Annotated in this window: 46 protein-coding genes and 2 tRNA genes (2 of these 48 running past the window's edge); 15 read left to right on the top strand and 33 right to left on the bottom strand. The window is 66.0% G+C overall.

What is annotated here, in order from left to right; genetic code table 11:
- Both ACIQC0_RS14975 and glf read right to left on the bottom strand, forming a co-directional pair.
- Positions 1–722, bottom strand: the beginning of a protein-coding gene (locus ACIQC0_RS14975; RefSeq protein WP_377214869.1) for a glycosyltransferase. Its footprint begins 1,318 nt before the window's first position; only the first 722 of its 2,040 coding nucleotides appear in the window; it begins with the start codon at positions 720–722; the stop codon falls past the left edge of the window.
- Complete coding sequence (gene glf, locus ACIQC0_RS14970) at positions 719–1,906, bottom strand: UDP-galactopyranose mutase (RefSeq protein WP_377214868.1); 1,188 nt, start codon at positions 1,904–1,906, stop codon at positions 719–721. Before glf ends, ACIQC0_RS14975 begins: the two co-directional genes overlap by 4 nt.
- Before the next feature lie 229 nt (positions 1,907–2,135).
- On the opposite strand from glf, the gene ACIQC0_RS14965 reads away from it, so the two are divergent.
- The gene (locus ACIQC0_RS14965) at positions 2,136–6,200 is read left to right on the top strand and encodes an FtsK/SpoIIIE domain-containing protein (protein ID WP_400536110.1); all 4,065 of its coding nucleotides are present in this window, start codon (positions 2,136–2,138) and stop codon (positions 6,198–6,200) included.
- Here ACIQC0_RS14965 and ACIQC0_RS14960 read toward each other — a convergent pair.
- Positions 6,161–6,691 carry a hypothetical protein gene (locus ACIQC0_RS14960; protein WP_377214866.1) on the bottom strand — a complete coding sequence of 177 codons (531 nt, stop codon included), beginning with the start codon at positions 6,689–6,691 and terminating at the stop codon, positions 6,161–6,163. The genes ACIQC0_RS14965 and ACIQC0_RS14960 overlap by 40 nt on opposite strands.
- A gap of 231 nt (positions 6,692–6,922) precedes the next feature.
- Between ACIQC0_RS14960 and ACIQC0_RS14955 the strand changes: the two genes are divergently transcribed.
- Entirely contained in the window at positions 6,923–7,171 is a 249-nt protein-coding gene (locus ACIQC0_RS14955) for a WhiB family transcriptional regulator (RefSeq protein WP_003804966.1), read from the top strand.
- 130 nt (positions 7,172–7,301) lie between these two features.
- Here ACIQC0_RS14955 and ACIQC0_RS14950 read toward each other — a convergent pair whose 3' ends face one another.
- From ACIQC0_RS14950 to ACIQC0_RS14935, 4 genes are read right to left on the bottom strand one after another with little or no spacing between them, the layout of a single operon-like run.
- The gene (locus ACIQC0_RS14950; RefSeq protein WP_377214865.1) at positions 7,302–8,768 is read right to left on the bottom strand and encodes a sensor histidine kinase; all 1,467 of its coding nucleotides are present in this window, start codon (positions 8,766–8,768) and stop codon (positions 7,302–7,304) included.
- A 27-nt stretch (positions 8,769–8,795) separates the two neighbouring features.
- Positions 8,796–13,649 carry an NAD-glutamate dehydrogenase gene (locus ACIQC0_RS14945; protein ID WP_377214864.1) on the bottom strand — a complete coding sequence of 1,618 codons (4,854 nt, stop codon included), beginning with the start codon at positions 13,647–13,649 and terminating at the stop codon, positions 8,796–8,798.
- 56 nt (positions 13,650–13,705) lie between these two features.
- Positions 13,706–15,004 (bottom strand): CpaE family protein, encoded by a 1,299-nt coding sequence (locus ACIQC0_RS14940; RefSeq protein WP_400536103.1) that lies wholly within the window; start codon positions 15,002–15,004, stop codon positions 13,706–13,708.
- Positions 15,001–15,645: a hypothetical protein gene (locus tag ACIQC0_RS14935; protein WP_400536101.1), complete on the bottom strand. Its 645-nt coding sequence runs from the start codon at positions 15,643–15,645 to the stop codon at positions 15,001–15,003. The genes ACIQC0_RS14940 and ACIQC0_RS14935 overlap by 4 nt, the downstream gene beginning before the upstream one ends.
- 154 nt (positions 15,646–15,799) lie before the next feature.
- Here ACIQC0_RS14935 and ACIQC0_RS14930 point away from each other — a divergent pair, with 154 nt between their 5' ends.
- Positions 15,800–16,015, top strand: a complete 216-nt coding sequence (locus ACIQC0_RS14930) for a helix-turn-helix domain-containing protein (RefSeq protein WP_377214862.1) — start codon at positions 15,800–15,802, stop codon at positions 16,013–16,015.
- Between the two features lie 41 nt (positions 16,016–16,056).
- On the opposite strand, the gene ACIQC0_RS14925 is transcribed toward ACIQC0_RS14930, so the two are convergent.
- Positions 16,057–16,587 carry a hypothetical protein gene (locus ACIQC0_RS14925; protein ID WP_377214861.1) on the bottom strand — a complete coding sequence of 177 codons (531 nt, stop codon included), beginning with the start codon at positions 16,585–16,587 and terminating at the stop codon, positions 16,057–16,059.
- Positions 16,588–16,766: 179 nt separating this feature from the next.
- On the opposite strand from ACIQC0_RS14925, the gene ACIQC0_RS14920 reads away from it, so the two are divergent.
- Both ACIQC0_RS14920 and ACIQC0_RS14915 read left to right on the top strand, forming a co-directional pair.
- Entirely contained in the window at positions 16,767–17,552 is a 786-nt protein-coding gene (locus ACIQC0_RS14920; RefSeq protein ID WP_400536097.1) for a LysM peptidoglycan-binding domain-containing protein, read from the top strand.
- A 66-nt stretch (positions 17,553–17,618) separates the two neighbouring features.
- Complete coding sequence (locus ACIQC0_RS14915) at positions 17,619–18,071, top strand: Rv3235 family protein (protein ID WP_400536094.1); 453 nt, start codon at positions 17,619–17,621, stop codon at positions 18,069–18,071.
- Between the two features lie 5 nt (positions 18,072–18,076).
- Here ACIQC0_RS14915 and secA read toward each other — a convergent pair whose 3' ends face one another.
- The 7 genes from secA to mtrA form a co-directional block, all read right to left on the bottom strand.
- Positions 18,077–20,818: a preprotein translocase subunit SecA gene (gene secA, locus ACIQC0_RS14910; protein WP_400536091.1), complete on the bottom strand. Its 2,742-nt coding sequence runs from the start codon at positions 20,816–20,818 to the stop codon at positions 18,077–18,079.
- 113 nt (positions 20,819–20,931) lie between these two features.
- Positions 20,932–22,140, bottom strand: coding sequence for a winged helix-turn-helix domain-containing protein (locus ACIQC0_RS14905; RefSeq protein WP_400536088.1), 1,209 nt, complete (start codon positions 22,138–22,140; stop codon positions 20,932–20,934).
- Positions 22,141–22,171: 31 nt separating this feature from the next.
- Positions 22,172–22,897, bottom strand: a complete 726-nt coding sequence (gene hpf, locus ACIQC0_RS14900; protein ID WP_377214856.1) for a ribosome hibernation-promoting factor, HPF/YfiA family — start codon at positions 22,895–22,897, stop codon at positions 22,172–22,174.
- Positions 22,898–23,028: 131 nt separating this feature from the next.
- Positions 23,029–23,991: a ComF family protein gene (locus ACIQC0_RS14895; RefSeq protein ID WP_377214855.1), complete on the bottom strand. Its 963-nt coding sequence runs from the start codon at positions 23,989–23,991 to the stop codon at positions 23,029–23,031.
- Positions 23,992–24,086: 95 nt separating this feature from the next.
- Positions 24,087–25,805 carry an LpqB family beta-propeller domain-containing protein gene (locus ACIQC0_RS14890; RefSeq protein ID WP_400536085.1) on the bottom strand — a complete coding sequence of 573 codons (1,719 nt, stop codon included), beginning with the start codon at positions 25,803–25,805 and terminating at the stop codon, positions 24,087–24,089.
- Positions 25,802–27,565 (bottom strand): MtrAB system histidine kinase MtrB, encoded by a 1,764-nt coding sequence (gene mtrB, locus ACIQC0_RS14885; protein WP_377214933.1) that lies wholly within the window; start codon positions 27,563–27,565, stop codon positions 25,802–25,804. Before mtrB ends, ACIQC0_RS14890 begins: the two co-directional genes overlap by 4 nt.
- Positions 27,566–27,599: 34 nt before the next feature.
- Positions 27,600–28,274 carry an MtrAB system response regulator MtrA gene (mtrA, locus tag ACIQC0_RS14880; protein ID WP_377214853.1) on the bottom strand — a complete coding sequence of 225 codons (675 nt, stop codon included), beginning with the start codon at positions 28,272–28,274 and terminating at the stop codon, positions 27,600–27,602.
- A 189-nt stretch (positions 28,275–28,463) separates the two neighbouring features.
- On the opposite strand from mtrA, the gene ACIQC0_RS14875 reads away from it, so the two are divergent.
- Positions 28,464–29,186 (top strand): DUF4166 domain-containing protein, encoded by a 723-nt coding sequence (locus ACIQC0_RS14875; protein WP_400536081.1) that lies wholly within the window; start codon positions 28,464–28,466, stop codon positions 29,184–29,186.
- A gap of 76 nt (positions 29,187–29,262) precedes the next feature.
- Here ACIQC0_RS14875 and ACIQC0_RS14870 read toward each other — a convergent pair whose 3' ends face one another.
- The 6 genes from ACIQC0_RS14870 to ACIQC0_RS14845 form a co-directional block, all read right to left on the bottom strand.
- Positions 29,263–30,285, bottom strand: coding sequence for a hypothetical protein (locus ACIQC0_RS14870; RefSeq protein WP_400536150.1), 1,023 nt, complete (start codon positions 30,283–30,285; stop codon positions 29,263–29,265).
- A 35-nt stretch (positions 30,286–30,320) separates the two neighbouring features.
- Positions 30,321–30,728 (bottom strand): chorismate mutase, encoded by a 408-nt coding sequence (locus ACIQC0_RS14865; protein ID WP_377214851.1) that lies wholly within the window; start codon positions 30,726–30,728, stop codon positions 30,321–30,323.
- A 91-nt stretch (positions 30,729–30,819) separates the two neighbouring features.
- The gene (locus ACIQC0_RS14860; RefSeq protein ID WP_400536147.1) at positions 30,820–31,275 is read right to left on the bottom strand and encodes an ATP-binding cassette domain-containing protein; all 456 of its coding nucleotides are present in this window, start codon (positions 31,273–31,275) and stop codon (positions 30,820–30,822) included.
- A gap of 152 nt (positions 31,276–31,427) precedes the next feature.
- Entirely contained in the window at positions 31,428–31,628 is a 201-nt protein-coding gene (locus ACIQC0_RS14855) for a hypothetical protein (protein ID WP_400536078.1), read from the bottom strand.
- Positions 31,629–31,656: 28 nt separating this feature from the next.
- Entirely contained in the window at positions 31,657–32,784 is a 1,128-nt protein-coding gene (gene mnmA, locus ACIQC0_RS14850; protein ID WP_400536075.1) for a tRNA 2-thiouridine(34) synthase MnmA, read from the bottom strand.
- 165 nt (positions 32,785–32,949) lie between these two features.
- Complete coding sequence (locus tag ACIQC0_RS14845) at positions 32,950–34,179, bottom strand: cysteine desulfurase family protein (RefSeq protein WP_400536073.1); 1,230 nt, start codon at positions 34,177–34,179, stop codon at positions 32,950–32,952.
- A gap of 136 nt (positions 34,180–34,315) precedes the next feature.
- Between ACIQC0_RS14845 and ACIQC0_RS14840 the strand changes: the two genes are divergently transcribed.
- The 4 genes from ACIQC0_RS14840 to ACIQC0_RS14825 all read left to right on the top strand — a co-directional run bounded on the left by ACIQC0_RS14840 (position 34,316) and on the right by ACIQC0_RS14825 (position 37,425).
- Positions 34,316–35,257 carry a J domain-containing protein gene (locus ACIQC0_RS14840; protein ID WP_400536070.1) on the top strand — a complete coding sequence of 314 codons (942 nt, stop codon included), beginning with the start codon at positions 34,316–34,318 and terminating at the stop codon, positions 35,255–35,257.
- A 57-nt stretch (positions 35,258–35,314) separates the two neighbouring features.
- The gene (locus tag ACIQC0_RS14835) at positions 35,315–35,782 is read left to right on the top strand and encodes a tRNA (cytidine(34)-2'-O)-methyltransferase (protein ID WP_377214847.1); all 468 of its coding nucleotides are present in this window, start codon (positions 35,315–35,317) and stop codon (positions 35,780–35,782) included.
- A 220-nt stretch (positions 35,783–36,002) separates the two neighbouring features.
- Positions 36,003–36,611, top strand: a complete 609-nt coding sequence (gene sigK / locus ACIQC0_RS14830) for an ECF RNA polymerase sigma factor SigK (protein WP_377214846.1) — start codon at positions 36,003–36,005, stop codon at positions 36,609–36,611.
- A 1-nt stretch (position 36,612) separates the two neighbouring features.
- Positions 36,613–37,425, top strand: a complete 813-nt coding sequence (locus ACIQC0_RS14825; RefSeq protein WP_400536066.1) for an anti-sigma factor domain-containing protein — start codon at positions 36,613–36,615, stop codon at positions 37,423–37,425.
- On the opposite strand, the gene ACIQC0_RS14820 is transcribed toward ACIQC0_RS14825, so the two are convergent.
- The 4 genes from ACIQC0_RS14820 to ACIQC0_RS14805 form a co-directional block, all read right to left on the bottom strand.
- Entirely contained in the window at positions 37,422–38,201 is a 780-nt protein-coding gene (locus tag ACIQC0_RS14820; RefSeq protein ID WP_400536063.1) for a PIG-L deacetylase family protein, read from the bottom strand. The two genes, ACIQC0_RS14825 and ACIQC0_RS14820, sit on opposite strands and share 4 nt — an antisense overlap.
- Positions 38,202–38,204: 3 nt before the next feature.
- Positions 38,205–39,155 carry an electron transfer flavoprotein subunit alpha/FixB family protein gene (locus ACIQC0_RS14815; protein WP_400536060.1) on the bottom strand — a complete coding sequence of 317 codons (951 nt, stop codon included), beginning with the start codon at positions 39,153–39,155 and terminating at the stop codon, positions 38,205–38,207.
- Positions 39,156–39,169: 14 nt separating this feature from the next.
- Entirely contained in the window at positions 39,170–39,961 is a 792-nt protein-coding gene (locus ACIQC0_RS14810) for an electron transfer flavoprotein subunit beta/FixA family protein (protein WP_400536057.1), read from the bottom strand.
- A 260-nt stretch (positions 39,962–40,221) separates the two neighbouring features.
- The gene (locus ACIQC0_RS14805) at positions 40,222–41,691 is read right to left on the bottom strand and encodes a S1C family serine protease (RefSeq protein WP_400536054.1); all 1,470 of its coding nucleotides are present in this window, start codon (positions 41,689–41,691) and stop codon (positions 40,222–40,224) included.
- Positions 41,692–41,979: 288 nt separating this feature from the next.
- On the opposite strand from ACIQC0_RS14805, the gene ACIQC0_RS14800 reads away from it, so the two are divergent.
- From ACIQC0_RS14800 to ACIQC0_RS14790, 3 genes are all read left to right on the top strand, one after another.
- Positions 41,980–44,013: a TPM domain-containing protein gene (locus ACIQC0_RS14800; protein ID WP_377214840.1), complete on the top strand. Its 2,034-nt coding sequence runs from the start codon at positions 41,980–41,982 to the stop codon at positions 44,011–44,013.
- A gap of 76 nt (positions 44,014–44,089) precedes the next feature.
- Entirely contained in the window at positions 44,090–44,878 is a 789-nt protein-coding gene (locus ACIQC0_RS14795; RefSeq protein WP_377214839.1) for a PspA/IM30 family protein, read from the top strand.
- Positions 44,879–44,991: 113 nt separating this feature from the next.
- The gene (locus ACIQC0_RS14790; RefSeq protein WP_400536050.1) at positions 44,992–46,404 is read left to right on the top strand and encodes a cryptochrome/photolyase family protein; all 1,413 of its coding nucleotides are present in this window, start codon (positions 44,992–44,994) and stop codon (positions 46,402–46,404) included.
- A 48-nt stretch (positions 46,405–46,452) separates the two neighbouring features.
- Here the strand turns inward: ACIQC0_RS14790 and ACIQC0_RS14785 are convergent, their stop codons facing one another.
- The 5 genes from ACIQC0_RS14785 to ACIQC0_RS14765 all read right to left on the bottom strand — a co-directional run bounded on the left by ACIQC0_RS14785 (position 46,453) and on the right by ACIQC0_RS14765 (position 52,025).
- On the bottom strand, positions 46,453–47,385 hold the full coding sequence (locus tag ACIQC0_RS14785) for a cytochrome b/b6 domain-containing protein (protein WP_400536047.1): 933 nt from the start codon (positions 47,383–47,385) through the stop codon (positions 46,453–46,455).
- Positions 47,386–47,525: 140 nt separating this feature from the next.
- Positions 47,526–47,599 (bottom strand) — tRNA-Met (locus ACIQC0_RS14780).
- A 147-nt stretch (positions 47,600–47,746) separates the two neighbouring features.
- A tRNA-Met gene (locus tag ACIQC0_RS14775) sits at positions 47,747–47,820 on the bottom strand.
- Positions 47,821–47,945: 125 nt separating this feature from the next.
- Positions 47,946–50,894 (bottom strand): UPF0182 family protein, encoded by a 2,949-nt coding sequence (locus tag ACIQC0_RS14770; protein WP_400536044.1) that lies wholly within the window; start codon positions 50,892–50,894, stop codon positions 47,946–47,948.
- Positions 50,895–50,963: 69 nt separating this feature from the next.
- On the bottom strand, positions 50,964–52,025 hold the full coding sequence (locus ACIQC0_RS14765) for a PDZ domain-containing protein (RefSeq protein WP_400536144.1): 1,062 nt from the start codon (positions 52,023–52,025) through the stop codon (positions 50,964–50,966).
- Positions 52,026–52,195: 170 nt separating this feature from the next.
- Between ACIQC0_RS14765 and ACIQC0_RS14760 the strand changes: the two genes are divergently transcribed.
- Positions 52,196–53,584 carry a zinc-dependent metalloprotease gene (locus ACIQC0_RS14760; RefSeq protein ID WP_377214835.1) on the top strand — a complete coding sequence of 463 codons (1,389 nt, stop codon included), beginning with the start codon at positions 52,196–52,198 and terminating at the stop codon, positions 53,582–53,584.
- A 36-nt stretch (positions 53,585–53,620) separates the two neighbouring features.
- On the opposite strand, the gene ACIQC0_RS14755 is transcribed toward ACIQC0_RS14760, so the two are convergent.
- Genes ACIQC0_RS14755 through nudC form a run of 3 tightly spaced genes read right to left on the bottom strand, consistent with a single transcriptional unit; the run spans position 53,621 to position 57,432 of the window.
- A complete protein-coding gene (locus tag ACIQC0_RS14755) occupies positions 53,621–54,232 on the bottom strand; it encodes a YgjP-like metallopeptidase domain-containing protein (RefSeq protein WP_400536040.1) in 612 nt (203 codons plus the stop codon).
- Positions 54,229–56,361, bottom strand: coding sequence for a UvrD-helicase domain-containing protein (locus tag ACIQC0_RS14750; RefSeq protein WP_400536037.1), 2,133 nt, complete (start codon positions 56,359–56,361; stop codon positions 54,229–54,231). The genes ACIQC0_RS14755 and ACIQC0_RS14750 overlap by 4 nt, the downstream gene beginning before the upstream one ends.
- 48 nt (positions 56,362–56,409) lie before the next feature.
- Positions 56,410–57,432 carry an NAD(+) diphosphatase gene (gene nudC / locus ACIQC0_RS14745; protein ID WP_400536034.1) on the bottom strand — a complete coding sequence of 341 codons (1,023 nt, stop codon included), beginning with the start codon at positions 57,430–57,432 and terminating at the stop codon, positions 56,410–56,412.
- A 135-nt stretch (positions 57,433–57,567) separates the two neighbouring features.
- Here nudC and ACIQC0_RS14740 point away from each other — a divergent pair, with 135 nt between their 5' ends.
- On the top strand, positions 57,568–57,671 hold the 5' portion of the coding sequence (locus ACIQC0_RS14740) for a macrolide 2'-phosphotransferase (RefSeq protein ID WP_377214831.1). Its footprint extends 1,048 nt past the window's final position; the window shows 104 of its 1,152 coding nt (coding positions 1–104); the start codon lies at positions 57,568–57,570; its stop codon lies off the right edge, out of view.

The following is a 57,671-nucleotide window of genomic DNA, read 5'->3' as shown; positions in this document are numbered from 1 at the left end:
GCGGCCGATACCTTGTCGGTACCTTGGTCCACGATGATGATCTCGTCAACCTGGTCCAGGCACCCGGGGTTTGTGGCCAGCAGCCGAAGGTTGTTGAGGCAGAAAGAGGTCTTGTTGAGGGTAGTGATCTCCAACGTGACTGACGCAGGGGCAGGAGCCGGGCCGGGCGCCTGCCACTCGGCCTTGTCCATGACGAGTTCGCCGCGTCCGGCCACGAGGTCAAACCAGTACCAGCCACCGTCGCCGAACGGCAGCAGGTCCAAATCCACGACCGACGTCTGTTCTCCCGCCACGGGAATGCTCTTTTGCTGCAGGAGTGCGCCCTTGGCGTTGGATCGGAAGACGATTATGGTGCCCTCCCCCCGTGTGCTGACACTCAGACGCAGGTTGCTGAGCTTGGTCCACTTCCGCCAGTACCCCGCGGCGAAGGCGTTGAAATAGCTCCCGAAGGAAATACGTTCACCCGGCCGGACGCGGGTGGAGCAGCGCCCGATGAAGTCTTCCGCGTGGGCTTCCCGGGTGTTGGAGCTTAGACGAACCGGCCGCCTGCCCTGTTTCCGCGCTTCCCGCTCTGTGGGTGCGGGCATGCCTGCCGCAGTTCCCATATCGACGTATAGCGGAGCAGTATCCAGCTCTGAATGCTCCGGAAAGACAACCCTTTGCAACGTAACCCATCCAGATCCGTCATTCGGATGGTGCCGGGGACTGGACCCTTGACTCATGCGTCTACCCCGCCGCTTTCAAGCGTTGCACCGCTTTCGAAATGCGGCTTGATCTTGTTGTCGAACATGCTCAGGGCAGATCCAATAGCCATGTGCATGTCGAGGTACTTGTATGTTCCCAGCCGCCCGCCAAACAGCACGTCCTTTTCACCCGCGGCAAGGTCGCGGTACTTCAGCAGGCGCTCCCTGTCGGCGGAGGTGTTGACCGGGTAGTACGGCTCATCGCCCTTCTCTGCAAACCTGGAGAATTCACGCATGATGACCGTTTTTTCGGTCTGGTAGTCGCGCTCCGGGTGGAAGTGACGTGGCTCAATGACACGGGTGTAGGGGACGTCAGCATCGTTATAGTTCACTACGGAGGTGCCTTGGAAGTCCTCCATGTCGAGTACTTCCTCCTCAAAGTCGATCGTGCGCCAGGAGAGATCCCCTTCGGCGTAATCGAAATAGCGGTCCACCGGACCGGTGTATATAACGGGGATTTTCCCGACAACTTTGTTCTTGCTGTACTCGTGGGAGTCGTCGAAGAAGTCGGTATTTAAGCGCACCTCAATGTTGGGGTGGTCCGCCATCTTTTCGATCCAGGCAGTGTATCCGTCGGTGGGCAGGCCCTCGTACTTGTCGTTGAAGTACCGGTTGTCGTAGTTATAACGGACCGGAAGCCTCGAGATAATACCGGCTGGCAGATCCTTGGGGTCCGTCTGCCACTGCTTACCGGTGTAGTGCTTAATGAAGGCTTCGTACAACGGGCGCCCAATCAGCTGGATCCCCTTGTCGTTGAGGTTCTGCGGGTCCGTGCCTGCTAGTTCCCCAGCCTGTTCCTGGATGAGTTCGCGAGCCTGGCCGGGCGTGAGATTTGCCCGGAAGAACTGGTTGATCGTGGCCAGGTTGATCGGCAAGGAATACACCTCACCTTTGTGCACACCATAAACCTTGTGGACGTAATTGGTGAAGGTCGTGAACCTGTTGACGTACTCCCACACGCGCTCGTTGGAGGTATGGAACAGGTGTGCCCCGTAACGGTGCACCTCAATACCGGTCTGCTCTTCCTTTTCGCTGTAGGCATTACCGCCGATGTGGTGACGGCGGTCAATGACAACCACCTTCAGGCCCAGCTCAGAGGCGGCCTGTTCTGCGATTGTCAGGCCAAAAAAGCCAGACCCTACGATGACGAGGTCAGCGGTCACAAAATCTCCTGGTTTGAATGCGGGCAGCGCAATGTTGCGCGTTGTCTGCTGCTCTAGCCTACCCGAGGGACAGCAGAGGGCGTCCAATCCGGAAGCCTCGCACCACGGACGCGCAGCTCCCTCTAGAGCAGCGAGCATCCGGCAGCTTTTCCACATAGCCCCGCCTCGTTGTGGCCCGCGCCTGACGGCCGTAGATAGCGTGGGCCCACAACTAAAAGGAGGCCTGTCCGTGACGTTGCACTGCACCCTGGCAGGCGGACCGTCGTCCAGCTTCGCCGGGCCGCCTGTTGAGATCGTGCTGGAAGCACCGGACGGCACCCCGGGCCGGGCGCTTCAGGCAGAATTGGCAGCCAGCTTCGGAACCGGTGCCGTCACGGTGGAAGGCCGTGAGCTGGACGGCCTCATTCTCGGGGAACCTCCCCTGGTAAACGGCGCAGTAATGGTCGACGGCGGCGAGCGCCCCGGGAAGCAGACCCCGCCCCGCACCGCCGTGCGGAACATCCCTGCCGGGCTGTCGCTGGCGGTGCACAGCGGCCCCGGAGCCGGCACCATCGTGCCTTTGGAGCGCGGCATCTACACGCTCGGACGAAGCGGAGCGCGAATCCTCATCCAGGATCCGGAGCTCTCCAGGCTCCACGCCCGACTGGAGGTCACCGATTCGCACATATCCATCACAGACCTGGACAGCGCCAACGGCACATATGTCGACGGGCAAAGAGTACGAAGCGCGGTCGTCTCCACGGCTTCGACCATCCGATGCGGCAACACCCGTCTCGCTCTGGCCTTTGACGACGTCCCCTGGAGTGCGCTGGAGCTGGCGGGTTCATCCGTGCGGCAGCCCATCATCGTTCGAGGCCAGCCGGAACCCGCCAACCGTCTGCTCCTCCTCCTCACGGCTACGCTCCCGTTGGTCCTTGGCGTCGCCCTCGCGCTGGCCACGGGCATGTGGTTGTTCCTTGCCTTCGCCGCGGCCTCCGCCGGGTCACTTCTTGTCCCCCTGCTCACCGGCCGGAAGCAGCGCCGCAGGGCGGACGGCGCAATCAGGTCCGCGGCAGCGCAGGACCGCGAACGCAGGAACAAAGCGGGGCCCTCCCTCGCCGTCCTGATGCTCTCGGCGGAGCACGTCCTATCGACTACCGACACTCCGGAAACATCCGAAGCACCGAAAGTACCGGAGCCGCAGGGCGGCGAAGGCCTGTGGTTTCGGCTTGGAGAGGCGGTCCAGTCCGCCAACGTGCAACTGGATCCCCCGGGCGCGGCCCTGCCGCCCGCCGGGACAGTTCCCGTCCTCCTGGATCCCGGCTGGCGGCACACGGTGTTCCACGGAACGCGTGCAGTCTCTGCCGGAATGATCCGGGCGCTGCTCATGCAGGTTGCCGGTTACCCGCTGGGCCGCGGAACGCCTGTCGTCATCCATGGTGCAGCAGCCCGGCTTCCGCTACCCGCCAGATACCTGCCCCAGACCATCCTCACCGCCACGGCATCGGCCTGCAGGACGGCACTGGCAGCGGCATCAGGGTATGCACCAAAGATTCCCGGGATTCTGGTCCTGACGGGCACTTCGCCGGATCCGGACATCGAGCACGTGCTCGCCGAAGTGGCCTTGGACCGCGGCTGGCGGGTGCTGCAATTCGCGCCAGCCGGCGTGTCTGCGGCCACCGAAAGCAATGTGGAGCTGGCCGAGCGGGAATCGGTGCTGCGGGGGCCGCACGGCACCGTGCTCTTCGTCCCGGACCTCGCACCTGAGGCAGTCTTCGACACGTTCTGCCGCCGCCTCGCAGCCCGCGGGACGGCGCCCGCCGGCAGCGCTCCGGGCATCCCCGCCTCCTGCCTGCTCGACGAAATCCTTCCGTCGGACCCGGCCCGGACGGCCGCCCGCTGGAAGGCTGCCGCCAGAGCAACCGGGCTTCCGGTTCCAGTGGGTATGGGAACATCAGGGCCTCTGATCCTGGACCTCCAATCCGACGGCCCCCACCTCCTCGTAGCCGGCACCACCGGCTCCGGCAAGTCCGAGCTCCTCCGCAGCTTCGTCGCCTCCCTTGCCCTCAGCTATCCGCCGGACCGGGTCAATTTCCTCTTCATTGACTTCAAAGGCGGATCGGGACTTGGCCCGTTGGCCGGGCTGGTCCACTGCACCGGACTGCTGACAGATCTGTCCGGCAACGGCTTCGAACGGGCTCTCGTTTCGCTCCGCGCCGAAGTCCGGTTCCGCGAACAGACGCTGTCCGCAGCGGGGGTCCCGGATCTGGCGGCACTCAGGGCGGCACCGCCGCCGAGCGTTGCCCCGCTCCCCCACCTGGTTATAGTCATCGACGAATTCCGCATGCTGGTTGACGATCATCCCGAAGCGTTGCGCGAGCTGATGCGGATTGCCTCGATCGGCCGGTCACTGGGGATCCACCTGGTAATGGCCACGCAGCGGCCCCAAGGCGCGCTGACCGCCGATATCCGCGCCAATGTCACCTCCAGCATCGCCTTGCGCGTCCAGTCTGAGATGGAGTCGGTGGACGTCATCAACCACCGCGCAGCGGCGGCCATTAGCATTGAGCGGCCCGGCCGCGCCTTCCTGGTACGTGGCACCGAGCCGCCACGCGAATTTCAGGCAGCGTCGGTTCAATCCGGGCGTACGACGGCGGGGCGGGCCGTCCGCGCCCATCTCGTCGCGGAATATCTCTCGGGCCAGCCCGTCGACACAGAAGCCTCCGGCTCCCCCGCACAAACCCGCGCCCAGGCTGCCGAACCGCTGCTCGCCACGGTCCGCGACCTGTGGACCGCAGCGGGCGGCCCGGCCCCCAGGCAGCCGGTGGCCGCTCCCCTGCCGCACCACCTGCCTGGATTCGGGACAGACGCTAAATCCGAAGCTTCCGGATGGGGCGTTGCACTGGGACTGATCGATCTTCCCGAACTGCAATGCGTTAAGCTCCTCCGGTGGGATCCAGGGCGGGACGGACATCTGGCCCTGATCGGTACCCCGTCGTCGGGGACAGTCGAGGTGGCGGAGTCTATCTCGCGGAGGCTCCTGTGCCACCCGGCCGAATCGCACGCCTACGTCCTGGATGCCGGTTCGGGCTTGCAACCTCTCGCCGGGTGCCCGAGGACCGGCGCCTATGTGGGGCTGCATGAGCTGAGGCGGGCGGTCCGTGTCCTTGAACGGCTGGCCGAGGAACTCACGCTGAGGCTCAGCAGGAGGGACACAGTCCGTCCGCCAGTCCTCGTAGTAATTGCAGGGTGGGGGTCGTGGGTCTCCGCTTTCCGCGCCGGACCGTATTCCTGGGCTGAGGAGCTGGTACACGACCTGATCCGGGACGGGCACGCCGCCGGAATCAGCCTCCTCCTCTCGGGCGACCGTGAACTGGTGGCAGCCCGGTTCACGGCCGCTATACCGAACAGGCTGTATTTCCCTGCCGATTCAACAGAGGAGAGCCGGCTCGCCTGGCCACGATTGCCTGCCGTTGACGTGATTAAGGGACGTGCCGTGGCGGTGGGGCCGGTGGCCGGGCCGGTTCCATCGGCATGCCAACTCTACGCTGGAGACCCCGCTGGGTCCCCTACCGGGGGGAGTAAGCCTCAGTTAGCGGAGCTGGCCGGCGTGCCCGCACCGGCCTCTGCCCCCTTCAGGGTGGAGCCACTGCCTGACGTGGTTCCGGCGGAGCGCCTCAGGACCAGCGAAACCACCAGGAGTGGCACCCCGGTCGGAGGGCCGGTGATACTTCTCGGGGTCACCGGAGACGAGGTGTCCCCGGCATCGATCCGGCTGACAGCGGGCGGAGTGTTCGCCATCCTCGGCGGGCCGGCAACCGGAAAGACTAATGTGCTCCGCGTCATCGAGGAACTCAACCCTGGCCAAGGAAGGTGGCTGCGCCCGGGCACGGAGCCGGGCGCGGTAGATGACTCCACCGGATACTGGAAGCAGTGCCTCGAATCAGCCCGGGCCGGAGCGCTGGACAGGCATTCGATTCTCCTGATAGACGACGCCGATCGGTTGGCCCCCTCAACGATGCGGGACGTCGCAGACCTTCATGGGCTGGGCCATGGGGTTGTCTTTACTGCCGCGCCGGGCCCGCTGCTCGGCCAGCGGGTGGCATGGGCCATGGAGGCGCGGTCCTCAGGTGCGGGACTTCTGTTATGCCCGCGGTCAACGTCCGACGGTGAAATTTACGGCGTTCGCTTCGACGTCGAGCCCCATCCACCCCCGGGGCGGGCCGTCCTTATCGAATCCGGCGGCAGCCGCGCCCTGCAGGTGGCACTGGCGTCCTACAGCGCCGGAGTCCCGCCTCCGGTCCTGGACGCATAGCTGATCACCCGGGAGTGGAACAGGAGCACCAAGGCCAGGACTGCAGGGACCACCATAGCCGCGCCGGCCGCGATAAGTCCGCCGCTGAGGGTAGGAAAGCCTATGGTCAGCACAAACAACTGCGCTACGAGGGCTGCGGCGCGGGTCCATCGGTAGCCCCGAAAATGGAAGGTGGCTACCGCAAACAGCCAGGCAGAAAATGCCAGGAGGAGTGCCAGCGTGAACACCGCACCCCAGAAGGACAACGCCGGGCTACCGGTAAGCAGGTTGTATCCATACCAGACAGCCACGCCAAGGAGTGCGGTGGCTTCGGCTGCCACTATGGCGGCGATGGTGGTGACGGCCCCGGGTCGGTCACGCGCCGCCGCCGGGCCGTCGTTGTCCGGACGGCCCTGACCCGGAAGCCCGGCATTCGAACGCCCGGCATTCGGACGGCGGCCGGGGTCTTGGTTAGGGGACGAATCAGCAGGGTCTGCAGGGGGTCTTGACACACTGGCACCCTACCGGACATAGTCGGGTACTGGTGAGGGCCGGCGTCGGCGGTGTGATGTATCGCTCAGAATTACGGGGATTTCGAGGGTTATTACCCCTTGTTTACACAGCGTTAACATGACAGGCTTGATTCAGATGACCAAGGGGGCCCCGCAGGGCCCTTTTCCTTTGTAGCCACTAGTGAATAATTTCACAAAGAGCACTTCCCAGAAATGGAGCAACTGATCAGCATGGATTGGCGTAACCGCGCAGCGTGCCTCGATAAGGACCCGGAACTGTTTTTCCCTGTGGGAAATACGGGGCCAGCACTCCTGCAAATCGAAGAGGCCAAGAGCGTATGCCGGCGCTGCCCCGTGGTGGACACCTGCCTCCAGTGGGCCCTTGAGTCCGGCCAGGATGCCGGTGTCTGGGGCGGGATGAGCGAAGACGAGCGCCGCGCCCTAAAGCGCCGCGCAGCCCGCGCCCGCCGCGCCTCCTAAACCCTAAAGTCCCGGCAGCGCTTGAGGCGCCACTACCCGGGCCAACACGATCCATATAACGAAGCCCCGCACTCCCCCAAAGGGAATGCGGGGCTTTCCCGTATCCGTGCGTCGCGTGGAGTCCGCAGCGTTACTTGCCCGCCAGGCTCAGCCTGATCTGCACCGCAGTGCCGCCACCCTCGCGTGGCTGCCACTGGATGGTACCGCCCAATTCGCTGGTCACCAGGGTGCGCACAATCTGCAGCCCCAGCCCCTCAACGTGGGGGGTGTCCGGGAGTCCCACGCCGTCGTCGGCAATGGTCACGGTCAGTTCTTCGCCGTCTTCGCCGTCCGACCGGTCCGCAAGCAGCCATACGGTTCCGGCCCGGCCCTCGAGGCCATGCTCCACAGCGTTAGTAACCAATTCGTTAATGACCAGCGCCAGCGGGGTGGCGAAGTCGCTGGGGAGCTCGCCGAACTTGCCGGACCTCTCAGTCCGTACCTGCTGGGACGGTGACGCCACCTCGGCCGAAAGCCTGAACTGCCGCCCGATCAGCTCGTCGAAGTCAACGCTTTGGGCCAGGCCCTGCGACAGGGTCTCGTGGACGAGTGCGATGGTGGCCACTCGCCGCATGGCCTGCTCAAGGCCCTGTTTGGCTTCTTCGCTCACCATGCGCCGCGACTGCATGCGCAGCAGCGCGGCCACCGTCTGCAGGTTGTTCTTAACCCTGTGGTGGATCTCCCGGATCGTGGCATCCTTGGTAACCAGCTCCATCTCGCGGCGCCGCAGCTCGGACACATCGCGGCACAGGACCAAAGCACCGAAGCGCTGTTGCTCATCCCGCAGGGGAATGGCGCGGAGGGACAGGCTGACTCCGCGCGACTCTATCTCGCTGCGCCACGGCATCCGGCCCGTCACCACCAGGGGAAGTGTCTCATCGACCATGCGGCGGTCCTTCAACAGACCAGCCGTGACCTCTGCGAGTGAGCGGCCTTCCAACGATTCGCCGTCACCCAGCCGGCGGAACGCCGAAACGCCATTGGGGCTGGCGTACTGGACGATACCCTCGGCATCCAGCCGGATCAGCCCATCCCCCACACGGGGAGCACCGCGGCGTGAACCGGTGGGAGAGGCGAAGTCGGGCCAGAGGCCCAGCGTGCCCATGCGAAGCAGATCGTAGGCGCACTGGCGGTAGGTGAGCTCGAGCCTCGAGGGCATTCGCGAACTGGACAGGTCCATGTGCGTGGTGACCACCGCGAGGGTCCGCCCGTTCCGGACCATCGGCACGGCTTCCACGCGCAGCGCCATGTCGCTGCTCCAGTTCGTTTCACTGGAACGCTCGATAACCTTGCTCTCCCACGCCTTGTCCACCAGGGGCTTCAGGTCCGAACGGATCCCTTCACCAACGAAGTCCCCGTGGAACACTGTGTGCGTGGTGGAGGGACGGACGTGCGCCAGGGCAACGTAGCCCAGGTCCGGATGCGGAAACCACAATGCAAGGTCGGCGAACGCCAGGTCCGCAACCATCTGCCAGTCCCCCACCAGGAGGTGCAGCCACTCAGCATCGCCGGGCCCGAAATCAGCGTGTTCCCTGATGGGGTCCGTAAAGATTGCCACTGCACCTCCAGTTGCGACGCCGGCTGGCTAGCGTCGGACGATTGACCTCAAGAGCCTCAATGCTACCGACAGTGACGCCATATCGTCCGCTTCGAGTGAGTTGACCTCGTCAAACATCGTCTTGGCACGGCCCAGCTGTTCAGCGTTCTGGGCCTCCCAGTCCTGGAGCCGCGCCTCCGGCGAGTCAGCCGGCTCGGTGGCGTCCAGCACCGCCGTCGTCATGTCCGAAATGGTGGAGTACAGGTCATCCCGCAATGCGGCCCGGGCCAGCGCCTGCCAGCGGTCCTGCCGCGGCAGGCTGCTGATCCGTTCGAGCAGCGAGTCGACATGGAACCGGTTGAAGACGGTGTAGTAGACGGCAGCGATCTCCTCAACGGGCTCCTGGCGGGCGCGCGCGATCTTGGCGATGTCAAGGAGCACATAGCTTTCGAAGAGCTCCGCCCAGCGGAAGGCAAGGTCCTCCGGAAGTTCCCACTCGCGCGCCTTGTCCAGCCATCCGGCCACACGTTCGTGGTCGTCCCCCTTGAGGTAGTCCAAGAGCTTTGCCCGCATCGGATCCATGAGCGGCTTGAACTCATCCACCACCTCGGCGATGGGGCGTGACGCGCCCCCTTGGCCAAGGAGCCAACGGACTGCACGGTCGAGGAGCCGCCGGATATCGAGGTGGACCGCGCTCCAGTGCTCAGTGGGGAACGACGCCGGAAGGCTGTTGAGCTCCGCCACCATAATGTCCAGCTCGTACACCTCGCGGAGCGCCACGAACGCCTTGGCCACCGCCACCTCACTGGCCGACGTTTCCTCCATGACGCGGAAGGCAAAGGTGATGCCACCAAGGTTAATCATGTCGTTGGCCACGACGGTGGCGATGATCTCGCGGCGCAGCGGGTGCGTATCCAGCTCGGCATCAAAACGTTCGCGCAGCTGCGCCGGGAAGTAGCTGCGCAGGGTCTGCCGGAACCAGGGATCATCCGCGAGGTCGCTGTTCCGCAGCGCGGTGGCGAGCTCGATCTTCGCATAGGCAGCCAGCACGGAGAGCTCGGGTGAGGTCAGTCCCTGCCCCTGGTGCAGCCTCTCCCTCAACTCTTCGGTGCTCGGCAGCGCTTCCAGGTCACGCTTCAGCCCGGCTGTCTTGTCCAGCCAGTCCATCAGCCGCTCGTAGCTGGGGCTCCACTCGGCAACGCGCGTCCGGTCGTTGAGCAGCAGGATGTTCTGGTCGATGTTGTCCTCAAGCACCAAGCGCGCCACTTCATCGGTCATGGACGCGAGGAACCCGGGACGCTCCTCGGCGGACAGTTTCCCGGCCGCGACCATCCGGTCCACGAAGATCTTGATGTTGACCTCGTGGTCGGAACAGTCCACGCCGGCCGAGTTGTCGATGGCGTCCGTGTTGAGGATGACTCCCTGGAGGGCAGCTTCGATACGGCCGCGCTGGGTGAGGCCCAGGTTTCCGCCTTCGCCCACCACCTTGACCCGCAGGTCTTTGCCGTCAACGCGGATGGCATCGTTGGCCTTGTCCCCCACTGAGGCGTGGCTTTCCGTACTTGCTTTGACGTAGGTCCCGATGCCGCCGTTGTAGAGCAGGTCCGCGGGTGCCAGCAGGATGGCCCGGAGCAGTTCCGGCGGGCTCATTTCCTTCGTCCCGGCGGGCAGTCCCAGTGCCGTGCAGACCTGCGGAGACAACGGAATGGATTTGGACTGACGGGAGAAAACTCCGCCGCCCTCGCTGATCAGCGCCTTGTTGTAGTCGTCCCAGGAGGAACGGGGCAGCTCGAAGAGACGCTGCCGCTCGGCGAAGGAAGCTTCCTCGTCCGGCGACGGGTCCAGGAAGATATGGCGGTGGTCGAACGCAGCGAGGAGGCGGATGTGGCGGGAGAGCAGCATGCCGTTGCCAAAGACGTCACCGGACATATCACCAACGCCCACCACGGTGAACGGCTGGGTCTGCGTGTCCAGGTCCAGTTCGCTGAAGTGCCGCTTGACCGATTCCCAGGCGCCGCGCGCGGTAATGCCCATCGCCTTATGGTCGTAGCCCACAGATCCGCCAGATGCAAAAGCGTCGCCGAGCCAGAACCCATACTCGGCTGCGAGCCCGTTGGCGATGTCGGAGAACGTTGCCGTCCCCTTGTCTGCAGCCACCACCAGATAGGAATCGTCTCCGTCATGGCGCACAACGTTCGACGGCGGCACGAGCCTTTCGCTCCCGCCTTCCGTAAGCAGGTTGTCGGTGATGTCCAGCAGCCCGCGAATGAAGGTCTTGTAGCTTTCCACGCCCTCCGCCATCCAGGCGGCCCGGTCAACGGTGGGATCCGGCAGGCGCTTGGCGAAGAACCCGCCCTTGGCACCGGTGGGAACGATCACGGCGTTCTTCACGGTCTGTGCCTTGACCAGGCCCAGGACTTCAGTGCGGAAATCCTCGCGCCGGTCGGACCAGCGCAGGCCGCCGCGGGCCACCTTGCCGAAGCGGAGGTGAGCGCCTTCCACGCGCGGGGAGTACACCCAGATCTCGAACATCGGCCGGGGGAACGGGAGTCCCTCGATCTTGGCGGGATCCAGCTTGAAGCTCAGGTGCGGCCTGTCCTGATAGAAATTCGTCCGCAGGGTGGATTCGATGAGGTTGACGAAGGTGCGGAGGACGCGGTCGGCGTCGAGCGTGGGAACTTTCTCGATGGCGGCGGTGAGCCCGGCGCGCACTTCACCCTGTGCGTGTGCCCGTTCCTCGGCATCGAGAGCCGGGTCGAACCGGGCGGCGAAGAGCGCCGTCAGCCCCTTGGTCACTTCGGGGTTGGCCAGCAGCGTATCCGCCATGAACCCGAACGAATTGGTGTTTCCCATCTGCCGCATGTACCGGGCGTAGGCGCGCAACATGGCGATCTGCCGCCAGTGCAGCCCTTCCCGCAGTGCCAGCCTGTCGAAGCTGTCCGATTCGGCGGCACCGGTGACCGCGGCACCGAACGAGTCCGAAAGGAGCGGCCCGGTGGTCACCGGGTCCACCTTGACGGGATACTTCAGGCCGAGGTCGTAAAGGAAAAAGTCCCGGCCGTCAGACGTCTCGATTTCGAACGGGCGTTCGTCCAGCACCTCGAGGCCAAGGTTATGGAAGAAAGGAAGGATCTGGCTCAGGCTTTTGGGTTCGAGCATGTAGAGCTTGACGCGTGCGTCCTCTTCCAGCGTGGCACCGGCACCTTCGGGCAGGTAGACATGCAGTCCTGGCCGGTCCTGCGGAGTCCCCTCCACCCGCTCGGCCGCCGCGCCGTGTTCTTCAAATCGAGCGATATCCTCCAGTGCGTCTTCCACCTCGTAGTCCACCCGGTAACTGGCCGGGAACGCTTCGGACCAGATCGCGGCGAGCTCCTTGGCATTGGGAATGTCCGCGCGCTGACGCAGGACTTCTGCGATGCCCTCGCTCCATGACCGGGCCGCCCTGACCAGCCGCGCTTCAAGGTCATCCGTATTTACATGGCTGATATCTGCGTTCTTAGGCAGGCGGATGCGGAAAAACAGACGGGCCAGCGCGGACTCTGTCATGCGCGCTTCGTAATCGATGGATACCGCCTGGAATGTTTCGCGCAGTTCCTGCTCGATCCGGAGCCGGACGTTGGTGGTGTACCGGTCGCGCGGCAGATAGACGAGCGCGGACATGAAGCGTCCGTAGATGTCCGGCCGGAGGAACAGCCGGGTGCGGCGGCGTTCCTGGAGCTTCTGGATGCCCAGGGCCGTGGCGGCCAGATCGGGAATCTCAATCTGGAACAGCTCGTCGCGGGGGTACGTCTCCAGGATCCCCAGGAGGTCCTTTCCGGAATGCGAGTCCGGCGGGAAGCCCGCGCTGCGAAGGACGGCGTCAACCTTGTCCCGGACGATGGGAACATCCCGGACGGACCCCGTGTAGGCGCTGGTGGCGAAGAGGCCGATGAACCGGCGCTCGCCGTTGACGTTCCCGGCCTGGTCGAAGCTTTTCACTCCGATGTAGTCGAGGTAGGCGGAGCGGTGCACCGTGGAGCGAGAGTTCGCCTTCGTGATGACCAGCGCCCGTTTTTCGCGCGCCTTCTTCCGGCCTGTGTCCGTCAGGTGCTGGATGTGGGGCGACTCCGTGGAGGGCCGCAACAGCCCGAGGCCGCTTTCCTCCCGCAACTCCAGAACGTCTTCGCCGTCCACGTTGACCAGGTCGTATTCGCGGTAGCCGAGGAACGTGAAGTTTCCGTCGTCCAGCCAACGAAGCAGATCCTGGGCCTGCCGCAGTTCCGCAATCTGCCCAGGATGGGCCACCTGGTCAAGGCTTTCGGCGATCGCGAGCGCCTTATGGCGCATCTTGGGCCAGTCCTCCACGGCGGCCCGGACATCCTCCAGCACGCTCTTTAAGCCCTCAAGGAGGGATTCCTTGGCTTCGTTGGACACGCGGTTGATTTCGACGGCGATCCACGACTCCATGTGCGACGCGTCCTCGCCCTGCGCGATAAGGTGCGAAATATTCGGCATGGCTGCAGTGTCTCCGCTGGAGATGCCGAGGTGGGCCGGGACCCGGCTGACCTTGACCAGCTCACCCGTGGACCGGTTGCGCCGGGCAACAATGAGCGGGTGGACCACCAGGCGGATCGCTGCATGCTGGCGGACAAGTTCGGCGTTGACGGAGTCAACCAGGAACGGCATGTCATCTGTCACGACGTAGACGACGCTGCTGTCTTCCTCGTCCACAATGGCAAGCTTTTCCTGGCCGGGCAGGCGCTCCGCGGCGACCGCCTGGTGGTTCTTGGCCCGGTTGACCAGCACTTCCCTCGGGTAGCTGCGCGCGTCTTCTTCGGCAAGATGCTGATAATAGTCCCCCATGAACCCTTCCAGGTCTGCCGGGGACAAGGGCTGATCCTCCACGCTGGATCCAGACGACATCGACACACGCCTCCATATGAGAAATCCGCTGCACCGTCGCAGCTCATAGGTCGAGCCTAGTCCTTCGCCCTCCGGCCTGCGGTGGAAGAAAATACAGAGGATTTGCGATTTTGCTGGGCAGGTGCACAAACGAGATTCCTAATGGCGTGCCGCAGCCCGGAGTCAGGCGCGCATTCCAGCAGGAGTGAACCTCCGAGCAGGGCGGCGTCGGCCGCCGGGCCGTCGAAGGGCAGGAAGGCATGGATGGCGGCCTCCGGTCCATAGCGGTGCCAGGCGTCCTGCAGCTGTCTTTCCGGCCCACGGCCGACTGACGAGGCCCGGACCTTGTTCATGACCACTACCGGCGAGGCCTGCGGGACGGCTGCTTCCAGCTCGGCCAGTGCGCGGACCAGCCGCGGAACCCCCACCGGATCGGCTGCTCCTATGGCGAACAACGTGTCCGCAAGCTCGAGCGAGCGGAGCGTCGCCGCGTTCCTGCGCGGCGCCATGGTGTCGAAACTAAGTTCCTCGTCGGCCTCAAGGCAAAACCCTGTGTCAACCACCACGACGTCGGCCACCTGGCGGGCGCGCTCGAGGACCACGGCCAGCGCAGGCGCCCGGAGTTCTGTCCACCGGTCCGCCCTGGTAATACCCGTAAGGACCCGAAACCTGCCCAGCGCTGTGGCCACCGGAGCTGCTATCCCCGCAAGGGCTGCCGCATCAAGGACTCCCTGGTCTGCCAGCCGGCAGGCCTGGGCCAGCCCCGCGGACTCGTCCAGCAGCCCAAGCACCGCAGCAACGCTGGCACCGTAACTGTCGGCATCCACCAGAATGACGTCTTTTCCTTCAGCGGCAAGCTCGCCCGCGACATTAACGGCAAGAGTAGTGCGGCCTGGGCTTCCGGCGGGTCCCCACAGGGCAATAATCCGCCCCGGGCCCGGACCGTCCGGCTCCTCGCGCGGGTCCGCAGGTACCGTCGTCAAGGACGCTGCGGTATCCGCCATCGAGCTGGCCGAATCATGCCGCTGCCCGGTCAGGTATTCCACGGCCTCCGCGATGCGCTCCGACAATTCCGCCGATCCAACGCCGGTCAGGGCAGAGGCGACGCCAATTCCGCGGAGCCTGGCAGCTTCTTCAGGACTGTCGGTGAGGGCAATAATCGCTACGCCAACGGCGCCGAGCCTGTCGACCAGCGACGCTGTGAGCCCTTCCGTCCCCCCGGCCACCACGGCTGCCCGGGCAAGGCCGCTCTGGCATGCAGCCAGGAGCTCCGGAAGTTCCGCACAGCGCCGAACCACCGTTACCGGGCCGTGGAGGCGTTCCAGCCCGCCCACCAGGTCCCGGTCCTCGCCCACGGTGACGACCGGGATGCTCATTCGCTTCCACCGCCCGGGTTCCAGACCACGGAAATCCTGGCGTCGTTGGCCTGCGCGCCGAGAAGCGCGGGCATGCTGCTGTCATCGACGAGGACCATCAGCACGGTGGTCTTTGCTGAACCCAGCGCGGTTGCACCCTCAGTCACCTCCGCGATTTCAGCGCCCGGGAGCAGAAGTCTCGGTTCGTTGAAACCATTGCGGGCATCGGGCTGGGCCACCCAGACATCGACACGGGCCCCAGCCACGGCCTGGGCCGGCAGGGCTTCCGAAACGGTCAGCGCCACCGGCTTGCGGTCGAGGGCGTCAACGACGCCCAGGCTCGTTCGCGGCACCAACTGGTCCTTGCCAATCCGCTGGATGGCCACGGCATTTTCCGGCAAGCCTGAGGCTGCCGTAATGTAGTGCTGTTCGGTTTCACCCAGGCGCACTTTGGTTCGGATCAGGTTCTCTGCGGTGATCCGTTCGCCCACCCCGATGCTGTTTCTGGCGGCGAAAACCTCGGTAGTACGGTCCGCTCCGGAGAGAAGGCTGATGACGCCCGCCACGCTGGCCAGGACCAGCAAGATGCCGACAACGAGGCGCGGATCCTTCCATGACGGCCGCTTCAACCGGGCCGCAGCGACAGACGATTCAGGACCCATGACGTTTCTTCCCCCTCCACTACGCCGGCGTGCCCTCGTGGGCCGGCACCCTCATTGTTGCGGCAAGGGCTCGGGAACAAAAGTCACGAGGGAAAATATTGCCAATCTGTGGATAACGCCCGCATTTGGGGTCTATCGATGGCAAAATGGGTTTATGCCCAGGTTCCTAACACTCGCGGATGTAGCCGAGCAGCTTCAGATCAATGCGCCGGCGGCGTACGCGCTGGTCCGCAGCGGCGAGCTGAAGGCCATCCAGGTGGGCGGGAGGGGCCAGTGGCGGGTCGAGGAAAAAATGCTTGAACAGTACATCGAAGAGCGCTACGCCGAAGCCAGCCGCATTATCCAGGCGTCAAAGGCCAAGTCGGTCTGACGTAGGCGTCCGCACTGCCGGTTCCCGGAACACCCAAACTTCTAGAGCGCCCCGCCCACCCTCGACCTGACCAGCGAGACGGCCGTAAACGGGACCGTGGAGACCTGCTGTACGTGTGCCTTCCGTCGCACCTCGCCGGGCGCCACGAGCGCAAGATCGAAATAGTCCGCACCTACCCTGTCGATGACCCCGTCAAGGCGGATGGACGGCGCGCCGGCGCCAACGGTCACTGAAAGCCCGGCACGGTCCCGGGCCAGGCCCCTTAGCGCGTGGGCGAGACCCAGCCGCCTTTTCACTCCGGACCTCTCCCCCGGCGCCAGCCGGCCAAGCCCGGAGTAGTGCGCCACCGACATGTACGGCACGAGAACCTGGTGCTTTCCCTCGTCTAGGACCATGGCGTCCGCACCCGCATGCCGCAGAACTCCATGGACCGCTTCCCCGCACAGCAGGTACACCGTGAGCCGGCAGTTCACGGACCCGCGCAGACGGTCCACGATACCGATTCCCACCAGCTCCGCACGTACGCGGTCACTGACTTCCGCATCCAGGACCAGGTGGTCCTGTTCCGTCATCTGGCTTTCCAAGTCAGCAAAAAGGGCATCCCAGCGCATTCGCACAGCGTAGGTCCCGGCGGTCTCCGGGGTCAACGCGGCAAAGTATTTGCCTCCAGCGTATGGACAAAACTTACGGAAACAGTTCACACTTGGTCCAAGTTCATCAAACAGCATCAAACTGCATCAAAGGGGTTGAAATGACTGAGTCCGACTCAAAGGTTTCCCTGGCTTCTGACGTGGCAATGTCTGCCGCCATCCTGCTCCTTGGGGCTGTCCTTGTGTTCTCCGGCAAGGCCACCGTGGACAGGTGGAAGCTCGGTGCCGGTCCAGGACGTTCCGCGGTGACGCTGGATACCCTGCAGTGGCCCGGCGAAGCAGATGCCCTCGGTGCCCTGGCCTCGGCAGCAGGCGCCGCCGTGATGTCTTGGTGGGTGCTGTCGATGGCATGGTCCGCAGCCGCCATCATCCTGGAGCGTTGCGGTAAGGGCCGCGCCGCCGCGGCCGCCCGGCGGTTCTCGCCGGCCTTCATGCGACGGCTCATCCTCGCTGTGCTCTCGCTCCAGCTTCTTTCCGGCCCGGCGGTTCACGCCGCCATGGCGCCGGGGCCGGAGTGGATGCCAACCCGGACGGAAGTCTCGGCACCGGCCGGTACTGCGATGTCCCGCCCGGAGGGAGATCCTTCACGCCTCGATCCACAGTGGCGGCCATCGGCGCCTGTGACGGGCCCTGGCCTGCTGGCGCCGCCGGGTATCCGCGCCGGACTTCAGGCGGACACCGCTCCGCATGGGCGAAGTGAAGAAGTGACTGTGCTGGCCGGGGACACCCTGTGGGACATCGCGAAAAGGGACCTTGGACCGGGAGCTTCCGATGTGGACGTGGCACTTCACTGGCCGCGCTGGTATCAGGCAAATCGAAGCCTTATCGGGCTGAACCCCGATGTGCTCATGCCCGGGCAGGTCCTCCAGGCCCCATCGAGCCGTTGACCCCAGCGGCACCGCACCAACCACACAAAGGCAGTCATCAACCACGTCACCGACAAGGGGAACCCCATGACCGCAGTAACACCGATCCAGAATGCACAGGGGCTGGGGAAGAAGGCCGGACAGCAGGCAAGACCCCGGCCGCAGAGTCAAACAGCAACTCCCAGCGACGATTCTTCCGAGATCCGTGCCATCACGCGGGGTACGGTCCAAGCGGCAATGGAGGTGCTGGCCGGTATCCGGCCCGTCCACCAACTGGCACGGCGGCTTGATCCGCGGTGTCTGGCCACCCTGCAGCACAGGGCGGCCCTGATCCGCCGCGAGGCAACACGCACGGCCAACCCGGTCCTTGCACGGCTGCACCGTAACTCCAGTGTCGGGTCGGTCCGGGTCTGTGAAGTGTCGGAGGGAGTCTACGAAGCCAGCGCCGTAGTCGTGGACGAGGTCCGCGCCCGCGCAGTCGCTGTCCGCCTGGAACGGAACAGGCAGGTCTGGCGGGTCACCGAACTCGTCGTTGGCTAGTCAGGTCAGTTCCGCTTTTTTCTGGCCCGCTTGGCGGCGTCCTGTGCGGCAGCTTTCGCTGGATTGCCGGACCGGCCGGACCCCGACGAACGGGTCTCCACGCGGGTCTGGGCTCCGCCGCTCTCGCTGGGAGCCGTGTACTGCAGCTGTGCAGGCTTCTCAGGAGCCTCCAGCCCGGCTGCCCGGACCTGCGGTTCAACATGCTCGGTGTGCGCGCCCGCGGCGTCCTGCACCACGACATCGCGGGCCGGGGTCACTTCGACTTCGAGGTTGAACAGGAATCCGACGCTCTCTTCGCGGATGGCCTCCATCATGCTCTGGAACATCACGAACCCTTCGCGCTGGTACTCCACCAGCGGGTCGCGCTGGGCCATGGCACGAAGCCCGATTCCTTCCTTCAGGTAGTCCATCTCGTAGAGGTGTTCCTGCCACTTGCGGCCGATGACGGACAGCACAACCCGGCGTTCCAGTTCACGCATGCTTTCCGAACCGAGGGCCTCTTCGCGGGCCTGGTAGACCAAGCGTGCGTCGGAGAGGATTTCCTCCTTGAGGAACTCCGCCGTAAGCCTCGACTTGCCTCCAGCTTCTTCAATGAGCTCCTCCGGCGTGATGCTGACCGGGTACAGCGTCTTGAGGTTGGTCCACAGCTGCTGGAAGTCCCAGTCATCTCCGTTGCCCTCCACCGTGGCGGCGTCGATGAGTGCGGAGATGGTGTCCTCCACGAAGAACTGCACCTTCTCATGCAGGTCATCGCCTTCCAGGATCCTCCGGCGGTCGCTGTAGATAGCTTCGCGCTGGCGGTTCAGGACGTCGTCGTACTTCAGCACGTTCTTGCGCTGCTCGGCGTTGCGTCCCTCCACCTGGCCCTGCGCGGAAGCGATGGCCCGGGACACCAGCTTGGATTCCAGTGCCACGTCGTCGGGGACGGAACTGTTCATCAGGCGCTCGGCGGCGCCTGAGTTGAAGAGCCGCATCAGGTCATCGGTCAGCGACAGGTAGAACCGGGACTCACCGGGGTCGCCCTGGCGGCCCGACCGGCCCCGAAGCTGATTGTCGATGCGGCGGGACTCGTGCCGCTCTGTACCCAGGACGTAGAGCCCACCCAGGTTCAGGACTTCCTCGTGTTCGTCCTTGACCGACTGCTTGGCGGCTTCCAGGGCTGCCGGCCACGCGGCCTCGTACTCTTCCGAGTTCTCTTCCGGATCAAGCCCCCGCTTGGCGAGTTCAGCGACCGCGGTAAATTCCGCATTGCCTCCCAGCATGATGTCCGTACCGCGGCCGGCCATGTTGGTCGCCACGGTCACCGCACCCTTACGCCCGGCCTGGGCCACGATGGCCGCTTCCCGGGCGTGGTTCTTTGCGTTCAGGACCTCGTGGCGGACGCCTTCCTTGGCAAGCAGCCCTGAAAGGTATTCGCTTTTCTCGACGCTGGTGGTACCCACCAGGACCGGCTGGCCTTTGGCGTGCCGTTCGGCGATGTCGCGCACCACGGCGTCGAACTTCACGGTTTCGTTCTTGAACACCAGGTCCGGTTGGTCGATCCGCTGCATGTCGCGGTTGGTGGGGATGGCCACCACGCCCAGCTTGTAGGTGCTCATGAACTCCGCGGCCTCGGTCTCGGCCGTACCGGTCATTCCTGAAAGCTTGTTGTACATACGGAAGTAGTTCTGCAGAGTGACGGTTGCCAGCGTCTGGTTCTCCGCCTTGATCTCCACGCCTTCCTTGGCCTCGATGGCTTGGTGCATGCCCTCGTTGTAGCGGCGGCCGGCCAGGATGCGGCCAGTGTGCTCGTCAACGATGAGGACTTCGCCGTCCAGGATGACGTAGTCCTTATCCCGCTTGAAGAGCTCCTTGGCCTTGATGGCGTTGTTGAGGAAGCCGATCAGCGGAGTGTTGGCGGACTCGTAGAGGTTGTGGATGCCCAGGTAGTCCTCGACCTTTTCGATTCCGCTTTCAAGGACACCGACAGTACGCTTCTTCTCGTCCACCTCGTAGTCGGCTCCGGGCTGGAGGCGCAGCACCACCTTGGCAAATTCGCTGTACCAGCGGTTGGTGTCACCCTGCGCGGGGCCGGAGATAATCAGCGGCGTCCGGGCCTCGTCGATCAGGATCGAGTCCACTTCATCGACGATCGCGAAGTTGTGGCCGCGCTGCACCAACTCGTTCTTGTCCCACGCCATGTTGTCGCGCAGGTAATCGAAGCCGAACTCGTTGTTGGTGCCATACGTAATGTCCGCGGCGTACTGCTGGCGGCGGACGGACGGGTCCTGGTTGGACAGGATGCAGCCGCTGGTGAGGCCCAGGAAACGGTAGACACGGCCCATAAGATCCGACTGGTATTCGGCAAGGTAGTCGTTCACCGTGACCACGTGAACACCCTTGCCCGAAAGCGCGTTCAGGTAGGCCGGAGCGGTGGCCACCAGGGTCTTGCCTTCACCGGTCTTCATTTCCGCGATGTTGCCAAGGTGGAGGGCGGCGCCACCCATCAGCTGGACATCGAAGTGCCGCATTCCCAAGGTCCTGGATGACGCTTCCCGGACGGCAGCAAACGCCTCCGGGAGCAGGTCCTCCAGCTTCTCGCCGTCCTGGTGCCGCTCACGCAACCGGCCAGTCTCGGCGCGGAGCTCGGCATCCGTGAATGTCTTAAAGGAATCCTCAAGGGCATTGATGGAGTCGGCATAATTCCTCAGCTGCCGGAGTGTTTTCTTGTCACCCGTGCGGAGAAGTTTTTCGATAAGTGATGCCACGTGAAGATGCTCCCAGTCTGATGCCGCCGAATTCTGGCGTTTTTAGTCTACGGGAGAGACCCGCCGCACATGCCACCGTTCAGGGGCAGGTTTCCCTCAGAGCGAAGAACCGGTCAGGAGCCCGCCACAACCCTGGCCAAGGCACCGGAAAGGTCCCCCTTCGGATGGACCTCCACCGCGTCGAGTCCCAGCCAGCCTGCCATCAACACCAGTTCAGCAGCGAGTTCGACGGCGGTGTCCGCCGGTGCGTGCGGCTCGGCAAACGCCGACCTCACCAGCAGGCGACCTCCCTGCCGGTCCGCCTTCAGGTCAACGCGGGCCACCATGGTGTCCCGAAGCAGGAACGGCAGGACGTAGTATCCAAAGCGCCTCTTATGCTGCGGCGTGTAGATCTCAATCCGGTAGTGGAACCCGAACAGTTCCTCCAGCCGGCGCCGTTCGAACACCGCGGAGTCAAAGGGGCTCAGGAGCGCGCGGCCCTCCGCGCGCCGGGGCAGCCGTGCCGCAACGTGCCGGAAGACAAGACGGTTCCATCCCTCCACTGCTACAGGTTCCAAAACTCCCCTGCCTACCAGGAAATCCACAGACTCCGCCGTGGCCTTCACAGGCGTACGGAAATAGTCGGCGAAGCAGCGTACCGTGCCGATCCCATGCGCCTGTGCTGCCGCCTCCACGAGCCGATTGAGCGCCTCGGCCCGGTCAAGGGGGGCGGCGGTGTCCAGTGGAGGCATGATGCGTTCAGCCAGGGTATACCTCCGCTCGAACTGTTCCGTCCGGGACGCGGCAGCCACCACGCCTGCTTCAAACAGGTGCTCCAGAACCCTCTTGACCGTGTTCCATTTCCATCCCCAGCCGTCGGCAGGTTCGGTTTCGACATGCCCCAGCCGGGCAGTGAGTGCAGAGGCAGTGAGGGGCCGGGACCGTTCCAGGACGCCGAGGATTCCTGCGGCGACGGAGTCCCGCACCTCCGGGTTCAACCGTCCTGCGCCCACCCATTCACGCTTCTGCCACAGGAGCAGATCCCGGTAATGTCCCGGCCGGATAAAACTGGCTTCGTGCGCCCAGTACTCCATCATCCGGCGGGGGTGGCTGCCAGCCATCCGCTGCAGGATGGAGCGGTCATACGGCCCTAACCTGGAGAAAAACGGGAGGAAGTGGCTCCGCGCCAGGACGTTGACGGAATCAATCTGGACCAGCTGGAGCCGGGCAAAGGTACGGCCCACCGTCCGTGCTGTCACGGGGCCGGCGGGCCGTACCTTGTCGAGTCCCTGGGCTGCCAACGCGATCCGCCGGGCCTGGTTCAGGCTCAGCTTTGCGGGCACATCAGTCCTCTCTTGAGCGGGTTACGCCACCCTAGGCGTTCGCGGCGGCGTCATCCGAACGGTAGGCGAGGATCTTTTCTTCTACGACGGTGTCTCCCGGCTCGCATTCGTGGTCCAGGGTGATCACGCCGTAGGTCCAGCCACGGCGGCGGTAGACCACCGAGGGAGTGTTCGTGGCCTTGTCGACGAACAGGTAGAAGTCGTGGCCCACAAGTTCCATGTTGTCCACGGCATCATCCAGGGACAGCGAGGCAGCCGGGAAGACCTTCCGGCGGATCAGGACGGGCGAATCGCCGGCCGGAATGTCATTGTCCACGTCGTAGGGTGATTTCTCTGCCGGGGCCGCAGCTGCGTCATTGCGGTGGCTCGCTTCAAGGTACAGCGGCTCCTGGGTACTGGCGGGCTCAAGGGAAGCAGTTGCTTCGCGGACGGCCTTGGGCGTGTGGCGCCCGTGGTGGACCTTCTTGCGGTCCTTGGCACGGCGAAGCCGTTCCAGCAGCTTGTTGTAGGCCAGGTCGAATGCTGCGAACTTGTCAGCGGCGCTCGCTTCGGCGCGGATCACGGGCCCCCTGCCCAGCACCGTCACTTCGACAGTCAGCTGGTCGCCGGTCTGCCGGGCATTGGTCTCCTTGGACACTTTCGCGTCGACGCGCTGGACCTTATCCCCCAGCGATTCGATCTTTGAAATCTTTTCCCCGGCGTATTCACGGAACCGGTCTGAAACCGTCAGATTTCGTCCGCTGATCATAAACTCCATGGTGCCCTCCAAATGACTTCGGTGACACGACGGCGGAACATCCCTGGGCCGATCTGCCTGACAGTCGAGCCCCTCTCCGAGCCGCCATCGAAAGGTACATTCTGTTCTTTGTACCCATCACCGACGTTAGTTCATCGCCACGCGTTATTCATCTTTTCTTGGTTTATTTTTTCCGGGCCGGCAGCCTCGGCACGCAAGGGCGCCCTGCCCACCCCGATCTGGCCGGCGACGGCGGCATCCGGCGGCCGGGCGGCAGCCAGCACCACCGCTCCGGACACTTTGGCCCCTCCGGCGTGCAGTGCCCGGGCAGCCTCGGACAGGGTTGCCCCGGTGGTCAGGACGTCGTCGACGATGATGCAGCGGAGACCCGCAACGCCCGCCCGGCGTACCCGCATGGAACCCCGGACGCGGCTGGCCCGGGCGCCCCGCCCGAGTCCTTTCTGGCCGCCGCCGGACAGACCACGCAGCGGTCGGGGCGGCCAGCCCGCCGCCGTGCGTGACTTGGCGAGCACGTTGGCGACCACCATCCCGGGGAGCTGCCGCCCCGCAGCCGCAAGGAGGAGGTGGACGGGACTGAAGCCACGGCTCAGGTAGGCGGCCGTGCTGGTGGGCACAGGCACCAGGGCGGTTCCTCCGGCGTCGTGCGGGACCGCTGCCTGCACCGCCCCTGCCAGGGCCCGGGCCAAGCACTCCCGCAGTTGATGCTGACCGTGCCGCTTGAAGGAAAGGAGCGATTGTGCCAGTTCCTCGCGGTAGACGCCTGCGGCAACCACCGGCAGCAGTACCGCCCCGTCCACGTCCATCAGGGCGGGCGCGCCGGACTCCGCCCTGAACGGTTGCCTGGTCAGGAGCCGGAGGCGGCGTTGGCATGGAACGCACAGGGTGTGGTCCTCTGCTCCGCAGGCCACGCAGTCCACCGGGACGGCCAGGGCCAGCAGGTCCGCGCAGGCACCGGCCGCGTGATCGGCAAAACGCAGCATGGCGGAAGGCTGCGCCGCCCGGTGGCGGCCTGCGGGTTCAGGCGGGGGCCCAAGGTCGGGGTCCTGGCCGGCCGGCCGGCCGGACCTCCCGGGCGGGTTCTGCGGGGTGCTCATTCCTGCATCATGCCCGGGCCACCGGGCATGATGCACGGAGGTCTGTCCCTATGTGGATAAACCCTCCGGCGTCTGGTCAGGCCGGGGAGGTCGGATCAGCCGGGAAATGCCGGATCAACCGGCCCCGTGATCTGGGGCGACCAGCCGTTGCCCAGACGCTGGAAGATGCCCTCGGCTGACTGCCCGTAGATCTCGTCTGGCCCGTTTCCGGCGCTGAGCGCAACCAGGCCGGGCCACGGCGCCAAGGGCTGGGGTTCGCCGGAGGTGAGAGACAGCAGCTCCGGCGTGACGTTCGCAGCCTTCGAGCCCTTCATCACAGCCACCGTGGTGTCCGTGACCCATATCCCCTGGTCCGGCTGGCCGGAAGCAGCCAGCGTCACCGGCGTGGTCAGCTCCCGCGGAGTGCCGTCCCTGCCCCGGATGATGCCTGCAACCTGAACGCGGGTCTGGCCGCTTTGTTCGGAAATCACCAGCGCCCGCACTCCTTCGCGGGAGATTCGGAACTCCTTGACCGTCCGTCCGGCCAGCCAGGCCGGCCGCAAAGTCACGGCAGGTGCGGCCAGGCCCGGGGCGGTTCCTGCGGGCCTGAAGGCGGCCACCTCGGTTCCTCCGGAAGCACCGGGGCCAGCTGTCCACACCCAGTCCTGGAGGTCGAACGAGGGCCTGGTCAGAGTGCTCCGCGTTGTGAGGGCGCGCGGCGTCTCCCCGGGAAGGAGGCTGTAGAGCGTCGACCGGCCCGCGTTAAGGAACGCGGCCGCCTGGGATACAGGCGATTCCGCCGGGTAGCGCGGACCGAAGGACGAGACGGGCTGCATGTCCGGCAAAGGCGAAATGCGGTTGTTCTCGTACCGGGCCAGTTCCCTGTCGCTGATGGCGATCTGGCGTGAGGGAACGCTCTTGTTCTGCACGGGCGGCAGGACCGTGCCATCGTCCTCCACCCGGACCAGGTCCTGGTTGGCCCGCAGCTCCACGTTGACCACATCAGGCTGGCTGCGGAAGGTAAGTGTGAGCTGCATCTGCATCCGCAGGCGGTCCTCCGCGGATGTGGCCATCAGTTCCTTGGCGCTGAGGTCCACCTGGGCCGCTCCGGACACCACCGGCACGGATTCGCGGGCCAACTTGATCCCTGACGGAAATGCGCTGGCCACGGCCCCCCGAAGGTACGGCGCGGGCCCGGCCAGCAGTGCACTGGTCATCGCTTTGACCGTCTTGTTCTTGATGAACCAGCGCACATCCGGAACCGCGTAGGTGAAGCTGGGGTCGTAGAAGTAGATGGGAAAGGCTCCGTAGATGACTTTGAACGTCTCTTCGGGGATGGCCGTTCCGTCCGGGATTTCGGAGATGCGCCATTCGCCATCCACCTGGGCCACCGTCACCGGGATTTTTTCGATGGTTCCCTCCGGTGACTGGGTTGCGACGCCGTCCGCATCCACCGTGTATGCCACGTCGAGCTCGTAATTGTAGACGTTCTCGGTCTTCGTCGGGACCACCCGCGCGTCCCGGTAGACGAGGGCCCGCTGGTCCGGACGCCAGGACACGGACGAGGCCTGCGTGAGGTACTGGCGCGCCACGGCGTAGTCGTCTTCGTAGCCACTGCCTGCCCGGTAGAAATAGTCGATGATGGTGTCCGGCGATGCCCCCTTCTGGGGTGCGGCAGGCAGGAAGACGGGCGCACTGACGTTGCCGGCGCTGCCCTCGCTGCTCTTGCCCACAGGCCCGGAGGTGGGAATGCGGGCGCAGGCCGGCAGCAGCAGGACCAGCAGGACCAGCACGAAGGCCAGCAGCGGCGCCTGCCTCGGTCCGGGGCCGTTCATTCCTTCTCCTTCGACGTAGCGGCCGGGGCCAGCGACCCGGGCTCCAGCAGCACCATGGTGCGTGATTCCGATCCGCCCGGAAACATGATGTCCCCGGGCTCCAGCTGGACCGGGGAAGCTTCGATTTCTTCGCCCTGGCGCAGTGGCAGGGTCAGCCGGAAGTTGGCGCCGCCGCCTTTCCTTCCCCACGCCTGCAGCCAGCCGTTGTGGAGCTTGGTGTCCTCCATCGCGATGGAAAGGCCCAGGCCGCTGCCGCCGGTGGTGCGGGCGCGGGCAGGATCGGCACGCCAGAAGCGGTCGAAGACCCGCGCTGCCTCGGCCGGTTCCATCCCGATGCCGTGGTCCCGGACGGCGATACCGACGGCGTTGCCGTTGGCAGCCACCGTGACTGTGACGGGCTTGCCTTCCCCGTGCTCCACGGCGTTCAGGATCAGGTTGCGCAGGATCCGGTCGATGCGGCGGGCATCCATGTCAACGACAATCGGCTCCGCGGGCGCACGAAGGATGATCTCCGAGCCGTATTGGGCCGCAACGGGCGCGGCGCCGTCGATCACGTGGGAAATGACCTGGACGATGTCCTCCGGCTCGGCATCAAGAACTGCCACGCCGGCGTCGAAGCGGGAGATCTCCAAGAGGTCCGAGAGCAGGGACTGGAACCGTTCCACCTGGTTGTACAGCAGCTCGGCCGACCGCTTGTTGATGGGATCGAAGTCTTCGCGTGCGTCATACAGGACCTCCGCGGCCATCCGTACCGTGGTCAGCGGCGTCCGCAGTTCGTGCGAGACGTCCGACACGAACCGCTGCTGCATCTGTGACAGGGTGGCCAACTGCGTGATCTGCTCCTGCAGGCTCGCAGCCATGTGGTTGAAGGACGCGCCAAGGCGGGCCACCTCGTCTTCGCCGCGGACCACCATGCGTTCCTGCAGCTGTCCGGCGGCAAGTTTCTCCGAGACGGTGGCCGCATGGCTGACGGGACTGACCACGTTCCGCGTGACATACCAGGCGACGGCGCCGATCAGCAGGACCAGGACTGCGCCGCCGGCCCACAGCACGCCCTGGATTTCGTCCAGGGTCTGCTGGGCGGTGTTCAGGTCGTAGATCAGGTACAGCTCGTAGACAGTGCCGTTGAAGGTCACCTTGTTGCCCACGGCGATTCCGGGGCGGTCCTCTGTGCCGACAGGTATCACGGTGGATGCCCAATACTGGTCCTTGCCGGACTGCTGCACGGCCTTGCGCAGTTCGGGCGGAATCACGCTGACGGTCAGCTGGTCCGAGGCCCGGGATTCAACCCAGCGGTTCCGCGGTTTGGTCTGCTCGGGAACAGCTTCGAACACGTAACGGCGCTGGATTACCGAGCCGCGGCCTTCGACCGCGTTGAGCGTGTCGTAGACCAGGGTGATGACGCTGGACTGGTCGGTGACCTGGGCGCCGTCGAACGTTTCCTGCACCTGCTTGACGTGGTAGCGGGTTTCGGATTCCGCCTGGGTAAGGCGTTCCTGGAACAGGTTGTGCGCGATCTGGTTGGAGAGGTACGCGCCCACTACGGCAAAGGAGGTGACGGCGAGCAGGAGCGTGGTGAGCACCGTGCGGAACTGGAGGGAGCGCCGCCACCGGCGCTGCAGCATGCGCGCCACATAGCGGAGGCCGGGGAGAAAACGGCGGACGCCCATCCGGACCAGACGCCATACGCGGAGGCCCACGATCAGGGCGCGCCGCTGCCAGATCCTTGAACGAAAGGCCAGGCGGCGAAGGCGGAGCATCACCGCTTCAGGGTGGTCCGGCACGCGCCGGGGATCAGGCCCCTGCTTTGTAGCCGACACCACGCACCGTCAAAACGACCTCGGGAGCTTCCGGGTCCTGCTCGATCTTGGACCGCAGCCGCTGCACATGGACATTGACCAGGCGCGTATCCGCGGCGTGCCGGTAACCCCAGACCTGCTCAAGCAGCAGCTCGCGGGTGAACACCTGCCACGGCTTGCGCGCCAGTGCCACCAGCAGGTCGAACTCCAGGGGGGTCAGCGAGATCCGTTCGTTGCCGCGGCTCACGGTGTGGCCCGCAACATCGATGGTGATGTCCGCGATGCGCAGGGTCTCGGGGGCCTTCTGGTCCCCGGGACGGAGCCGAGCGCGCACGCGGGCCACGAGCTCGGCCGGTTTGAAGGGTTTGGGCACGTAATCGTCCGCACCGGACTCCAGTCCCCGGACGACATCCGAGGTGTCCGACTTGGCGGTCAGCATCACGATAGGCACATCCGATTCGGCCCGGACCTGCCGGCAGACCTCAATGCCGTCCGCACCGGGAAGCATCAGGTCCAACAGGACCAGGTCCGGCCGGGATGAGCGGAATACGTCAAGGGCCTGTGCGCCGTCCGCGCAAAAGACCGGTTCAAATCCGTCGTTGCGGAGGACAATCCCAATCATTTCGGCCAGCGCTTCGTCATCGTCAACAACCAGAATGCGTGCCTTCATAGTTATATATTCCCTTATCAGCGAGCCTTTGTCGTGTTGAGCGGCGCCCGGCATGGCGCGGGCGGGAACGTACGACGCCGGAACTATAGTCTGGGGGCATGCGCACTTGTGCGCGGCGGAGGAAGCCCGTACCCGGCACACGCGGGCACCCCCGGTCCCCGGCCGGCGGCGCCCATCAGGAGGTCAACGATGAACATCCCCATCTACCGGCAGGCGCTGGGTGCGGACTATGCCCGGCTCCAGCCCGAACTCCAGGAGTACTTTTCGCTGGTTCCCGGCTCCGGCCAGTACGGCGTGGGCGAAGGAACCTTCGACGTGGTGGGTTGCCGGCAGGAGTGGCTGCGCCCGCTCCTGCGGCTTGCCTCCGGGGAGCAGGCGTTCTTCCCGGAGTACGGCGAAAACATCCCGTTCCGGATCGAAAACCATGCACACCAGGATCCGTTCGGCCGGTCCAGCCTGACGGCGCGCCGCGAGATCCGTTTTCCCGGCAGGACCCGGATCTTCCAGGACACCACCAGCGCAGTCACGGACCGCGGCAGCGGGGTGCCCCGGCCGGATACGCGGCTGGTTGACTATGTGGGCCGGCGCCGGAACATGGTCACCGACCTGAACCTCTCCGTCACTCCGGAAGGCCGGCTCCGCGGAGTCTCGGAAGCCGCGAGACTGTTTGTTGGCCCGTTCCGGCTTGCCCTCCCGGCAGCCCTGGACGCCAAAGCCTACGCGGAGCAATGGTGGGACGGCGCCGCGGGCCGGCACCGGATCCAGGTCAAGGTCATCCAGCCCCATGCTGGCCTGGTGCTGGTCTACGCGGGCAGCTTCGACTACCGGCTCCGGCCCTACAGCGGTGCCAGCCAGGCCCGCAGTTTCCTCCCGCGCTACGCGCAGCCGGACCGGTGGGAGAACCGGATCTGACAACGTCCGGCGCCAGCCGGGACGGGCCTCACGGAGAAAGTCGGGAATACCCACCGACCAAGCCGGCTGGCGGCCCTTAGTGCGCCAGCTGGTTGAGCCCGTCCGCCACCTGCGTGAGCCTGCCCAGCACCGCCGACGCCTGCGCCGGTGTGTGGCCGGCAAGTCCCGCCGAGGGAGTGACCCGCAGCGACGCAAGGCCGGAGGCCGAAAGGCCGAGCTCCCGCCACGGGCGCCATACTGAGTCCACCGCAGCCGCCGTGGACTGGAGCTGTGGGCCGGAGACGTCCAGGGCCCCAAGCCACAGCCGGTGCCCGGCTTCCACGGCCCCGGCCAGCTGTTCCCACTGGCGGAACGTCAGCGCCCTGACCGGCACCGCTATCCCGTCCGCACCGGCGGAAAGGACCTGCCCGAACGGTGCTTCGATTTCGGGGACTGCCACCACGACTTCGGCAGCTCCGGCCTCCCGCAGCGCCGCAGTGACCAGCCGCCAGGCTTCCCGGGCTTCAGACTCAGGCACCGCCCGCAGGGTGCGGTAACCGCTGGCAGTAGGAATTGCGCCGGCCAGGACAGCGGCAATATCCGGTTCATCCAGCTGCACCACCAGGCGGGCGCCGGGAACCGCCGCAGCCACCCGGGCAAGGTAGCTGCCCACGCCTGCCGCCAGGGATTCTGCCAGGTCACGACGGGCGCCGTGATCGAGCAGCGCCCGTTCACCGTTATGGAGGTGCAGTCCGGCGGCAAGGCTCAGCGGCCCCACCAGCTGGAGCTTGATGTCGGCGGCAGGCACATCTTCGGCGCCTGCCACGTCCGCCAGGATATTGATGTCCGTGGAAAGCGCCGACGCCGCCCGCTGGAAGTCTTTGCCCGGCCGGTGCACCAGCCGCCAGCCATACGGCTGCACATCAACAGCCAATTCCTCAAGCAGGCACGCTGTCCGGCCCAGCGCATCGGAGCCGATGCCCCGGGCCGGCAGTTCGGGGAGGAAGGGCAGGTGCGGCCTGCCGAGCTCGCCGCGGATGATGCGGGCCGCCTCAAGGGGATCCTCCCCCGGCCACGGCCCCAGCGCGGTGGCCGTCACTTCAGCCGGGGGCGCCTGCATACCCGTCCCGCCGCCTCCGCGTTGTTCTTCGAGGCTCACGCGCGGGCCGTCGCCTGCGGGTGCTGCCCGGCCGCCGCCTGGTGGTCCTCGGCGATGGCCTCATGATGGCGGATCACTTCGCCGATGATGAAGTTCAGGAATTTCTCCGCAAACGCCGGGTCCAGGTGCGCATCTTCCGCGAGCCTGCGGAGCCGGGCAATCTGGGCGGTTTCCCGGCCCGGGTCCCCTGCCGGCAGCCGGTGGGCCGCCTTCAGGAATCCCACCTTCTGCGTCGCCTTGAACCGCTCCGCGAGGAGATACACCAGCGTGGCGTCGATGTTGTCGATGCTCGAACGGATGGACAGCAGTTCAGCCATCACCGAGTTGTCCACCTGGCCAGCCAGCGAACTCGCTGAGGGGTCGTACTCGTCAGGCGCGGGAGAAGGAGGATTGTGCTGCGTCATGATTCCAGTCTATGGGCAGCGGGTGAACCGCCGCGGGTGTTAAGCGCCGGCCCGGACAGGTGTCCGGAACCGGCGCCCAACGCCAGGGACCTCAGTGTGCCAGGAGCGCCCGGTGCGCTTCGCGCCGCGCCTGCTCGTCCGGATCGGGCACGGGCAAAGATGCGAGGAAGCGCCGCGTGTAGCCATGCTGCGGATTGCCCATCACCTGGCTGCCGATGCCCTGCTCCACCATCCGGCCCAGCTCCAGCACCTTCGCCTGCACCGATACGTCGAGGGCCGACGTCGGCTCATCGGCGATCAGGAGCCGCGGGTTGAGGCTTAGTGCGCGGGCCAGGGACGCGCGCTGCCGCTGCCCACCCGAGAGCTCGTGCGGATAGCGAGCAGCGTACGACGCCGGCAGGTGGACTGACTCGAGCGGCTCAGCAACGCGTTTACGCCCCTCCGTCGCAGAAGGCCGGGTGTGGATCAGCATGGGCTCGGCAATGCATTCGCCGATGGTCAGCTGCGGGTTAAAGGACGCGGCCGGGCCCTGGAAGACGAACCCGATATCGTGCGAAGGGGCTTGAAGGTGCGTTCCCTCAGGTTGAGCATCTCGTACCCGAGGACCTTCAGGCTTCCGCCCGTGGTGCGGTTAAGTCCGGCGATGGCCCGCCCGATGGTCGTCTTACCGGAACCGGACTCCCCGCCAGGCCGAACACCTCACCGCGGGAGAGCGTGAAGCTGACGCCGCCCACGGCACGGAACGTGCGGGTTCGCAGCCTGCGAGGCCACGCGGTCGGCGAGGTCCGCCGCTACTCCCATGTTGTGGGTAATCAGCACGATGGAGGTACCGTACTTGTCCCGCAGGTCCCTCAGCAACTCCAGGATTTCCGCCTGCACGGTGACATCCAGTGCGGACATCCTGTGAGTTGAGACACAGCCTCTATTTTTAGAGCTCAGCCCGCTGCAATGACCTGGCGGCGTCGATGGTTGCCTGCCCCAGTACGCGGGTGCCCTGGTAGAGCACCACCGTCTGGCCGGGGGCAACACCACGCAGCGGCGTTTCCAGGCGCACCACCAGGCCCCCGGCACCATCAGCCCCGGCTTCCATGCGGGCCCGGGCAGGGACCGGATCACCGTGGGCACGGACCTGGGCATGGCAGTCGAACTCCGCGCCGGTGGCAACCTCGGCAATGGGCAGCCCGGCCCAGGAGACCTTGATGCCCTTGATCTCGTCGATGGCCAGCAGCGCCTCGGGGCCCACCACCACCTTGTTCTCCTTGGGGCGGATCTCCAGCACGAACCGGGGTTTGCCATCGGCTGCCGGCGTGCCCAGCTTCAGACCGCGCCGCTGACCCACGGTGAAGGCGTTGGCGCCGGCATGCTCGCCCACCTTGGCGCCGGACTCATCCACGATGTCGCCCGTGGCCATGTCGATCTTCTCTGCCAGCCAGCCTGCGGTGTCTCCATCCGGAATGAAGCAGATGTCGTGGCTGTCCGGCTTGTTGGCAACGGACAGTCCGCGGCGTTCGGCTTCGGCGCGGACTTCGGCCTTGGATGGGGTGTCCGCCAGCGGGAACATCGAGTGCTTGAGCTGCTCGTGGGTCAACACGCCCAGGACATAGCTCTGGTCCTTGGCCCAGTCGGCGGCGCGGTGCAGTTCGCGGTTGCCTTGGGCGTCCTCGATGACCTTGGCATAGTGGCCGGTGCACACGGCGTCAAAGCCCAGCGCAATGGCCTTTTCCAGGAGGGCGGCGAACTTGATGCGCTCGTTGCACCGCATGCAGGGATTGGGCGTGCGGCCGGCGGCGTACTCGTCGATGAAGTCCTGCACGACGTCTTCCTTGAAGCGCTCCGAGAAGTCCCACACGTAGTAGGGAATGCCCAGAACGTCGCAGGCGCGCCAGGCATCCCGGGAGTCTTCGATGGTGCAGCAGCCGCGGCTTCCGGTGCGCAGGGTTCCGGGCATGCGGGACAGCGCCAGGTGGACACCGACAACATCGTGTCCGGCCTCGACGGCGCGGGCGGCTGCTACGGCGGAATCCACGCCGCCGCTCATTGCTGCTAGAACTCGCATACTGGCTTTCTGTTGGGGGTCGGCCCTGTGGCCTGAGGGGAACGGACCGCCGGCTGTCTCCGGGAAAGTCCTCGCCCCTCTATTCTACGGACCGGCGCAAATTTACAGACCTGTGCAAATCCCCCGCTGGCCCTCGGCTGCCCTGCCACCATCGTGGAGAATGGTTCAGGGCTCTCCCCCGGTCCTCCTGGCAGCGGTTGCCGCTGTCTGGATGGAGGATTCGTGCCCGGCCATTCCGGCCTGCCTGGCCCGGGCGTAAGCGTCAGGCAGGGCTGCGAGGAGGGCATCGACGTCGGCCGCTACTGACGCGTGTCCCAGCGAGAAGCGCTGCGCGCCCCGGGCGGTCTCCTCGTCCAGTCCCATAGCGAGCAGCACATGGGACGGCCGCGGCACACCGGCAGTGCAGGCAGAGCCGGTGGACGACTCGATGCCGGCAAGGTCAAGCAGGAAGAGGAGGGAATCGCCCTCGCAGCCGGGGAAGGTGAAGTGCGCGTTGCCGGGCAGGCGCCGGCTGCCTGGGGCGCCGCGCAGGACGGCTTCCGGGACCCGCTCCCGCACGCCGTCGATCAGCCGGTCGCGGAGCGCGCTGAGCCGCGCACTCTCAGTGTCAAGGTTGGTGGTGACTATCCGGGCAGCGGCGGCAAAGGCCGCGATGGACGCGGTATCGAGCGTGCCGGAGCGGACGTCGCGTTCCTGTCCGCCACCGTGCAGGACCGGCGTCAGTGTGACGGCGCGGCCCAGCAGCAAGGCACCGACGCCCACCGGACCGCCGATCTTGTGCCCGGAAATGGACATCGCGTCCAGCCTTGAGGCCTTGAAATCCACCGGCAGCGACCCAAAGGCCTGCACGGCATCGGAGTGCACGGGAACGGCTACCGCATGGGCCAGCTCCACGATCCGGCCGATGGGCTGGACGGTGCCCACCTCGTTGTTGGCCCACATGACGGTGACCAGGGCGATGTTTTCGGGCTCACGTGCGAGTTCGCCCTCAAGGAATGCCAGGTCCACCGTGCCCTCAGCGTCGACTGGCAGCCAGCACACCTCCGCCCCTTCGTGGCGTTCCAGCCACTCCACGGTGTCCAGGACGGCGTGATGTTCGACGGCGGAGCACAGGATCCGCCGCCGTGCCGGGTTTCCCGCCACCCGGGACCAGTACAGGCCCTTGACGGCAAGGTTGTCCGCCTCGGTACCGCCTGATGTGAAGATCACCTCGGAAGGGTGGGCGCCGGCGGCGGCGGCAATGGTTTCCCGCGCATCCTCCACCGAACGCCGGGCCCTGCGGCCGGAACCGTGGAGCGAGGACGGATTGCCGGTACGCGCGAGCTCCCTGGTCAGCGCGGCGAGCGCCTCCGCCGCGAGGGGCGTGGTGGCTGCATGGTCGAGGTAAACGGACACGTTGTAATTCTAGCCGCCCGCGTCCCGGCAGACCGGGCCGGGGAACCTGCAGCCGGGAGGGATTCGTTGTCTGGAAGGACCCATAAACTGGGCACACGGCCGGCCCCGGCACGGCGCCCGAACAAAGGATGAGTGCTTGACCCAGAGCAGCAGCCACTACCAGGTCCTGAAGGTGGCGGTCAACGCCACCGAGAAGGAAATCAAAGTGGCCTACCGGCGGGCAGCCCGGAGCGCCCATCCGGACCATGGCGGGGATCCCGCGGCGTTCCGGAGGGTCACTGCGGCCTACGAAACGCTCATCGACCCACAGCGGCGCAAGGCCTACGACCGGTCCTACGCTGCCGGCTCAGGCGCAGCCGTGCCCGAGGAACCGCACTTCGACGCACCGGCGGCGGGAAGCCGGGCTTCGGCCACCGTGCACCGGCCCGGGAAGCAGCGCAACACAGCCGGCGACCCGCCGTCGTATCTTCCTCCCTACGACGCTCTGGCACCTGGAACCGTGCCGCTCATTCCCTTGTCCGTGGCGGCACGGCAGGTTCATGGGGAACCCCGGAAGCGGGGCATTTTCGGCGCCGAAGCCCGGATCCAGCGCGAACTGCGGACCGTGCAGCTGATTACCCGCCAGGTCCTGCCTGCCATACCGGCGGCACGGCTGATCAACGGCCTGCAGTCCCCCGCCGACAACAGCCATATCGACCACGCCTTACTGTCCGGATATCGGCTGGCCCTCATCGGCTCCATGCTCCTGCCCAAGGGCGCGTACGCCTGGGACGGGCAGACCCTGAACCACGGCGGCCGGTCCATTCCTCCGCCGCGCCTGGCCGGAGTGGTGCGGGCGATGCAGGACATCTTTCCCGAGTTGAACGTGACCGGGTGGACCGTGGTGTTGAGCCCCGGCGGCAACCTGCACGAGCCCGTGATCGACCAGCACCGCCGGGCCGCGGGCGCGCTGGAAACCGTCCACGTGGTCAACGCAGCCGGGATGGTGCGCGGAGTGAAGGAGTTTCTTTCTTCCGGGCCGGCGCCGAACACGGTGAATGTTCCGGTCCTCGCGCGGCTGCTGCGGGGAATGCACTGAATCCGCTGCGCCGGCGGCTTCCGGCGCACCGCTTTCCTGCGCGGCTAGGATGGAACGGTGTTCCGCATCCTCTTCCATTCCCCCGAAATCCCCGGCAACACGGGAAACGCCATCCGGCTCGCCGCCATCACCGGCGCCGAACTGCACCTGGTGGAGCCGCTGGGTTTCGACTTCTCGGACGCCAAGCTGAAGCGCGCCGGACTCGATTACCATGACCTCGCAGTCGTGACGGTCCACCGCAGCATCGAGGACGCCTGGCAGCACCTGCAGCCTGAACGGGTCTACGCCTTCACCTCGGACGGTTCCGTGAGCTACACGGACATCGCCTACCAGCCCGGGGACGTCCTGATGTTTGGACAGGAATCCGTGGGGCTGCCGCCGGAGCTGAAGTCTGATCCGCACGTGACGGCCACCGTCCGGCTGCCCATGCTCCCTGCTCTGCGCTCGCTGAACCTGGCCAATGCGGCTTCGATCGCCGTCTACGAGGCCTGGCGCCAGCAGGGATTCGCAGGCGCGCAGGTCTGAGGACGCCGGCAGGACCTGTACCGGCGCGCCCCGGCCGGCACGCACCCATCCGCCGGGCTCTCCGCACCGAATGACATCCGAGGACATTCCACACGGGAATGTTCCCGGGAGACGCAGGGAGGTGCACGTGACGTTGCTGGGAACGGATCTGCGTGCACGAACACGTCACGCCGGGGCAACTGCCCTGGAATCACCGCAGGGAGACTTATGCTTGGTAGTAATGGAAACTCCCAATGCTCCCAACTCCGAGGCCGCGGCCGCGGTGACAGAGCCTCCGGCCGACCTCAGCCAGCGCCTGACGGAACTGCTCGAACGCACGGGCAGGGGCGACCAGGCGGCCTTCTCGGAGTTCTACCAGCTGACTTCACGCCGGGTCTACGGCATGGCGCGCCGCGTCCTTATCGACCCGGAATTGAGCCAGGACACCACACAGGAGGTCTTCCTGCAGGTCTGGCAAAATGCGGCCAAGTTCGATCCGCGGGCCGGCAGCGCGCTCTCGTGGCTGATGACCATCTCGCACCGCCGGGCCGTTGACCGGGTCAGGTCGGCCCAGTCTGCAACGGACCGCGAAGCCAAGTACGGGGCGACCACGCAGGATATCGACCATGACTCGGTCTCGGACGAGGTTGGCAGCAGGCTCGAGGCCGAAGCCGTGGTCCGGTGCCTGGGCACGCTCACGGAAACCCAGCAGGAGTCCGTGCGTCTGGCCTATTACGGCGGCCTGACCTATCGGGAAGTCGCTGAAAAACTGAACGCCGCAGTACCCACCATCAAGTCGCGCATACGCGACGGACTGATACGACTAAAAACCTGTTTGGGGGTGAGTTGAGATGACAGACATGAACAAGGGACGCTCCACTGGATCCTTCGGGGACGCGATAGCCACTGACCTCGCCTCCGGACGGGCCGTAGACCTGGCCGAACTTTACGCCCTGGACGCGGTCACGGAGCAGGAACGGCAGGCCATTGACGGGTACCTCTCGGCCGCCCCCGAGGCCGAACGTACTGCATTCTTCGAGCGTGTCCGCGTTGCCAGGGAGACGCTGGCCATGACGTTCCGCGCCGAGGAAGAACCACCGGCAGACCTCTTCGACCGCATCGTGGCCCAGCTTCCGGCCTCCGTGCCGGCCCCTGCGCCGTGGCACGACCCGGCCGTAGACGAACTGTCGCTGGCCAGGGAACGGAAGCTCCGCCGTCGGCCCACGGGCACGCGGCGCTGGTTGGCCGGCGTGGCCGCAGCGGCTGCCATCGCCCTGGGGGGCGTCGGTGTCGGCTCCTATCTTGCCGACCAGAACGATCCCATGAACCAGGTGGCCCGGGCCCAGGACGTCCGCCAGGCGTCGGTGCAGGTTGCCGGCGGCGGCACCGCCACGGTGCTCATCTCCTCCGAGAAGGATGCCGCCGTGGTGAAGATGAACGGCGTCCCGGCTCCACCCGAGGGCAAGGTCTATCAGATGTGGCTGATACCGAAGGACGGTTCCGCACCGGTCTCGCAGGGGCTCATGGACGCCGAGGCGCTGTCCAAGCCGGCCATGGTCAAGGGCATTTCCTCGGCCGCAGCGCTCGGCATCACGGTGGAGCCTGCCGGCGGTTCCACGTCCCCCACGCTTCCGACTGTTGCCGCAGCTCCGCTGGGAGCCTAGAAACCCGCGATGGTGCCCGGGCCGTTGATTTCCACCACGTGGAACGCTTCGGCGCTGGCACCGTCCGGCAGCCCGGCTCGTGCGGCGTTGCGGCGCATCCCCTGGCGGACCGTTGCTTCCATCGCCGCCACGTCCGGATGCTGGCTCACGTGGACGTGGATGGCCTGCAGCTTAGCTTCGACGTGGACCGTCACGTCAACGAAGTGGTTTTCCCGTTCCTCCGGCCCCGCGTAGAGCCACAGCCAGGGCAACTTGTATGCGGCCAGCCCGGCCTCCGCCAGCTCCGGGTAGGCGAACGGGTTCTCCAGTGCCGGATACACGGCCCTCGTCACAGCTTCCCCCACCGCCAGGTGATCCGGATGGCTCTTCTGGATCCGCTGCCAGTTCCGTTCGGGGTGCATGGCGAGTACGACGTCGGGACGGACCTCCCGGATAAGCCTCACCACGGCCTTCATGACCTCGTGCGAGGGCTCAAGGTAACCGTCCCGCTGGTGCAGGTAATGGATGTCGGTGACGCCGACCAGTGCGGCGGCGCGGCGCTGCTCGGAATCGCGGAGTGCGATGATGTCCGCGCGGTGCGCGGGGTCGAAGCCGCCCGCGTCGCCGTCGGTCATGATGCAGTAGCTGACCTCAATCCCCGCGGCGGTCCAGGCGGCGATGGTTCCCGCAGCGCCGAAGTCAATGTCATCCGGGTGGGCCGCGAAACAGAGCACCCGCCCAACCCGGTGGATCTCCGGGTTGAACGGGCTCTGTGCGCTGGCCGTCGGATCAGCCAACAATCAGCCTTTTCGCTTCTTGATCTCAGCGGTGGCCTGCGGCAGGACGTCGAAAAGGTCGCCCACGATGCCGAAGTCTGCAATTTCGAACACGGGCGAGTCGGCGTCCTTGTTGATCGCGACGATCACCTTGGAGGTCTGCATGCCCGCTTTCTGCTGGATAGCTCCGGAGATGCCCGCGGAGATGTAGAGCTGCGGCGAAACGGTCTTACCCGTCTGCCCCACCTGCGCGTCGTGGCTGATCCAGCCGGCGTCGGTGGCTGCGCGGGAAGCGCCCACGGCTGCGCCCAGGGCGTCCGCAAGCTCTTCCACCGGTCCGAAGTCGCCGTCAAGGCCACGCCCGCCGGCCACCACAATGCGGGCGTCGGTCAGGTCCGGGCGGCCGCTGGCCACTTTTTGTTCGCGCCCGGTGATGCGGGCTGCCCTTGCTGCTGCGTCCGCCGGAACCTCTACGGTGGAGACGGCCGGGGCCGCCGCAGGCGCCGGCTCCGGGGTGACATTGTTGGCCTTGACCGTAAGGACGGTGACGGGCGTAGTGGCTTTGCAGGTTGTGTTGTACGAACCGGCCAGGACCGACTTGTGCGCGGTGCCGTCAGGGTCCACTGCCACGACGTCGGTGATCACGCCGGCGTTCAGCCGGATCCCGAGCCGGGCTGCAATTTCCTTGCCTTCCGGAGAGTTGTCCAGGAGGACGATGCCGGCGCCGGCGCTTTCGACTGCGGCGGCCAGGAATGCCGCCTTGGGTGCCACCAGGAAGTCGTCGAGGTCTGCAGAGGAGGGCCGCAGCACCGCAGTGGCGCCGTATTCGGCCAGGGTGGCGGTGGCTGCCTCGGTCAGATCACCGTTGACGGCTACCGTGCTTGAACCCAGGGTACGGGCCAGTGTGAGCAGCTCCAGATGGGCCTTCTTCAGCGAGGCACCGGGGTTGTCAATGAATACGAGTACGTTTGCCATGTCAGTGATCCCTACTAGAGCAGCTTCTGGGCGGCCAGGAAGTCGACCAGCTTGATGCCGGCGTCGCCTTCGTCCGTGATGATGGTGCCTGCGGTGCGCGGAGGGCGCTCCACAGCGTTGGCTACCGTGGTCCAGGAGCCGCTGCGGCCTACCTGGCCTGTGTCCAGACCGATGTCCGCCAAAGACAGCGTGGTGATGCTCTTGCGCTTGGCGGCGATGATGCCCTTGAAGTTGGGGTAGCGGGGTTCGTTGATCTGGTCCGTCACGGACACGACTGCCGGCAGCGGTGCTTCGACGGTTTCCGAAAAGGTGTCCGCGTCACGGCGCGCGGTGAGGCGGCCGCCGTCCACGTCCAGCGAGGACGCGAAGGTCACCTGCGGCAGGCCGAGGCGTTCGGCGAGCTGCGCCGGAACCAGGGACGTCTCGCCGTCGGTGGACGCCATGCCGGTGATGATCAGGTCCGGCTGGCCGAGGTGCCGCACTGCTGCTGCGAGCGCCAGGGACGTGGCGGCGGCATCCGAGCCGGCCAGCGCGTCGTCACTGAGGTGGACGCCTTCGGTGGCACCCATCTGCAGGGATTTCTTGACAGCGTTCACGGCTCCGGCGGGACCCATGCTCAGGGCAATGACCTGGTTGCCCGCCTTGCTGCCACCGCGGGCTTCGGCGAGCTGCAGTGCTGCCTCCAGAGCGTACTCGTCGAGTTCAGACAGGATGCTTTCACTGCGGTCCGCGGTGAAGCCCTCCCCGTTGAGGTGCCGGTCGAACTGGGCGTCCGGGACATGCTTGACCAGGACGATGATTTTCAATGTCTCTTCCACTGTATTTACAGCAGCCTTCCATGCTTGTGGTCAGCCAGCCGGGTAAGGTCATGGCCGCGGAAACGCCCGGCGTACGGGTAGCTCCTAGCTAACCATATAGGCCCGTGCGGGTGCCCCCTTCCGTTAACCCCCGTGTCAGCGGCACTTGCAGCGGCCCGGCAACGGACGACGGCGGGGCCCCCACCCAGGTGGGGACCCCGCCGTCGTCCGCCCCTCGTCTCCCGGGGCCAGGGGATGGTGCAGGCCGGTTAGCTTGCCGCCTCACCGAGGATGACCTCCAGCGTCCGCTCCTGGCCGTTGCGCAGGACGGTGATGTCCACCTTGGTGCCCGGGGCCTGTTCCCGCACAGCGGCGGTCAGCTGGTTGGGTTCGCCGATGGAGAGATCGTTGAACCGCGTGATCACGTCGCCGGTCCGGATTCCTGCTTTGTCGGCGGCGGAGCCCGGCTCCACGCTGGCCACGTCGGCCCCGACGGAGAAGCCCGAGTTCGAGCCCGAGGCGGTCTTGCCCTTCACGCTGACACCCAGTTGGCCGTGCGAAGCCTTGCCGGTGTCGATAATCTCCTGAGCAACACGCTTGGCGTGGTTGATGGGGATACTGAAGCCCACTCCGATGTTTCCGCTCGTTGAGGATGCCTCGGATCCGGCGGAGGCGATGGCCACGTTGACGCCGATGACCTCGCCCTTGGTGTTGACCAGGGCACCTCCCGAATTGCCGGGGTTGATGGCCGCATCGGTCTGGATGACATTGATGGAGATGGACCCTTGGCCGGACGACGGCCTGCCCTGCCCGCCGCCCGGGGGCGCGAACTGGAAGCCGCCCTCGTCGTCTTCTGCGTTGTCCCCTTCCTCGGGCGCTGCGGAAGAAGCAACGCTGATGGTCCGGTTGAGCGTGGAGACGATTCCGTCAGTCACGGTGCCTGTCAGGCCCAGCGGCGAGCCGATCGCAATGGCGGTGTCGCCCACGTTGAGTTTGCCTGAGTCGCCCAGCGTGGCGGGGGTCAGACCGGAGGAGTCCTCGACCTTGATCACAGCGAGATCCGACAGCGGGTCGGTTCCCACCAGCTTGGCCGTGACGACGCGCCCTTCGCTGGTCCGGACTTCCAGGGAGGCGTTGGCCGTCTGGCCGTCCAGGGTGACCACGTGGGTGTTGGTCAGGATATGTCCCTGGTCGTCGAGCACGATACCCGAGCCGGTGCCGCCTGCGCTGCCGCTGGAAGCGCTGATGGTGACAACGCTCGGTGTGGCCTTCACGGCCGCTGCCGTAATGGCGTTCACTTCGTCCTGGTTGTTGACGATGACGGTTCCGGGCTGACTGCTGCCCCCGGCCGAGGATTGTCCCGCATTGCCGAACAGCTCTGCCGAGCCCACCGTGGCCACTCCGCCGCCCACCAGGCCGGCCGCGAGGATGCTCGCCACAAGAGTCCCGACGCCGAAGCTCGCCTTGCGCCGCGGCGCATCCTTGGGGTCGGGTACATAACCTCCTCCGTGCTGCGGACCATGCTGGCCCTGCTCGCCGGAGAAATGGGCTGGCTGCCCGTAGAAAGGCTGGTGCCGCGGATAATCCGGGCGGCCGGCAGCCGGGATTTCCTGCGTGGGCTGCTGCCCATAAGGCTGTTCCATGCGCCGGGTGGGATGCTGGTCCGCTGGCTGCCCCGCCGTCCGGTCCTCCCCGCGGCCGCCCTCGGGCGCTCCACCGGGCGTATGGTTCTCAGTCATGGGACTTCCTTTCATCCTCGTCTGCACTTAACTATGGACCCCCCGGCTGGAACAAGTTCGGATGTTTGCTGAGAGCTTGCTGAAGGAGTGTCCGGTATCCGGCGGCGCTGCTCCGGCGTTTCGCTGGTGGCATATCCAGCCCGATGGACGGTGCCTTCGGTGCACCATAGAATCAACATGAATTGCCACAGCGACCTGCGGCTTCACCTTTGACGCTTGGGGGCGCTGCTGCATTCCGGGAGCCTGATTCGGCCCGAATCAGCGTGAAGCGTGCTGAAGGGTTTGCACATGCGGTCAAAGTTCAAGAATTTCCTCGCTGTGATGGGCGTCGTTGCGCTCCTGGCCTTGCCGGCCGGCGCGGCGCACGCCGAAGATCCCGTGGAGATCCCGTCCGGCACCAACGTCGTGGACAAGGCCAATGTCCTGGGCGCGCGCAAGGGCGAAGTCCAGGAGGCCGTCCAAAAGCTCCTGGCGGACCACAAGTACAACCTGTACGTGGTAACGGTTGACTCGTTCGAAAATCCGTCGGACCCCGCGGCCTGGGGTTCCGCGGTTGCCAAGCAGAAGGGCATGGGAACGGCTGACGTTATCCTGGCCATCGCCACTGAGGGCCGTTACTACTTTGCTCCCAACTCGGCCAGCCCCATCTACTCCAAGCGGACCAACATCACGCAGAACGCGGTGGTGGCCAACTTGGCCGGCGGCAAGAAGGACTACGCCCAGGCGGCCATCGACACTGCGGCCGCCATTGGTGACGCCGCCGGTGGCGGCAGCGGCTCCGTCCCATCCGGTGATGGCGCCGGCGCCGCGGTGTTGGTGGGAACCGGCGTGGTGGCCGCTGGCGGAGCGGCCGCCTACCTCTACTTCCGCAACAAGCGCCGAAGGACGCAGGCTGCAGAGGCGTCCCGGGCCCAGCAGGCACCAGCTGACCCGCTGGCAGGACTCAGCATCCCGGATCTCCGCAAGAAGAGCGGTTCATTGCTGGTGGAGGCAGACGACGCCATTACTTCCAGCGAGCACGAGCTTGGCTTCGCACAGGCGCAGTACGGGGACGCCGCCACCGGAAACTTCACCAAGGCGCTTAACGAGGCCAAAGCCCACATGACCGAGTCGTTCAAGCTCCAGCAGCAGCTGGACGACCACATTCCGGATACCGAAGAACAGCAGCGCACCTGGCTCACCGAAATCATCCGGCGGTCCGAAGCAGCCCTCGCCTCCCTGCAGGAGCAGAAGGCGGACTTCGATGCGTTGCGTGAACTGGAGAAGAACGCGCCGCAGGCCCTGGCCACAGTGCAGTCCGGTGCCAGCGAAGCGGGCGCGAAGATCACCAGTGCAGAGCAGACCCTCAGCGCCCTTCGCAGCAAGTACGCGGACAGCGCTTTGGTGCAGGTTTCCGACAACATCCTGCAGGCCAAGGAACGCCTGGCGTTCGTACAGAACGCTGCGGAGACGGCAGGCCAAAAACTTGCCGACGGCGAGCCGAGCCTCGCAGCCGTGGCGGTCCGTGCCGCGGAAGAAAGCCTGCACCAGACCAATGTGCTGCTCGACGCCATCGCCAGAGTGGCCACACACCTGGACAAGGCCCGCAGCGGCGTGGACAGCGCCGTAGTGGACACCTCGCAGGACCTGGCACAGGCACGGGCCATCCTCCAGGCAGGTTCCCATCCGGAACTAGCCGGCCCGGTTGCCGGGGTGGAAGCAGCGCTGGCCCAGGTCAAGACCGAAATCCAGGGCGGCAAGATCGACCCCATCAAGACCCTGGAACGCGTCGAGGCAGCCCACCAATCCCTGGACCAGGCACTGGGCGGGATCCGGGACCAGGAGGAACAGACCCGGCGCGCCCAGGCTTCCCTCCAGCAGACCATCATGTCCGCCCAGGCGCAGATCAGTGCTACGTCGGACTACATCGGCGCCCGCCGCGGCGGGGTGGGCACCGAGGCCCGCACCCGGCTGGCAGAGGCCCAGCGAAACCTCGACTACGCACTGTCCATCTCCCGGCAGGACCCGGTGACCGCACTCACCTACGCCCAGCAGGCCCACGGGCTAGCAGCGCAGGCAGCCCAGCTGGCGCAGGCGGACGTGGACCACTTCGGCGGATATGCACAGCAGGGCTACGGCCGCGGCGGCATGTTTGGCGGTGGCGGCGGCGGCGGACTGGGCGGCGCCATCCTGGGCGGGATCCTCATCAATTCCATCCTCAACGGGGGCGGCAGCGGCTGGGGCGGGGGCCATGGAGACGGCGGCGGCTGGGGCGGCGGGGACTTCGGCGGCGGCGGTTTCGGCGGCGGAGATTTTGGCGGCGGGGATTCCGGCAGCTTCTAGCTGCCGGATCGTCCAGCGGCTGGACCAGCACAACACTTTTGAAAGTTCGACACGGAGCAGGATGAAAGGTATCACCATGGTTAAGCAGTCCATTTTCGGCCGCATCGCACAGCTGGCGAAAGCAAACATCAACACGTTGCTGGACAACGCAGAGGATCCGCAGAAAATGCTGGACCAGATGGTCCGCGACTACACCAACAACATTGCCGAGGCCGAGTCAGCCGTCGCACAGACCATCGGAAACCTGCGCATGCTCGAGGACGACTACAACGAGGATGTCCGCAACGCCCGTGACTGGGGCAACAAAGCCTTGGCCGCCTCACGCAAAGCTGATGAATTCCGTTCCGGCGGCAACATCGCTGATGCCGAAAAGTTCGACAACCTCGCCAAGGTGGCGCTGCAGCGACAGCTGGCAGCCGAGAATGAGGCCAAGGGCGCAGAGCCATCCATCGCCTCCCAGCGTGAAGTGGTGGAGAAGCTGAAGACCGGCCTGGAACAGATGAAGGGCAAGCTGAACCAGCTGACCAGCAAGCGCAACGAGCTGGTAGCCCGGTCCAAGACCGCAGCTGCCCAGTCCCAGGTGCACGACGCCATCAAGAGCATCGACATCATGGACCCCACCAGCGAGGTGGGCCGGTTCGAAGAAAAGATCCGGCGCGAGGAAGCAAAGGTCCGCGGCCAGCAGGAGCTCGCAGCTTCCAGCCTGGACGCGCAGTTCAACCAGCTTGAGGACCTTGGGGAGCAGGTGGAGATCGAGGCACGCCTGGCGGCCCTCAAATCCGGAAACGCTGCACCGGCCCTCGGGGCTTCCACCACGTCCGGCACCGGCTCCACCGTGGACGAAGAGGACTACGACAAGCTCTGACACGAACATGCCCTCTGGGGCAATGGGAACCGTGGGCCCGGAAGGCATGTCCTTCCGGGCCCACGGTTCCTTTGTGTGCCGCTTCCCCTAGCCCTGGTGTGTAGCGTGGAGCCATGCCCTCCTCAGGTTCCCTCGTCTGGCTGCGCGACGACCTCCGCCTCGATGACAACCCGGCACTGGCGCAGGCCGCCGGGCTGGGCAATCCCGTGACGGTGCTCTTTGTCCTCGACGAAGAATCGGACGGGATACGCCCGCTGGGCGGCGCCGCGCGCTGGTGGCTGCACCACTCGTTGGCCGCCCTCGGGGCATCACTGGAGGCCGCCGGATCGCGCCTGCTCCTCCGCCGCGGGCCCGCCGGGGCAGTCGTGCCGCAAGTTGCGGCAGCCACAGGAGCGACCCACCTGTTCTGGAACCGCCGGTACGGGCTGCCCGAACGCGCCGTCGACGCCGCCATCAAGACCTGGGCCGTGGAGCACGGCCTGGCCGCGGCCAGCCTGCAGGCCAACCTCCTCTTCGAGCCGTGGACCATCCGGACGGGAACAGGCGGCCCGTACAAGGTCTTCACCCCGTTCTGGCGCGCCTGCCTGGCAGCGGACGGCGTCCGTGAACCGTTGCCTGCCCCGTCCGCGCTGCCCGCTCCCCCGGCGGGCGCCGGCGCCGGTGATGACCTGGGGACTTGGGACCTGCTGCCCTCCTCCCCGGACTGGAGCGGCGGCCTTGCAGCGGAGTGGTCCCCGGGAGAAGACGGCGCGCGGCAACGGCTTGAGGATTTCCTGGCCGGCCCGGCGGAAGAATACGGAACCGGGCGAAACCTTCCCGGTGTCGAAGGGACCAGCAGGCTCTCACCGCACCTCCGTTTCGGCGAGGTCAGCCCGTTTCGGGTATGGCGGGAAATCAGCCGCCGGTTCCCCCGGCAGGTACCGGCCGACGTCGGGATCTTCCGTTCCGAACTTGGCTGGCGGGAATTTTGCTGGCACCTGCTCTACGCGAATCCGGATCTCGCTACCCGGAACTACCGCGCCGAATTCGACCGGTTTGAATGGAACCATCCGGGTCCGGAGGAACTCGGGGCTTGGCAGCAGGGCACGACGGGGTATCCGCTGGTCGACGCCGGCATGCGCCAGCTGTGGACCACCGGCTGGATGCACAACCGGGTCAGGATGGCGGCCGCCTCATTTCTGGTGAAGAACCTGCTGGCGGACTGGCGCACGGGCGAGGCCTGGTTCTGGGACACGCTCGTGGACGCCGACGCCGCCAGCAACCCGGCAAACTGGCAGTGGGTGGCCGGATCGGGCGCCGACGCCTCGCCGTACTTCCGGATTTTCAACCCGGTGACCCAGAGCCGGAAATTCGATGCCGCCGGAACCTACCTGCGCAGGTACCTCCCGGAGCTGAAACACATGGACCCCAAGGCAATCCACGAACCATGGAAGTCCGGCACCGCAGGATACCCGGCTCCCCTCGTGGACCTTTCCGTGTCGCGTCAGCGCGCCCTGGACGCCTACCAGCGGCTCAAGGACGGCTGAGGCCCTGGCCGGTCACAGCCGGAAGGTCTCAGTGCGGTGGGTGCAGATTCAGCGGCTGACCTTGCCCATGAGGGACGCTATGGGCCGCAGGAACAGCGGGCGGGCCAGGAACCAAGCGGCGGCCATCACCACAACTGAGGCCACGAACACCCAGAACCCGAACCAGTCGGTGGAATCCCGGACACCGTACATGTGGTTCAGGTTACGCAGGAAGCCGGTTGCCAGGACCAGGAATACATGGACGGCAATGAAGGCAACGAAATAGACCATGACGGGAAAATGCACGGCACGGGCCCATTCGATGGGGAAGGCCCTGTTCAGGGCCACCGCCTTCTTGGGCCACGCCCCGGACATCCGCAGGCCGGTAATGAAGGCCAGCGGCGCAGCGAGGAACACGGTGGCGAAGTACGCCAGGAGCTGGAGTGCGTTGTAGTTGACCCAGCCGTTTTCCGTAGGCCAGTTAAGCGAGGCATACTGCAGCGCCGCCGAAAGGGCGTTGGGGAAGACATCCCAACTGGTGGGGACGATCCGCATCCACTGCCCGGTGGCGAAGAGCAGCACTGCGAACACCAGGCCGTTGAGGATCCACAACGCGTCGAGTGTCAGGTGGAACCAAAGCTCCAGGGTGATCTTGGTGGGCGCATTCCGGGTCCGGATAAGGCCCTTGTTGTTGCGTGTCCAGTGCCCGCTGGGCTTGGTGGTGGTCCGGACTTGCCAGCCGCTGCGGATGATCAGGAGCAGGAAGAAAGCATTGAGGAAGTGCTGCCATGCCAGCCACGCCGGGAAGCCGACAGGCGCCCCTTCCGGCAGTTTCGAGTGGCCCGGATATTCTGCCACGAACGAGGCCACCGGGCCCAGGCCCATAAGGAGTTTGGCCAGGAGAACCAGGACCACCAGCGCCGCCAGGACCGCGGGTACGGCCCAGACAAGTTTCGACCTCTGGCCGGCCGCGCTGCCGGGCTTCTTCGTGGGTGTGGACATCGAACAACATTCCTCTCGAGAATGACTGGCCAAGTGCTCACGGACGCGTGAGGCTCCGCGAAAGAGAATACTAGGAACCGCAAGTATATCCGGCCAACAAAAAGCCCCGGCCGGCTGTACCGGTCGAGGCTTTTGCATAGTTGCGGGGACAGGATTTGAACCTGTGACCTCTGGGTTATGAGCCCAGCGAGCTACCGAACTGCTCCACCCCGCGTCGCTTGATCAACACTACCCTACTTTGGCGGTCACGTTCACCACATGGATTTCGGGGCAGGGGACCACACAGCCACAATCATCGGGCCTGCCCCCCGGAAACAGAAAAGTCCGGATACCGTTTCCAGTATCCGGACCTTCCATCCAGTTGCGGGGACAGGATTTGAACCTGTGACCTCTGGGTTATGAGCCCAGCGAGCTACCGAACTGCTCCACCCCGCGTCGCAAGAACTACTTTACCGGGAGGTGAACACGAGGCCAAATCGGGAGGCCGTGATGTCCGTCTCGCCAGCCGCGCCCCGGCACCCGCTCCGCGTGGGAGCAGGCGCCGGGCGCCGCCGTCGTCCTTAATTCCCTTCAGTGGGCGACGGCGTCGGCTCGGCGGTGGGTGCCGGAGCTTCCGGAGCAGCCGCCGGGATCTTCGCCTCAGCACTGACCGCCTTCTGCAGTGCTGCCGCCAGCTTCTTCTGCGCCTCGCCGTAGGCCGCAAAATCGGCTGCGGCCAGGGCCGCCTGTCCATCCTTGATGGCCTTGTTGGCTTCGTCCAGCGCTGCCTTCAGCTCAGCCTTGGCATCCGCCGCCGGCGCCCCGGGGACGGGATCCGCGGGCGCCTGGCCGTTGTTGTCCGAGTCGCCGGCAGCCGCCCCCGAGTCTCCGCCGAACAACTGCTTGAGTGCAGCGTCCAGCGTGGGCGCGAAACCGACCTTGTCACCAAATGCCACCAGGACGCGCTGGAGCGTGGGGTAAGACGTTTCACCCGTGGACTTCAGGTACACCGGCTGCACGTACAGAATGCCGCCCCCCACGGGAAGGGTCAGCAGGTTGCCGCTGAGCACGTCCGAGGCACCCTGGCGCAGCAGGTTCAGCGCCTGGGACACGGTGGGATCGGAGTTGAACTTGTTCTGCGCCTGGCCCGGACCGGGGACCTGGATTTCCGGCGGGATCTGCAGGAGCCGGAGCTTGCCATAGCTCTCGGCCTTCACTCCGGCCTCATTTCCGGCATCCGAATCGGCAGCCAGGAAGCCGTAGAGGACGTTGCGCGCTGTGCCGTTGACGATCTGCGGAATGTACGAGGACGTCAGCTGGAACGCCGGCTTATCCTGGTCCGGCATCTGCAGCGACATATAGAACGGCGGCTGCTTCACGTCGGTGTCCACCGTGGGATCGGCAGGAACGCTCCAGGCGTCGTTCGTCTTGTAGAAGCTGGAGGGATCCGTTACGTGGTAGCGGCCCAGCAGTTCCCGCTGGACCTTGAAGAGGTCCTCGGGGTACCGGACGTGGCTCATGACAGCCCCGGACATCTCCGAATATGGCTTCAGGGAAGCAGGGAACACCTTCTGCCAGGACTTCAGCAGCGGATCCTGGTCATCCCAGGCGTACAGGGTGACGCTGCCGTCGTAGGCATCCACCGTGGCCTTCACCGAGTTGCGGATGTAGTTGACCGTGCTGTTGGGAAGTGCCACGGCGCGTCCCGAGGTGGTCTGGGAGTCCGCGGTAGCGTCCGAAAGCTGCTGCTGCTGCGAGTACGGGTAGAACTGGGTCGTGGTGTAGCCGTCCACGATCCACTTCACACGGCCGTCCACCACCGCCGGATAGGCGTTACCGTCCACCGTGAGGTACGGGGCAACCTTCTCCACGCGTTCTCGCGGGTTGCGGTCGTACAGGATCTGCGACTCCGGGTTCACACCGTCCGAGAGCAGCAGGTCCGAGGACTGGAACTTGATGGCATAGAGCACCTTGTTGAAGAAGGTGCCGACGTTTGGTCCGCCGTCGCCCTGGAAGGTGTACTGGGTTTCACCCTCCCCCGACGGACGGTCCTGCTCACGCTTTGGCGCACCCTCCGGGGCGCCGACGATCGAGTAGTCCGGGGAGAACTCGCCGAAGTAGATGCGCGGTTCGTACGTCGAGTCATCCCCCAGCACACCCGTGGAGGGGATGCCGGACTGGAGGAATTCGGGCTTGCCATCCACGGTGAACTTGTTGCCCTTGGCCGCCACCACGCCATAGCCGTGGGTGTACACCACGTGCTCGTTCAGCCAGCCCTGCTGGTTCGTGGCCACGTTGTCCGGATTCAGTTCACGGACCGCGATCACGGTGTCCTGGATCTTGCCGTCCACTTCGTAGCGGTCCACATTCAGGGCCTCAGGGAACTGGTAGTACGGCCGGTACTGTTCGAGCTGCGAAAACGCGTCAGAGATCAGGTTGGGGTCCAGGAGGCGGATGTTGGCTGTGGTCTGGGCATCCGGGGCCAGCGCACCTGTCGTGGCGGTGTTGGTGGCGTCGTAGCGGTCAACCTGGATGGTGTCGAGGCCGTACGCTTTGCGGGTGTTGTCGATGTTGCGCTGGATAAACTGCTTCTCCAGCGTTTCCTCGGACGGACGCACCTGGAACTGCTGGATGACCCACGGGTATACGCCGCCGGCCAGGATGGAGGTGATCACCAGCATGGCCGTGCCGATCATCGGCAGCCGCCAGCGGCCGATAACTGCCGCCACGACAAACAGGATGGCCACCAGCACCGCGGCCACGGCAAGGATGGCTTTGGTAGGGATCACCGCATTGACATCGGTGTACAACGCACCCGCCCAGCGGCCGTTATTGCCCTGCAGCGCCGCGTAGCGGTCCAGCCAGAAGTTGATGCCGAGCAGCACCAGGAAGGCCGCGCCAGTGACCGCGATGTGGATCTGGGCAGCGCGGCTGGTGAAGACGCCCCGCTCCATAAGCCGGATGCTGCCGTAAAGGTAGTGGGTCAGGATTCCTGCGATGCCGGCGATGACCACCACGCTGAGCAGGAAACCGGTAATGAATCCAAGGAATGGCAGGGTCATCACGTAGAAGCTGATGTCCAGTCCGAACTCAGGATCGGCCTGGCCGAAAGGCTCCTGGTTGAAGAAGAGCAGTACCTTCTGCCACTGGCTGGCGGCGGCACTGCCCGCGAAGAGCCCGAACAGGACCGGCAGCCCCACCATGACCACGCGGCGAACGGGTTCAAGCTGGGCCTGGTACCGGTTGAGGTTGTCGCGGATTTCCGAGTCCGGTGCGTAGACCGGGCGGGCATTGTAGGCGATCCGGATGGCGAAGTAGACGGCCAGGAACATGGTCGCAAACCCGCCGGCGAAGATGCCCGCGCGGGAGAGGTTTTCCGTGATGAAGACTTCGATGAAGCCGAGCTGGCGGTACCAGAGCACATCCGTCCAGACATTGGCGAAGAAGATGAAACCCACCACAACCAGGGCAACAACCACCAGTGTGGGTGTCAGGGTCCCGCGTGAGGAGGGGGGTCTTCCGGTGGGCATGGGGCTGGCAGGACGGGACAAACTCGATACCTCATAGCTGCTGGTCAGGAATGCTTGGTTCCTGCCAGTCTAGTTGCTTGCGCAGGCGGGAAGGGCGGCCGTGTCCAGGCCGTTACCTCCGCGTTCAACTGCGGAGCGCGCCTCCGCCAGGGTCTCCACGCGGACCACCTGCAGGCCATCAGGAACATGGTCCACCACTTCCCCGCAGTTCTCGGCGGGAGCCAGGAACAGGGTGGCACCCGCCTCGCGTGCGCCCTGCATTTTCTGCCGGATTCCGCCGATGGGGCCAACCTGGCCGTCAGGAGAGATGGTCCCGGTGCCGGCGATGTGCCGGCCACCGGTCAGGTCCCCGGGCGTGATGGTGTCGATGATGCCCAGCGAAAACATGAGGCCGGCACTTGGTCCGCCCACCTTCTCCAGCGAAATCGTCACGTCCAGGGGGAACGTAAACAGGTATTTGAGCATGACCCCGAGGATGTGCCGGCCCTCCACTTCCTGCGGGGTGATTCTCACGGTGACCGGTTTCCCGTCCCGGTCCACCACGACGGTGGCGGGGGCTCCGGCGCCGGCCGCGAGTTCCTGCTGGATGACGGACAGCGCCGTCACCGGCTTCCCGTTGATGGAGGCAAAGACATCCCCCGGGAGGATCTTGCCCGCCGAGGCGGAACCCTCGGGGATCTCAGCGGCCTGGAGCTTTTGGCCGAAGGGGATATCCAGCTCGTTCAGCGCCGACGCAACAGCGTTTTCCTGGGAGGAAGCCATCGCCATGGAGCTCTGTTCCTCGGCCTCCTCCTTGGTAGTGCCCGTGGGATACAGCAGTTCCACCGGGTGGACGCTCTTGGCCGGATCCAGCCAGGCCGAGAACGCACCGAGGATGCTCACCGGACTGTTGGGGCCGCCGTCGACATACACCGTGGTGAGGTCCAGGTTCCCGTTGGCAGGGTAGGCCTGCCGGCCCGTGACGCTGATGACGGGGGCACCGTTGACGCTGCCCAGGGTGTTGTAGGTGGGACCCGGCGATTCGACGACGTACGCCACCGGAACGGTACCGACCGCTATCCCCAGTCCGAGTGCGGTCATGCCCGCCAGCATCATGACGGACACTTTCCTGTCCCCGGGCTCCCTGTCCATGGATTCACTGTCCCTGGGTTCGGCTATCAACGTCACCCACCAAGAGTACGCGCTGGCACCGGACGGCTGTCTTTGCCCACAGCGAACGGTGCCGCAGGGCGGCAGACAGCCGCCTGCGGCGGGGGTACCGTGAAGGTTGATCAACAGTCACACCGACGATCGGCAGGACCATGACCTCCAATCCACTTAATTCGTCCAACGGCGATGACACGCCCAAGGATCCACTGGCCGAGATGCTGCAGAACCTGATGGGCGGCAAGGGGATGGAGAACTTCGACCCGGCCGAGCTGGCCAAGGCCGCGGGCCTGCCAAACGATCCCAACCTCCTGGCGCAGATGTTTTCCCAGGTCCAGGCCATGATGAGCGCCCCCTCGGAGGGTCCGGTGAACTGGACCCTGGCGCATGAGAACGCCCGCCGCGTGGCGGCAGGCAGTGCCGACCCGTCCGTGACCGCCCAGCAGTCGCGTGAGGTGGACGAGGCGCTGCGGCTCGCGGAGCTGTGGCTCGATCCGGTGACTGACCTGCCCGGGACGGGGCTGATCGGACACGCGTGGTCGCGCGCCGAGTGGGTCGAGGCCACCCTGGGCACGTGGAAGCGGCTTACCGAGCCCGTGGCCAACAGCATCGCCAACGCACTGTCCTCAGCGATGACGGAGCAGATGCCTGAGGAGATGAAGTCCATGATGGGCGGCGCATCCTCCATGCTGCAGAACATGGGCGGAGCAATCTTTGGCATGCAGCTTGGCCAGGCGATCGGGGCGCTGTCCACGGACGTCGTGAGCTCTACCGACATCGGTGTGCCGCTGGTGGACCTGGAGATGGCCCTCCTGCCTACCAACGTGGCGGCCTTCGGCGAAGGGCTGTCCCTGCCGGAAAACGACATCCGGCTGTTCCTGGCCGTCCGCGAAGCCGCCCATGCACGGCTCTTCGTGCAGGTTCCCTGGCTCCGCAGCCACCTTCTGGGCGCCATCGAAGCCTACGCCCGGGGCATCCACATCGACACCACGCGCATCGAGGAACTGGCCAGGGACCTTGACCCCGGAAATCCCGAAGGCATCCAGGAAGCACTCTCGCAGGGCGTCTTCATGCCCCAGCGCACACCGGCCCAGGACCAGGCCCTGGAGAAGCTGGAGACGGCCCTCGCCCTGGTGGAAGGCTGGGTGGACGAGCTCACGGCCGCCGCCACGGAGAATGTCCTCCCCTCCGCCGCAGCGCTCCGCGAAACGGTCCGCCGCCGCCGCGCCACGGGCGGCCCGGCCGAGCAGGCCTTCGCCTCCCTGGTGGGGCTGGAACTGCGGCCGCGCCGCCTCCGGGACGCCGCCACGCTCTGGGCGACGCTCAAGGAAGAGCGCGGCATCGAGGGCCGGGACGCCATCTGGCACCATCCGGACCTGTTGCCAACAGCCGAAGACCTGGACGATCCCCGCGGCTTCAGCAGCCGCCGCAAGCTCGCCGAAGCCAGCGACAGCGAGGTGGACGACGCCCTGCAGAAGCTGCTGGACGGCGGCTTCGACGACGCGCCGGACTCCGGCGAAGCACCCGGCTCAGACGATAAGTAGCCTGGGTCCACCGGCAACCGCCCGGCGCCTGCCGTCCTACTGGCAGGCGCCGGGCGATTCAGGCAAAGACCTGGACGTGGCAAACGCGACGCCTTCCAGGAACGCCTTGGCCCGCTGCGTTTCCGGATATGCCTGCAGGAGCCGCCAAAATGCGGCATTGTGCGAAGGGACCAGCAGGTGGGCCAACTCGTGGAGCAGCACGTAGTCGATGACCCACTGCGGCATGGGCCGCAGCTTGTCCGAAAGCCTGATAGTTCCGTCCGCCGGTGTCGCCGAACCCCAGCGGGAGTTTTGGTTGCCCACCCACCTGACGGAGGACGGCACGGCGCGGCCCTCGAGGTAGCGCGCCGAAAGCGCGGCAGCGTGCTCCGCCAGCGCACCGTCGCTGGCGGGACGGCGGCGGCCGCCGGCAGCGCGCTTCTCCCCCTGCCGCTGCAGCTTGGCCAACATCCGGTGCACCCACTCGGCTTCCTGGGCCGCGGAGAAGCGCGCGGGGATGGCTACCACGGCGGTGCCGTTTTCCCAGAAAGCAGCCACGGTGCGGGTGCGCCGGGCGGACCGGCGCACTTCGACCGGGGAACCGTCCGGGGTGGTGAGCACAGTTGGAGTACCCGGGGCAAGCGCCTGGCGTGCCCGGCCGCTGCTCACAGGACCTGGCTTTCCGCGAGCACCCGCAGGACGTCTTCGCCGTAGCGTTCGAGCTTGGACGGACCTACGCCGGGCAGGGCGGCGAGCTCCTCCAGCGCTGCGGGCCGGGCCTCGGCGATAGCCGTGAGCGTCGCATCAGTGAACACCACGAAGGCGGGCACGTCCGCGGCCTGCGCTACTTCCAGGCGCCAGCTCCGCAGTGCATCGAAAGTCTGTTCCTCATAGCTGGGCGGGCAATTATTGCACCTGCCCACCTTGCGTTCCGCTCCCGTGGCCAACATGCTCCCGCAGACGCGGCAGACGGCGGGAGCAGCAGCTTTCCGGCGGACGACGGCGGCCCTCCCCCGGGTGCCGGAGCCCGCCACGGAGTCCGGCCGAAGACCATCGAGGAAGCGGGAGGGTTTCCGGTTGGCCCGCCCGCCCGGCGTGCGGGCGGTTGACCAGGAGAGCGACAGGTGTTCGCGCGCTCGGGTGATGCCGACGTAGAGCAGGCGGCGTTCCTCGTCCACAGCCTCGGGGGTATCGGCAAAGGAGATGGGCATCAGCCCTTCGCTGAGGCCCACCAGGAACACGGCGTCCCATTCCAGGCCCTTGGCGGCGTGCAGCGAAGCCAGCGTTACGCCTTGGACCGTGGGGGCATGCTGGGCCAGTGAGCGTTCCTGGAGCTCGTTCACGAAGTCCGCAAGGCCGAAACCGGCTCCGCGGGCCTGGACGAGCTCATCGGCAAGCGCCACGAGGGCTGCCAGGGACTCCCACCGCTCCCGCAGCGCCCCGCCGCTGTGCGGGGCCGCCTCCGTATAACCAAGGGACGAGACTATGTCCCGTACCAGCTGCCCCAACGGCTCCGCAGCGTCTGGTGCCACGGCACGGGTGGCGGCGCGCAACTGGAGGATCGCGTCGCGGACCTCTTTGCGGGCGAAGAACCGTTCGCCGCCGCGCAGCTGGTAGCCGATGCCCGCGGCTGCGAGGGCCTGTTCGTAGGCTTCCGACTGTCCGTTGGTGCGGAAGAGGATGGCCACCTCGCTGGCGGGGGTGCCGGCGTCGAGGAGCTGCCTGATTCTTTCCGCAACGGTGGCGGCCTCCGCCTCATCGTCTGTGCATTCGACGAAGCCCGGCATGGGACCGGCGGGCCGCTGTGCCACCAGTTGGAGCGGCGGGGCCCACGCGGCGTCCGCAGCGGGACCGCCGCTCCGGCGCGCGGCCAGCAGGTCGTTGGCGAGCCTAACCACCTGCGGGGTGGACCGGTAGTCGCGGATGAGTTTGACGACGTTGGCCTGCGGGTACCGCGCCTTGAAGCCCAGCAGGTGCTTCGGTGACGCCCCGGTGAAGGAGTAGATGGTCTGGCTGGCATCGCCTACCACGCACAGTTCGTCCCGGCCGCCCAGCCAGAGTTCCAGCAGCCGCTGCTGCAGCGGAGACACGTCCTGGTATTCGTCCACGACAAAATGCCGGTACTGCTCGCGTACCGTGGCGGCAACCTTTTCGTCCTCCTGCAGGATGCCGACGGTGATGAGCAGGACGTCCTCGAAGTCGATGACATTCCGGTCTGTTTTGACGTCCTCATAGGACTGGAACACCCGGGCCACCGCGGTGAGGTCGAACCCTCCGGGCGTCCCGCGTCCTTGCGCGTTTTCCAGGTAATTGGCAGGGGTGAGCATCGAGACCTTCGCCCACTCGATCTCCGATGCGAGGTCGCGGATGGACGCCCGGTCCGTGCTGAGCCGGAGCCGGCGGGCGGCCTCGGCCAGCAGCTGGGCCTTGTGGTCCAACAGGTGCGGCAGGGTGCCGCCCACGGCCTGCGGCCAGAAGAACTGAAGCTGCCGCAGCGCTGCTGCGTGGAAGGTCCTGGCCTGAACATTGCCGGCGCCCAGGTCACGGAGGCGGCTGCGCATTTCGGCCGCCGCACGGGCGGTGAAAGTTACGGCCAGCAGTCGCTGCGGAGTGTAGACACCTGAGTGGACCCCGTAGGCGATCCGGTGCGTGATGGCCCGCGTTTTGCCTGTCCCGGCTCCGGCCAGCACACACAACGGCCCATTGAGGCTACTGGCGACTTCGCGCTGTTCCGCGTCCAGGCCCCCAAGGATCCGGTCCTCCAAGGATGCTGCACCGTCAAAATGTTCTGGAGTCACTTCTGCTGTTCTTTGTCTCGAGTGCCGTGCCGGGACCCGGCAGGGCCGCTAAGCCCCGGCGCGGTCCTGGATGGTTCCGCCGAACCAGTGTTCGATCAGTGCCCGGGCGATGGAAAGCCGTCCCGGTATGGTGATTTCACCGGCCAGGATGGCTTCCTGGAGTGCCTCGCGGCTGAACCAGCGCGCCCTGGTGACCTCCACGCCGTCGGGCGTTGCTTCCGAGTCTTCCGTCACGGCGGTAAATCCAAGCATAAGCGAGGCGGGGAAAGGCCAAGACTGCGAGCCAAGGTACTGGCATGCGGTGACCTTGACTCCCACTTCCTCGAAGATCTCCCGCACTACCGCCTGTTCCAGGGACTCCCCCGGCTCTACGAAACCGGCCAGTGTGGAGTAGTTGCGGGCGTCCACCGGACCTCCACCGCCCAAAAGTACCCTGCCGTCCGGGCCGACCACAGTGACGATGATGGCTGGATCCGTCCGCGGGTAGTGCTCCGTGGAATCCGCCGGGCAGCGCCGGATCCAGCCGCCGGCCTCCACCCGGGTGGGCGCGCCGCAGCGCGGGCAGTGGGTGTGCCCGGCATGCCAGTTGGCAATGGCGCTTGCTTCGATGAAGAGCGCGGTGTGGGTGGCGCTGAGGCCGGCAGCGACCTCGCGGAAGCCCTGCCACGCACAGTCAGCCGGGATTCCTGCCGTGCCGGGGGCTGGGGGCGTGGGCAGGACGAACAAGAGGAGCTGGGTGCCGGGCGGCAGGTCCGATCCTGCGAGGGCAGCCCCGAGGTAGACGACCAGGCTTGGTTCGCTCCCGGCGCTGGCCAGGCGTTCGCGGAGCTCTCTGGCGCCGGTGAGGAACAGGGCGCCGTCGCGGACGAGCCCTTCCCGGTCGCCGAGGACCATGGCCAGCGTGCTGTGGTCCTCCAGCAGTTCGGCCACCATCCCGGGCCGGGTGCGGACGGCGGAACCGCGGTCCACGAGTGCGGGCGGGACCGGCAGCACCGTGTCCATCAGGTGGTTGGCGGGGAGCCGCGCCGGGTTATCCCGGCGGGCCGGTGCAACAGACTCCGCGTGGCTCATGGATCCACCGTACTGACTGGCGCCGACAATTGACATTCTCGGCCGCGGGAGCCCGGCCCGTGACATTTGCACGTATCTGGAGACTCGCCGCCGCCACACCGGCTTCTTGGCGGGCGGGCAATCTACCGTGGAACGGTGAGAAGAGAACCAATGGAACTGGCAGCCGTTGCTACCGCGGCTGTCCCCGGACTGACCCCGACGGCTGTCAGTGCTGCCCCGGATGATCCGGCGGACTTCGA

Source organism: Pseudarthrobacter sp. NPDC092419, from assembly GCF_044755045.1.
In the GTDB taxonomy this organism is placed as follows: domain Bacteria; phylum Actinomycetota; class Actinomycetes; order Actinomycetales; family Micrococcaceae; genus Arthrobacter.
This window is presented reverse-complemented; position numbering and strand designations above follow the sequence as displayed.

Excerpts from the sequence above, each read along its gene's own strand:
- ACIQC0_RS14955 (WP_003804966.1), top strand. The coding sequence starts at position 6,923 with ATGGATTGGCGTAACCGCGCAGCGTGCCTCGATAAGGACCCGGAACTG.
- ACIQC0_RS14945 (WP_377214864.1), bottom strand. The coding sequence starts at position 13,649 with ATGTCGTCTGGATCCAGCGTGGAGGATCAGCCCTTGTCCCCGGCAGAC.
- ACIQC0_RS14940 (WP_400536103.1), bottom strand. The coding sequence starts at position 15,004 with ATGAGCATCCCGGTCGTCACCGTGGGCGAGGACCGGGACCTGGTGGGC.
- ACIQC0_RS14935 (WP_400536101.1), bottom strand. The coding sequence starts at position 15,645 with ATGGGTCCTGAATCGTCTGTCGCTGCGGCCCGGTTGAAGCGGCCGTCA.
- ACIQC0_RS14930 (WP_377214862.1), top strand. The coding sequence starts at position 15,800 with ATGCCCAGGTTCCTAACACTCGCGGATGTAGCCGAGCAGCTTCAGATC.
- ACIQC0_RS14925 (WP_377214861.1), bottom strand. The coding sequence starts at position 16,587 with ATGACGGAACAGGACCACCTGGTCCTGGATGCGGAAGTCAGTGACCGC.
- ACIQC0_RS14920 (WP_400536097.1), top strand. The coding sequence starts at position 16,767 with ATGACTGAGTCCGACTCAAAGGTTTCCCTGGCTTCTGACGTGGCAATG.
- ACIQC0_RS14915 (WP_400536094.1), top strand. The coding sequence starts at position 17,619 with ATGACCGCAGTAACACCGATCCAGAATGCACAGGGGCTGGGGAAGAAG.
- hpf (WP_377214856.1), bottom strand. The coding sequence starts at position 22,897 with ATGGAGTTTATGATCAGCGGACGAAATCTGACGGTTTCAGACCGGTTC.
- ACIQC0_RS14895 (WP_377214855.1), bottom strand. The coding sequence starts at position 23,991 with ATGAGCACCCCGCAGAACCCGCCCGGGAGGTCCGGCCGGCCGGCCGGC.
- ACIQC0_RS14890 (WP_400536085.1), bottom strand. The coding sequence starts at position 25,805 with ATGAACGGCCCCGGACCGAGGCAGGCGCCGCTGCTGGCCTTCGTGCTG.
- mtrB (WP_377214933.1), bottom strand. The coding sequence starts at position 27,565 with ATGCTCCGCCTTCGCCGCCTGGCCTTTCGTTCAAGGATCTGGCAGCGG.
- mtrA (WP_377214853.1), bottom strand. The coding sequence starts at position 28,274 with ATGAAGGCACGCATTCTGGTTGTTGACGATGACGAAGCGCTGGCCGAA.
- ACIQC0_RS14875 (WP_400536081.1), top strand. The coding sequence starts at position 28,464 with ATGAACATCCCCATCTACCGGCAGGCGCTGGGTGCGGACTATGCCCGG.
- ACIQC0_RS14870 (WP_400536150.1), bottom strand. The coding sequence starts at position 30,285 with ATGCAGGCGCCCCCGGCTGAAGTGACGGCCACCGCGCTGGGGCCGTGG.
- ACIQC0_RS14865 (WP_377214851.1), bottom strand. The coding sequence starts at position 30,728 with ATGACGCAGCACAATCCTCCTTCTCCCGCGCCTGACGAGTACGACCCC.
- ACIQC0_RS14855 (WP_400536078.1), bottom strand. The coding sequence starts at position 31,628 with ATGTCCGCACTGGATGTCACCGTGCAGGCGGAAATCCTGGAGTTGCTG.
- mnmA (WP_400536075.1), bottom strand. The coding sequence starts at position 32,784 with ATGCGAGTTCTAGCAGCAATGAGCGGCGGCGTGGATTCCGCCGTAGCA.
- sigK (WP_377214846.1), top strand. The coding sequence starts at position 36,003 with ATGGAAACTCCCAATGCTCCCAACTCCGAGGCCGCGGCCGCGGTGACA.
- ACIQC0_RS14825 (WP_400536066.1), top strand. The coding sequence starts at position 36,613 with ATGACAGACATGAACAAGGGACGCTCCACTGGATCCTTCGGGGACGCG.
- ACIQC0_RS14815 (WP_400536060.1), bottom strand. The coding sequence starts at position 39,155 with ATGGCAAACGTACTCGTATTCATTGACAACCCCGGTGCCTCGCTGAAG.
- ACIQC0_RS14805 (WP_400536054.1), bottom strand. The coding sequence starts at position 41,691 with ATGACTGAGAACCATACGCCCGGTGGAGCGCCCGAGGGCGGCCGCGGG.
- ACIQC0_RS14800 (WP_377214840.1), top strand. The coding sequence starts at position 41,980 with ATGCGGTCAAAGTTCAAGAATTTCCTCGCTGTGATGGGCGTCGTTGCG.
- ACIQC0_RS14795 (WP_377214839.1), top strand. The coding sequence starts at position 44,090 with ATGGTTAAGCAGTCCATTTTCGGCCGCATCGCACAGCTGGCGAAAGCA.
- ACIQC0_RS14790 (WP_400536050.1), top strand. The coding sequence starts at position 44,992 with ATGCCCTCCTCAGGTTCCCTCGTCTGGCTGCGCGACGACCTCCGCCTC.
- ACIQC0_RS14785 (WP_400536047.1), bottom strand. The coding sequence starts at position 47,385 with ATGTCCACACCCACGAAGAAGCCCGGCAGCGCGGCCGGCCAGAGGTCG.
- ACIQC0_RS14770 (WP_400536044.1), bottom strand. The coding sequence starts at position 50,894 with ATGCCCACCGGAAGACCCCCCTCCTCACGCGGGACCCTGACACCCACA.
- ACIQC0_RS14765 (WP_400536144.1), bottom strand. The coding sequence starts at position 52,025 with ATGGACAGGGAGCCCGGGGACAGGAAAGTGTCCGTCATGATGCTGGCG.
- ACIQC0_RS14760 (WP_377214835.1), top strand. The coding sequence starts at position 52,196 with ATGACCTCCAATCCACTTAATTCGTCCAACGGCGATGACACGCCCAAG.
- nudC (WP_400536034.1), bottom strand. The coding sequence starts at position 57,432 with ATGAGCCACGCGGAGTCTGTTGCACCGGCCCGCCGGGATAACCCGGCG.